This window comes from Paenibacillus sinensis (assembly GCF_019904155.1).
Lineage (GTDB): Bacteria > Bacillota > Bacilli > Paenibacillales > Paenibacillaceae > Paenibacillus_AQ > Paenibacillus_AQ sinensis.
The window spans coordinates 55,792-102,139 of sequence record NZ_JAHCMB010000037.1; the positions used below are offsets into that span (position 1 = coordinate 55,792).

The 46,348-nt window shown below is 50.5% G+C and carries 68 protein-coding genes and 1 pseudogene (1 of these 69 cut by a window edge); 59 read left to right on the forward strand and 10 right to left on the reverse strand.

What is annotated here, in order from left to right; genetic code table 11:
- From truA to rpsI (KIH86_RS03495), 3 genes are all read left to right on the forward strand, one after another.
- Nucleotides 1-385, forward strand: the 3' end of a protein-coding gene (gene truA / locus KIH86_RS03485; RefSeq protein WP_223080877.1) for a tRNA pseudouridine(38-40) synthase TruA. 395 nt of this gene lie to the left of the window's left edge; only the last 385 of its 780 coding nucleotides appear in the window; the start codon falls outside the window, past its left edge; its stop codon occupies nucleotides 383-385.
- A 216-nt stretch (nucleotides 386-601) separates the two neighbouring features.
- On the forward strand, nucleotides 602-1,039 hold the full coding sequence (rplM, locus tag KIH86_RS03490) for a 50S ribosomal protein L13 (RefSeq protein ID WP_223080878.1): 438 nt from the start codon (nucleotides 602-604) through the stop codon (nucleotides 1,037-1,039).
- An 18-nt stretch (nucleotides 1,040-1,057) separates the two neighbouring features.
- A complete protein-coding gene (gene rpsI / locus KIH86_RS03495) occupies nucleotides 1,058-1,450 on the forward strand; it encodes a 30S ribosomal protein S9 (protein ID WP_038698970.1) in 393 nt (130 codons plus the stop codon).
- Nucleotides 1,451-1,548: 98 nt separating this feature from the next.
- On the opposite strand, the gene KIH86_RS03500 is transcribed toward rpsI (KIH86_RS03495), so the two are convergent.
- The 3 genes from KIH86_RS03500 to KIH86_RS03510 all read right to left on the reverse strand — a co-directional run bounded on the left by KIH86_RS03500 (nucleotide 1,549) and on the right by KIH86_RS03510 (nucleotide 4,106).
- Nucleotides 1,549-2,748, reverse strand: coding sequence for a site-specific integrase (locus KIH86_RS03500; RefSeq protein WP_223080879.1), 1,200 nt, complete (start codon nucleotides 2,746-2,748; stop codon nucleotides 1,549-1,551).
- 16 nt (nucleotides 2,749-2,764) lie between these two features.
- Nucleotides 2,765-3,658 carry an ImmA/IrrE family metallo-endopeptidase gene (locus KIH86_RS03505; protein WP_223080880.1) on the reverse strand — a complete coding sequence of 298 codons (894 nt, stop codon included), beginning with the start codon at nucleotides 3,656-3,658 and terminating at the stop codon, nucleotides 2,765-2,767.
- 76 nt (nucleotides 3,659-3,734) lie between these two features.
- Complete coding sequence (locus tag KIH86_RS03510) at nucleotides 3,735-4,106, reverse strand: helix-turn-helix domain-containing protein (protein ID WP_223080881.1); 372 nt, start codon at nucleotides 4,104-4,106, stop codon at nucleotides 3,735-3,737.
- A 134-nt stretch (nucleotides 4,107-4,240) separates the two neighbouring features.
- On the opposite strand from KIH86_RS03510, the gene KIH86_RS03515 reads away from it, so the two are divergent.
- From KIH86_RS03515 to KIH86_RS03750, 48 genes are all read left to right on the forward strand, one after another.
- The gene (locus tag KIH86_RS03515) at nucleotides 4,241-4,510 is read left to right on the forward strand and encodes an XRE family transcriptional regulator (protein ID WP_223080882.1); all 270 of its coding nucleotides are present in this window, start codon (nucleotides 4,241-4,243) and stop codon (nucleotides 4,508-4,510) included.
- On the forward strand, nucleotides 4,503-4,814 hold the full coding sequence (locus tag KIH86_RS03520) for a DUF771 domain-containing protein (protein ID WP_235775243.1): 312 nt from the start codon (nucleotides 4,503-4,505) through the stop codon (nucleotides 4,812-4,814). The genes KIH86_RS03515 and KIH86_RS03520 overlap by 8 nt, the downstream gene beginning before the upstream one ends.
- A gap of 36 nt (nucleotides 4,815-4,850) precedes the next feature.
- The gene (locus tag KIH86_RS03525) at nucleotides 4,851-5,813 is read left to right on the forward strand and encodes a hypothetical protein (protein WP_223110297.1); all 963 of its coding nucleotides are present in this window, start codon (nucleotides 4,851-4,853) and stop codon (nucleotides 5,811-5,813) included.
- Nucleotides 5,814-5,901: 88 nt separating this feature from the next.
- On the forward strand, nucleotides 5,902-6,225 hold the full coding sequence (locus KIH86_RS03530) for a hypothetical protein (RefSeq protein ID WP_223080885.1): 324 nt from the start codon (nucleotides 5,902-5,904) through the stop codon (nucleotides 6,223-6,225).
- A 10-nt stretch (nucleotides 6,226-6,235) separates the two neighbouring features.
- A complete protein-coding gene (locus KIH86_RS03535) occupies nucleotides 6,236-6,541 on the forward strand; it encodes a hypothetical protein (protein ID WP_223080886.1) in 306 nt (101 codons plus the stop codon).
- A complete protein-coding gene (locus KIH86_RS03540; protein ID WP_223080887.1) occupies nucleotides 6,528-6,770 on the forward strand; it encodes a hypothetical protein in 243 nt (80 codons plus the stop codon). The genes KIH86_RS03535 and KIH86_RS03540 overlap by 14 nt, the downstream gene beginning before the upstream one ends.
- Before the next feature lie 101 nt (nucleotides 6,771-6,871).
- Nucleotides 6,872-7,273, forward strand: a complete 402-nt coding sequence (locus KIH86_RS03545) for a hypothetical protein (RefSeq protein ID WP_223080888.1) — start codon at nucleotides 6,872-6,874, stop codon at nucleotides 7,271-7,273.
- A gap of 13 nt (nucleotides 7,274-7,286) precedes the next feature.
- Nucleotides 7,287-7,574: a hypothetical protein gene (locus KIH86_RS03550; protein WP_223080889.1), complete on the forward strand. Its 288-nt coding sequence runs from the start codon at nucleotides 7,287-7,289 to the stop codon at nucleotides 7,572-7,574.
- Nucleotides 7,567-7,824, forward strand: a complete 258-nt coding sequence (locus KIH86_RS03555; RefSeq protein ID WP_223080890.1) for a hypothetical protein — start codon at nucleotides 7,567-7,569, stop codon at nucleotides 7,822-7,824. The genes KIH86_RS03550 and KIH86_RS03555 overlap by 8 nt, the downstream gene beginning before the upstream one ends.
- Nucleotides 7,825-7,832: 8 nt before the next feature.
- Complete coding sequence (locus tag KIH86_RS03560) at nucleotides 7,833-8,768, forward strand: DUF4373 domain-containing protein (RefSeq protein ID WP_223080891.1); 936 nt, start codon at nucleotides 7,833-7,835, stop codon at nucleotides 8,766-8,768.
- Nucleotides 8,713-9,462, forward strand: coding sequence for an ATP-binding protein (locus KIH86_RS03565; protein ID WP_235775244.1), 750 nt, complete (start codon nucleotides 8,713-8,715; stop codon nucleotides 9,460-9,462). Before KIH86_RS03560 ends, KIH86_RS03565 begins: the two co-directional genes overlap by 56 nt.
- A 2-nt stretch (nucleotides 9,463-9,464) precedes the next feature.
- Nucleotides 9,465-10,610 carry a sigma-70 family RNA polymerase sigma factor gene (locus KIH86_RS03570; RefSeq protein ID WP_223080892.1) on the forward strand — a complete coding sequence of 382 codons (1,146 nt, stop codon included), beginning with the start codon at nucleotides 9,465-9,467 and terminating at the stop codon, nucleotides 10,608-10,610.
- Between the two features lies 1 nt (nucleotide 10,611).
- Nucleotides 10,612-11,043 (forward strand): hypothetical protein, encoded by a 432-nt coding sequence (locus KIH86_RS03575; protein WP_223080893.1) that lies wholly within the window; start codon nucleotides 10,612-10,614, stop codon nucleotides 11,041-11,043.
- 21 nt (nucleotides 11,044-11,064) lie between these two features.
- Entirely contained in the window at nucleotides 11,065-11,595 is a 531-nt protein-coding gene (locus KIH86_RS03580; RefSeq protein ID WP_223080894.1) for a hypothetical protein, read from the forward strand.
- Entirely contained in the window at nucleotides 11,592-11,987 is a 396-nt protein-coding gene (locus KIH86_RS03585) for a hypothetical protein (protein WP_223110298.1), read from the forward strand. Before KIH86_RS03580 ends, KIH86_RS03585 begins: the two co-directional genes overlap by 4 nt.
- Before the next feature lie 327 nt (nucleotides 11,988-12,314).
- On the forward strand, nucleotides 12,315-12,518 hold the full coding sequence (locus KIH86_RS03590) for a hypothetical protein (RefSeq protein ID WP_235775245.1): 204 nt from the start codon (nucleotides 12,315-12,317) through the stop codon (nucleotides 12,516-12,518).
- Nucleotides 12,519-12,616: 98 nt separating this feature from the next.
- Nucleotides 12,617-13,111: a hypothetical protein gene (locus KIH86_RS03595; protein WP_223080896.1), complete on the forward strand. Its 495-nt coding sequence runs from the start codon at nucleotides 12,617-12,619 to the stop codon at nucleotides 13,109-13,111.
- Nucleotides 13,112-13,637: 526 nt separating this feature from the next.
- Nucleotides 13,638-13,799, forward strand: coding sequence for a DUF3797 domain-containing protein (locus tag KIH86_RS03600; RefSeq protein ID WP_223080897.1), 162 nt, complete (start codon nucleotides 13,638-13,640; stop codon nucleotides 13,797-13,799).
- A gap of 508 nt (nucleotides 13,800-14,307) precedes the next feature.
- Nucleotides 14,308-14,799, forward strand: coding sequence for a hypothetical protein (locus KIH86_RS03605; protein WP_223080898.1), 492 nt, complete (start codon nucleotides 14,308-14,310; stop codon nucleotides 14,797-14,799).
- Entirely contained in the window at nucleotides 14,796-15,068 is a 273-nt protein-coding gene (locus KIH86_RS03610) for a hypothetical protein (RefSeq protein WP_223110299.1), read from the forward strand. The genes KIH86_RS03605 and KIH86_RS03610 overlap by 4 nt, the downstream gene beginning before the upstream one ends.
- Before the next feature lie 43 nt (nucleotides 15,069-15,111).
- Nucleotides 15,112-15,477, forward strand: coding sequence for an HNH endonuclease (locus tag KIH86_RS03615; RefSeq protein ID WP_223080900.1), 366 nt, complete (start codon nucleotides 15,112-15,114; stop codon nucleotides 15,475-15,477).
- A gap of 103 nt (nucleotides 15,478-15,580) precedes the next feature.
- Nucleotides 15,581-16,204 carry a P27 family phage terminase small subunit gene (locus tag KIH86_RS03620; RefSeq protein WP_223080901.1) on the forward strand — a complete coding sequence of 208 codons (624 nt, stop codon included), beginning with the start codon at nucleotides 15,581-15,583 and terminating at the stop codon, nucleotides 16,202-16,204.
- Between the two features lie 34 nt (nucleotides 16,205-16,238).
- Nucleotides 16,239-17,960: a terminase large subunit gene (locus tag KIH86_RS03625; protein WP_223080943.1), complete on the forward strand. Its 1,722-nt coding sequence runs from the start codon at nucleotides 16,239-16,241 to the stop codon at nucleotides 17,958-17,960.
- A 6-nt stretch (nucleotides 17,961-17,966) separates the two neighbouring features.
- Nucleotides 17,967-19,313 carry a phage portal protein gene (locus KIH86_RS03630; RefSeq protein ID WP_223080902.1) on the forward strand — a complete coding sequence of 449 codons (1,347 nt, stop codon included), beginning with the start codon at nucleotides 17,967-17,969 and terminating at the stop codon, nucleotides 19,311-19,313.
- Nucleotides 19,249-19,866 carry an HK97 family phage prohead protease gene (locus KIH86_RS03635; protein ID WP_223080903.1) on the forward strand — a complete coding sequence of 206 codons (618 nt, stop codon included), beginning with the start codon at nucleotides 19,249-19,251 and terminating at the stop codon, nucleotides 19,864-19,866. Before KIH86_RS03630 ends, KIH86_RS03635 begins: the two co-directional genes overlap by 65 nt.
- A gap of 14 nt (nucleotides 19,867-19,880) precedes the next feature.
- Nucleotides 19,881-21,110 carry a phage major capsid protein gene (locus tag KIH86_RS03640; protein WP_235775246.1) on the forward strand — a complete coding sequence of 410 codons (1,230 nt, stop codon included), beginning with the start codon at nucleotides 19,881-19,883 and terminating at the stop codon, nucleotides 21,108-21,110.
- Between the two features lie 46 nt (nucleotides 21,111-21,156).
- A complete protein-coding gene (locus KIH86_RS03645; protein ID WP_223080904.1) occupies nucleotides 21,157-21,357 on the forward strand; it encodes a hypothetical protein in 201 nt (66 codons plus the stop codon).
- Entirely contained in the window at nucleotides 21,341-21,886 is a 546-nt protein-coding gene (locus KIH86_RS03650; RefSeq protein ID WP_223080905.1) for a hypothetical protein, read from the forward strand. Before KIH86_RS03645 ends, KIH86_RS03650 begins: the two co-directional genes overlap by 17 nt.
- 9 nt (nucleotides 21,887-21,895) lie before the next feature.
- Entirely contained in the window at nucleotides 21,896-22,387 is a 492-nt protein-coding gene (locus KIH86_RS03655; protein WP_223080906.1) for a hypothetical protein, read from the forward strand.
- Entirely contained in the window at nucleotides 22,384-22,728 is a 345-nt protein-coding gene (locus KIH86_RS03660; RefSeq protein WP_223080907.1) for a hypothetical protein, read from the forward strand. Before KIH86_RS03655 ends, KIH86_RS03660 begins: the two co-directional genes overlap by 4 nt.
- Nucleotides 22,715-23,191 carry a phage neck terminator protein gene (locus KIH86_RS03665; RefSeq protein WP_223080908.1) on the forward strand — a complete coding sequence of 159 codons (477 nt, stop codon included), beginning with the start codon at nucleotides 22,715-22,717 and terminating at the stop codon, nucleotides 23,189-23,191. The genes KIH86_RS03660 and KIH86_RS03665 overlap by 14 nt, the downstream gene beginning before the upstream one ends.
- A 5-nt stretch (nucleotides 23,192-23,196) precedes the next feature.
- The gene (locus KIH86_RS03670; RefSeq protein ID WP_223080909.1) at nucleotides 23,197-24,219 is read left to right on the forward strand and encodes a DUF3383 family protein; all 1,023 of its coding nucleotides are present in this window, start codon (nucleotides 23,197-23,199) and stop codon (nucleotides 24,217-24,219) included.
- Between the two features lie 12 nt (nucleotides 24,220-24,231).
- On the forward strand, nucleotides 24,232-24,630 hold the full coding sequence (locus tag KIH86_RS03675; protein ID WP_223080910.1) for a phage structural protein: 399 nt from the start codon (nucleotides 24,232-24,234) through the stop codon (nucleotides 24,628-24,630).
- Between the two features lie 30 nt (nucleotides 24,631-24,660).
- Nucleotides 24,661-24,954: a hypothetical protein gene (locus KIH86_RS03680; RefSeq protein WP_223080911.1), complete on the forward strand. Its 294-nt coding sequence runs from the start codon at nucleotides 24,661-24,663 to the stop codon at nucleotides 24,952-24,954.
- On the forward strand, nucleotides 24,938-25,126 hold the full coding sequence (locus tag KIH86_RS03685; protein WP_223080912.1) for a hypothetical protein: 189 nt from the start codon (nucleotides 24,938-24,940) through the stop codon (nucleotides 25,124-25,126). The genes KIH86_RS03680 and KIH86_RS03685 overlap by 17 nt, the downstream gene beginning before the upstream one ends.
- Before the next feature lie 52 nt (nucleotides 25,127-25,178).
- A complete protein-coding gene (locus tag KIH86_RS03690) occupies nucleotides 25,179-27,737 on the forward strand; it encodes a phage tail tape measure protein (RefSeq protein WP_223080913.1) in 2,559 nt (852 codons plus the stop codon).
- Nucleotides 27,737-28,312 (forward strand): phage baseplate protein, encoded by a 576-nt coding sequence (locus tag KIH86_RS03695; RefSeq protein ID WP_223080914.1) that lies wholly within the window; start codon nucleotides 27,737-27,739, stop codon nucleotides 28,310-28,312. Before KIH86_RS03690 ends, KIH86_RS03695 begins: the two co-directional genes overlap by 1 nt.
- An 8-nt stretch (nucleotides 28,313-28,320) precedes the next feature.
- Nucleotides 28,321-28,653 (forward strand): phage baseplate plug family protein, encoded by a 333-nt coding sequence (locus tag KIH86_RS03700; protein WP_223080915.1) that lies wholly within the window; start codon nucleotides 28,321-28,323, stop codon nucleotides 28,651-28,653.
- Complete coding sequence (locus KIH86_RS03705) at nucleotides 28,643-29,440, forward strand: phage protein (protein WP_223080916.1); 798 nt, start codon at nucleotides 28,643-28,645, stop codon at nucleotides 29,438-29,440. Before KIH86_RS03700 ends, KIH86_RS03705 begins: the two co-directional genes overlap by 11 nt.
- An 80-nt stretch (nucleotides 29,441-29,520) precedes the next feature.
- Nucleotides 29,521-29,826, forward strand: coding sequence for a Gp138 family membrane-puncturing spike protein (locus tag KIH86_RS03710; protein ID WP_223110301.1), 306 nt, complete (start codon nucleotides 29,521-29,523; stop codon nucleotides 29,824-29,826).
- A complete protein-coding gene (locus tag KIH86_RS03715) occupies nucleotides 29,814-30,179 on the forward strand; it encodes a DUF2634 domain-containing protein (RefSeq protein ID WP_223080918.1) in 366 nt (121 codons plus the stop codon). Before KIH86_RS03710 ends, KIH86_RS03715 begins: the two co-directional genes overlap by 13 nt.
- Nucleotides 30,169-31,344, forward strand: a complete 1,176-nt coding sequence (locus tag KIH86_RS03720; RefSeq protein WP_223080919.1) for a baseplate J/gp47 family protein — start codon at nucleotides 30,169-30,171, stop codon at nucleotides 31,342-31,344. The genes KIH86_RS03715 and KIH86_RS03720 overlap by 11 nt, the downstream gene beginning before the upstream one ends.
- Nucleotides 31,337-31,978: a hypothetical protein gene (locus KIH86_RS03725; RefSeq protein ID WP_223080920.1), complete on the forward strand. Its 642-nt coding sequence runs from the start codon at nucleotides 31,337-31,339 to the stop codon at nucleotides 31,976-31,978. The genes KIH86_RS03720 and KIH86_RS03725 overlap by 8 nt, the downstream gene beginning before the upstream one ends.
- A gap of 12 nt (nucleotides 31,979-31,990) precedes the next feature.
- On the forward strand, nucleotides 31,991-33,430 hold the full coding sequence (locus KIH86_RS03730; protein WP_223080921.1) for a hypothetical protein: 1,440 nt from the start codon (nucleotides 31,991-31,993) through the stop codon (nucleotides 33,428-33,430).
- Between the two features lie 14 nt (nucleotides 33,431-33,444).
- Complete coding sequence (locus KIH86_RS03735; RefSeq protein WP_223080922.1) at nucleotides 33,445-33,933, forward strand: XkdW family protein; 489 nt, start codon at nucleotides 33,445-33,447, stop codon at nucleotides 33,931-33,933.
- A complete protein-coding gene (locus KIH86_RS03740; protein ID WP_223080923.1) occupies nucleotides 33,933-34,061 on the forward strand; it encodes an XkdX family protein in 129 nt (42 codons plus the stop codon). Before KIH86_RS03735 ends, KIH86_RS03740 begins: the two co-directional genes overlap by 1 nt.
- 57 nt (nucleotides 34,062-34,118) lie before the next feature.
- A complete protein-coding gene (locus KIH86_RS03745; RefSeq protein WP_223080924.1) occupies nucleotides 34,119-34,526 on the forward strand; it encodes a phage holin family protein in 408 nt (135 codons plus the stop codon).
- The gene (locus tag KIH86_RS03750) at nucleotides 34,526-35,308 is read left to right on the forward strand and encodes a M15 family metallopeptidase (RefSeq protein WP_223080925.1); all 783 of its coding nucleotides are present in this window, start codon (nucleotides 34,526-34,528) and stop codon (nucleotides 35,306-35,308) included. The genes KIH86_RS03745 and KIH86_RS03750 overlap by 1 nt, the downstream gene beginning before the upstream one ends.
- A gap of 90 nt (nucleotides 35,309-35,398) precedes the next feature.
- On the opposite strand, the gene KIH86_RS03755 is transcribed toward KIH86_RS03750, so the two are convergent.
- From KIH86_RS03755 to KIH86_RS03775, 5 genes are all read right to left on the reverse strand, one after another.
- On the reverse strand, nucleotides 35,399-35,905 hold the full coding sequence (locus KIH86_RS03755) for a hypothetical protein (RefSeq protein ID WP_223080926.1): 507 nt from the start codon (nucleotides 35,903-35,905) through the stop codon (nucleotides 35,399-35,401).
- Nucleotides 35,906-36,098: 193 nt separating this feature from the next.
- Nucleotides 36,099-36,317: a hypothetical protein gene (locus KIH86_RS03760; RefSeq protein ID WP_223080927.1), complete on the reverse strand. Its 219-nt coding sequence runs from the start codon at nucleotides 36,315-36,317 to the stop codon at nucleotides 36,099-36,101.
- A 54-nt stretch (nucleotides 36,318-36,371) separates the two neighbouring features.
- Nucleotides 36,372-36,800: a type II toxin-antitoxin system HicB family antitoxin gene (locus KIH86_RS03765; RefSeq protein WP_223080928.1), complete on the reverse strand. Its 429-nt coding sequence runs from the start codon at nucleotides 36,798-36,800 to the stop codon at nucleotides 36,372-36,374.
- A 39-nt stretch (nucleotides 36,801-36,839) separates the two neighbouring features.
- A complete protein-coding gene (locus KIH86_RS03770; RefSeq protein WP_223080929.1) occupies nucleotides 36,840-37,028 on the reverse strand; it encodes a type II toxin-antitoxin system HicA family toxin in 189 nt (62 codons plus the stop codon).
- A 626-nt stretch (nucleotides 37,029-37,654) separates the two neighbouring features.
- Nucleotides 37,655-37,927 carry a hypothetical protein gene (locus tag KIH86_RS03775; protein ID WP_223080930.1) on the reverse strand — a complete coding sequence of 91 codons (273 nt, stop codon included), beginning with the start codon at nucleotides 37,925-37,927 and terminating at the stop codon, nucleotides 37,655-37,657.
- A 129-nt stretch (nucleotides 37,928-38,056) separates the two neighbouring features.
- Here KIH86_RS03775 and rpsI (KIH86_RS30055) point away from each other — a divergent pair.
- The 5 genes and pseudogenes from rpsI (KIH86_RS30055) to KIH86_RS03795 form a co-directional block, all read left to right on the forward strand.
- Nucleotides 38,057-38,116: pseudogene (gene rpsI, locus KIH86_RS30055) on the forward strand (30S ribosomal protein S9); the annotation flags it as partial.
- A gap of 218 nt (nucleotides 38,117-38,334) precedes the next feature.
- Nucleotides 38,335-39,027: a phosphoadenylyl-sulfate reductase gene (locus KIH86_RS03780; protein ID WP_223080931.1), complete on the forward strand. Its 693-nt coding sequence runs from the start codon at nucleotides 38,335-38,337 to the stop codon at nucleotides 39,025-39,027.
- A 55-nt stretch (nucleotides 39,028-39,082) separates the two neighbouring features.
- Nucleotides 39,083-40,252 (forward strand): sulfate adenylyltransferase, encoded by a 1,170-nt coding sequence (gene sat, locus KIH86_RS03785; protein ID WP_223080932.1) that lies wholly within the window; start codon nucleotides 39,083-39,085, stop codon nucleotides 40,250-40,252.
- Nucleotides 40,253-40,333: 81 nt separating this feature from the next.
- Nucleotides 40,334-41,104, forward strand: coding sequence for an N-acetylmuramoyl-L-alanine amidase CwlD (gene cwlD, locus KIH86_RS03790; protein WP_223080933.1), 771 nt, complete (start codon nucleotides 40,334-40,336; stop codon nucleotides 41,102-41,104).
- Between the two features lie 64 nt (nucleotides 41,105-41,168).
- Nucleotides 41,169-42,254: an Mrp/NBP35 family ATP-binding protein gene (locus KIH86_RS03795; RefSeq protein WP_223080934.1), complete on the forward strand. Its 1,086-nt coding sequence runs from the start codon at nucleotides 41,169-41,171 to the stop codon at nucleotides 42,252-42,254.
- Between the two features lie 76 nt (nucleotides 42,255-42,330).
- Here KIH86_RS03795 and gerD read toward each other — a convergent pair whose 3' ends face one another.
- Nucleotides 42,331-43,020: a spore germination lipoprotein GerD gene (gerD, locus tag KIH86_RS03800; RefSeq protein WP_223080935.1), complete on the reverse strand. Its 690-nt coding sequence runs from the start codon at nucleotides 43,018-43,020 to the stop codon at nucleotides 42,331-42,333.
- A 279-nt stretch (nucleotides 43,021-43,299) separates the two neighbouring features.
- Here gerD and KIH86_RS03805 point away from each other — a divergent pair, with 279 nt between their 5' ends.
- On the forward strand, nucleotides 43,300-44,121 hold the full coding sequence (locus KIH86_RS03805; protein WP_223080936.1) for a PPK2 family polyphosphate kinase: 822 nt from the start codon (nucleotides 43,300-43,302) through the stop codon (nucleotides 44,119-44,121).
- A 22-nt stretch (nucleotides 44,122-44,143) separates the two neighbouring features.
- Here KIH86_RS03805 and pdaB read toward each other — a convergent pair whose 3' ends face one another.
- On the reverse strand, nucleotides 44,144-44,947 hold the full coding sequence (gene pdaB / locus KIH86_RS03810; RefSeq protein ID WP_223080937.1) for a polysaccharide deacetylase family sporulation protein PdaB: 804 nt from the start codon (nucleotides 44,945-44,947) through the stop codon (nucleotides 44,144-44,146).
- A 73-nt stretch (nucleotides 44,948-45,020) separates the two neighbouring features.
- Between pdaB and KIH86_RS03815 the strand changes: the two genes are divergently transcribed.
- Nucleotides 45,021-45,644, forward strand: a complete 624-nt coding sequence (locus tag KIH86_RS03815) for a stage II sporulation protein M (RefSeq protein WP_407672238.1) — start codon at nucleotides 45,021-45,023, stop codon at nucleotides 45,642-45,644.
- 129 nt (nucleotides 45,645-45,773) lie between these two features.
- Complete coding sequence (locus KIH86_RS03820) at nucleotides 45,774-46,004, forward strand: hypothetical protein (RefSeq protein WP_223080938.1); 231 nt, start codon at nucleotides 45,774-45,776, stop codon at nucleotides 46,002-46,004.
- The last annotated feature ends 344 nt before the right edge of the window (nucleotides 46,005-46,348 follow it).

A 46,348-nucleotide genomic window follows, 5' to 3' on the forward strand; every position in this document is an offset into this window, starting at 1 on the left:
GGTTGCGCTTGATGTACAAGCGATGGAAGAAGGACTGAAGAGGCTGATCGGAACCTATGACTATACCTCCTTTGCATCCAGAAAATCGACCAAAACCTCGCATGTCCGCACGATCTTCTCTGCGCATATGGAGATTGACCGCAGTATGTGCCGGCCGAATTCCTCGGATCAGGGAGTGATCCATACCTATATAACGGGCAGCGGCTTTCTGCAGCATATGGTCCGAATTATTATGGGGACACTGATCCTGGTGGGAGAGGGCAAGCGTAAGCCCGAGGATATAGACGGTATTCTGGCTGCGTGTAACCGTGCGGCGGCCGGTCCTACGGCTATGGCTAAGGGACTTGCGCTCTGGAATGTGAGCTATGAAAATCTTGGGGGGTAGTTGGATATTTCGGTTCAAAAAAACTGGAATAATCCCGAAAAATCCCTTGCACTAGCCCGTATTATCATGTAAAATAAAAGTTGTGTTTTCTTGATGGCTATCCCACAGCCCCGATCAAGATTACACCCTAAATGCTTTACCCGACACTTAAAAATGCAATTTCCATGAGAAATCAGATATACGAGATTTTCGTACGAGAACGAGGAGGAAATATTCATGCGTACCACCTACATGGCGAAGCCGAACGAAGTAGAACGCAACTGGCATATCATCGATGCCGAAGGCAAAACACTCGGCCGTCTGGCAAGTGAAGCCGCTGCTCTGATCCGCGGCAAGCACAAACCGCAATTCACACCTCATGTTGACACTGGCGATTTCGTTATCGTCATCAACGCTGAGAAGATCCACCTGACCGGCAAGAAACTGCAGAACAAGAAATACTACCGTCACTCGCTGCATCCGGGCGGTCTGAAAGTTACGAACGCTCAGGACCTGCTGAACACCAAACCGGAGCGCGTAATCGAATCTGCCGTACATGGCATGATTCCTAAGACTCGTCAAGGCAATGCAATGAAGCTGAGACTGAAAGTCTATGCCGGCGCCGAGCATCCACACGCAGCACAAAAACCTGAAGTTTACGAACTTCGCGGATAAAATAAGGAGGACAGTTTCATGGCACAAGTACAATACTATGGGACAGGTCGTCGTAAACATTCGGTAGCACGTGTACGCCTCGTACCGGGTGAAGGACGCATTGTCATTAACAAACGCGACATCAACGAATATTTTGGTCTGGAAACACTCAAGCTGATCGTTAAGCAACCGCTGAACCTGACGGAAACGCTGGGCAGCTACGACGTTCTGGTAATCGCTCATGGCGGCGGTATCTCCGGTCAAGCCGGTGCTATCCGTCATGGTATCTCCCGCGCTCTGCTAAAAGCAGATCCGGAATACCGTTCTTCCCTGAAGAAAGCCGGTTTCCTGACTCGTGACCCACGTATGAAGGAACGTAAGAAATACGGCCTCAAAGCCGCTCGTCGCGCTCCTCAGTTCTCGAAACGTTAAGAATCGCATAGCATCAAGGAATTTCAGCCCTTGGCCGTTTTGGTCAGGGGCTTTAATTTTGTCCACAGGAAGCGCCGTGACCATATTTTGACCATATTCTATTCACCTCTTTTGAATTCGACCACATTTGAACCCGTAATCGGCTGCTCGGATTCCATGAATTTTTCGAACCGGTTGGCCTTGACCTCTTTCACTGCCTTGGTTACGTGAGTATAAACATTCATGGTGATTTTTATGTCGGAGTGGCCTAACTGTTCCTGTACCTCTTTAATCGTCGCGCCCGCTTCGAATTGCATGGAAGCGTGAGTGTGTCTTAGCCCGTGTACCGTTATGGGATGCAGATTATGTTTCTTTACAAGTGAGTCTAAGAGGTCATTTGGGTAAGCCAATCTCAATGGAGTTACACCGTCATTCCGAGTGAATAAAAATTTAATTGGCCCAGATTCATTACGTGCTAATTGCCGCTCCTTTTGGATTGTGAGGAGTTTCTTAAGCACACCTAGTGTTGTGTCGTCTGCGCGCAGAACGCGCCTTGAGGCGGCCGTTTTGGAGGTGAGAGTGTAAAATATGCCATCTTCGAAGTATAAAGTTTTGTCGTAGGTAATGGTTTTAGCTTTAAAATCAATATCCAATTCCCCAATTGCAAGAACTTCACCTTTGCGACCTCCCGTATAGATCGATGTGTGGAAAATCGCATAGTCTCGGTATTCGCATTCTCTCTTTGTAATTCCTAAAAATTTTTTGGCTTCGTGTCTCTCCCAATAGTTTCGTTCTGAATCGGCGTCTGAAGCATAATGTTCTTCTTCAGGTTTCGGAATTTTAGATTTCTTCATGGGATTAGATTTAATAATGTCTTGCTCGATTGCAAACTCAAATATTTGGTTGGCATACATCTTCATGTTGTCAACGGTTTTTATCTTTTTGGACATTTTGTTGATTACTTCCTGACAATATGCTTTTGTAATATCCTTCATCTTCAACTCCCCGAAATGAGGAAGGAGCTGCTGTTTAAATTTAGATTTCACAGATTTTCTAGTAGGTGGCTTGAATCCCGGTGAGTTCGTTGCATACCAAAGGTTATAAACTTCCTTGAAGGTTACGAATTTGTCCAATACAGTGAATGTTCCATCCGCAATTTCTTTTTCCACTTGAGCAGCATCAAGCTGCGCTTCCTTCTTTGTCCTAAACCCTCGTTTTGTAGATGGCTTGCGCTTGCCTGTCTCGGGATTAATTGCCCCATAATACTTATAGAGCCAACGGGAACCATCTTTCGTTTCATACTTCTGGAAACTCGCCATTTAGCGCGATCCCTCCTTACCAATCCAATCTCCGGGTCATTGCTCGATCCCGGGCCATCAACATATCCACGCTGTGCATGTGGATAACAAATTTTCTGCGAGACAATCCATATCGGAATAGCAACTCATGCACTTGGAGCGTCACGCAGCCATCGAAGCATACGATATCCTGCTGAAGGACGGAAGTCCCGTCAAAACCTTGCATCTCGTCCTGGTCAATTTCCAGCAATCGTCCGCCGATCGGCAGTTCAATTTCTCGGCAATTCATCAGCGTCCATTCATCCAGAATCACAATCATCTGCGACGGCCCGTCCAATGTACCGGACGGATCGTAGTAAACCATGAACTGCGGTTCTTGAGGATCAATAGGTTTCACCTCCTTTCGTGGAATGCCGGCGGCGGCAGTTTCCGACATCATGGCGCCTTCGGCTTCTCGCCTTACGATCTGGTCATAGCGTTTGCTGGCAAGCTCTGTCCCGACCGCAAACGTCTCGGCCAATTGGTTTACGGCCTGTTGGCGGTCCGGAGAGAATTCCATCTGCTCAATCATGCTGAAGGGCATTAGGGCGTACATAACGAACTGTTCGGCATCTTCTTCCTGATATCTGACGAATGATTCTGGCAAAACAAGTTGGTTTCCATAATGCCGAAGCAGGTGGCCTAGCTCATGCAAAAAGTCAGCGCGTTGCTCTTGGGGGGAGCGGCGCTCATCCAGCACAATGAGATACTTCCCAAAAGGGGTCAAGAAGGAGGCTCCTTTTAACGCTTCGATGGTTGTATATTCAACGATGATGTTCATACTTTTAGCGATGTTTGAAATTGTGATATCAACCGGAAGACCGATCTTATGCTGTATGTATAATTCCTCAACATAATCCTCCAGATGGGTTCTTTTGTAATGTTTGAACATAGTTACCTCCTGATTACGAATGTACGTTCGTATGTATGGGTGTGCAGAATCAGCCTGACAGCTGATGCTACAGAATTTACTTTTCGTCTTCGGAAGAGCGTTTGATTATTTCCCAAACTTTCCGCAAGTCTTTGATTCTTTCTTCAGGAGCCTCAAGTAGTTCTTTAAAAAATAAACTGTTTTCTGGGTCATTAATAAATGCCTCAAACTCAGTATTCTCTTTAGTTTTATTGTCTAACGAACTTTCGATAAGAAAATCTGTAGTTACATTGAAGTAGTCTGCAATTATTTGAACTGCTCCCATTCTGGGACTGGTTAAATTATTTTCCCATCGTGAAACCATGCTCTTACTGAAAGAAGTGTGGTACTTGCTGTTAATTTCCTTTACGAACTGGTCTAAACTTAACTTTCTATCTGACCTTAGTTTTTTCAAGAGATCACCAAACATGAACTACACTCCTTATTAATATTATGTACATCTAATATAATACACGCGTGGTTCCTATTATGCAACAAATNCATTGTTTATCTACTCGTTTAATCTGATGGTGTTCCTAATACGGAACGAAAGGAGGGGCATAGATGGCAGGAATGTCACCAAAGATATCCCGAAGAAGGCAACCATATTCAAAAATTAAAGTTTATCTGTACCAAAATAATATTCCGCAGGTTGAAGTTGGGGTGGCGATTGGCAAGACTAGTAGCGCAATTAATCAGAAATTGAACGGGACTGGAGGAGATTTTTCATTAAATGAAGCAAGAGCACTTTGTGAGAAATTTGGCATACCGAAGGAGTTTTTTTTTGAATTAGACGTTCCTATAAAGGAACATAACGAATTGGATGGTGAGTAATGTGAATTCTCCAATCATCCAAGTCGTAATTGACCCGGATTACGTGCGTCAGATCGCTGAGGCGGAGATGCAGAGGTTGATGAAAGACCGCGGTCCCGGAGTTTGGTGGGACATGAAGCGCTTAGAGCAGGAGACTTGTCGGAAACGGGAATGGCTTTTAGAAAATGTTCTGCTCAATCCGGCCTTCAAAAAGGAAATGAAGGCAATCACTAACGGATGCGAGGGCGGACGGTGGATGTTTCGAGGAACAGAAATGCAACGCTTCTTGGACGAGCATTTCCACGACCTTAACCGCCCCCGCTGACTAGCATTACCGTTCATTGACACATTCATACGTACCATGATTCACAAGGTTCCAAAATCAGGAAAACAAAATTTTGTGTTTTCTGCAACTGAAAGGGGTGATGCAGAGATAGTTAGAGCGGAGACGTCAAAGGCGTCCGCAGAAAGGAGCAATCATATGAAAAGTGATGCGTTGATTGAAAGCAAGTCCCTGCGAGAATCTTATGTCGATCGTACGGAGGTACTGGAAAAGGTTAAGAAGCTTATGCTTCTACCGGATGATGTGAACGCAAGTATGGAGCAGGTAGCCGATTATTACGAGGTTCCTAAGCAGACGATCAACAGCTTGATCTTCGATAATCGGGAAGAGTTGCATTCGGACGGCTTGAGAACATTGACCGGGGAGGAACTGAATTCCTTTAAGGAATTGGGTTTGGTTGGTAAAAATGCTTCTGCATTCACCGTCATTCCCAGACGAGCAATCCTCCGAATCGGAATGCTTCTTCGAGACAGTACCATTGCCCAAACCGTGCGGACAAGATTGCTGGATGCCGAAGAGACTCTTCGGCACATGACGCCTCTGGAAATGCTGGCGCATTTGGCGCAGCAGGCAGTGGAGAAGGAAAAGGCGGATGCAGAACGCGACAAGGAAGTGCAGCGACTGCGCAGCGGGCTGGACACTCTGACTGATAACCTGACGGCTGTTCCGGATCAGGCAAAGGTGGTTGACCTTGTGCATGAGTATGTTCGCTGGACTCGATTTGACCATAAGGAAACCTATAACCTCGTCTACGGAATCATGTTGGATCAGCACGGTATTGATGTTCCCCGCGTCATGGAGAACGAGCGAAAACGGCTGAATGACCAGCGAATCGCGGAAACCGGAAAGCCATATGCCGAAAAGACGCTCAAAAGTAGAGTTTCCGGCATTACCATAATGGTCCGCATGGGCGTGCTGGACAAGTTCCACGCAATACTGGTCGGATTGCTGGCAAAGGAAAAGGCAGGGCGGCATCTATGACTCTCGAACACCTTGCCCGCCTGTGGTTCCACAAGCCAGCGCAGCACGCCGTACTGGTCAAGAATATTAAACGAAAGGAGAGACGCACGTGAATAGAAAAGCCTATCTTGAACAACTCGATTCCTTGATACACCGAGTTAATTCAAAGGAATTGACCGACAGCGAAGGGTTGCAAATCTTGTTTGGGATCGTAGAAGCATTCTTCAAGGAGCAGGAGCAATTCCTGGAGAAAACTACTCGCAAAATTGATGAGTTTGACCGGGAAATTGGAGACCTGCAAGCTGTGGAAATCGCTCAGATACTCGCTTTGTCCTTCATTGCCGAGAAAGGAATGACCATTGAATTTGATGCCTTTATGGCAAAAGAAATCACGGATGCGTTGAGTAACACCAATACACTTCCGTTGAATTAGGAGGGATGAAATGAATACAGGCTTGGAATTAGCCCGACAGGTTATCTCCGAGGGCCGTAACAGGATCAGCCTACGGGAGGCTCGTTTGAATTGCCGCAAGGAGCTTAAAGAAGCTGCAGAGATTGCTGGGGTTACAGAGCGCACAATGAAAAAGTGGGAAATGGATTGTGGCGGAACAGACATGTTCCTTTTCAACAAACTTTGCAAGGCATATCAGATTTCACCAACACATGTCTATGCAGGAAAGGAATCGGATCTGTTGGAAGCCAGAGCAGAATTCTACAGGAAGGAGGTTATGGAACATGTCGTTGGATGACTGGAATGATTTCTCGAAATTTGCGGATATCAAAAAAGATTTGATTGAACTGATTGCTTGCGTAGCGAATGATGAACTTTTTACCGCAGACCATGCAGCGGAAAAGGCAAAGACCATTTTGGAGAAGGTCATTGAATATAAGGACAACATAGTTCGGGAGTTCCTTCAGGATCAGGCTAATAAAAAGCAAAATCGCCCCAACGCGGTTACTTTGGCGAGTACGCGTTAAGGCGATATCAATACAAATCAATGGGTAACTCTTGGCGCCATTATACCGTCCTGCGGTGTCAGGCGTCAAGGGCGTTCCCATAAATTAGGAGCGTGTAAATTATGTCAATCATATTGTCTTCGGCCTTCATGGCCGGTAAGAATTATAACCTTCAGTCTGCCCGGAGACCGGCTAATTATACGGACCGGGTGATCGTCAATGCCCGTCATATCGTCCGTACCCGGGGCGTCAGCGCCTTACTGTCGCTTTGGAAGCAGGAACTGGACAAGCGTCCGGAAGAGGATCGCTCGACCTGCTGGCGGCCTCTCCTGCGGACTGCGCACGCCGTGGTATGGGAGCGGTATGCCCGGGATGGTGAGACGCTTGAAGTAGGCTGCGATTTCGCAGAGGTCGAGCCGGGCGTCTGGTTGCCTTATGTCTGGGCGCATGCGACCAGTGGGCCGAAACGGTCTGCAAAGTGGTTTGCCGATCCGGAGCGGAACGTCTTCATTAATTGGCACTAGGGGGGGGATTGGGATGACTGAGCGGACCATAGAAATATCAAGCCTCATGAAAGCATGGGGCTGCGGAGAACGACGTCCAGACAGTGAATTTGAGGGTTTGCTGCAAGGTATCGGATTTGACTGGACGGACTTCCATAATGACTTTGACGCCTTCTTGGATCGGTTTAAATCCCTGTTCGGCCAAGTGCCATTCCAGCAGGTAATGACCGTTTTGGAACAGATCATGTGGCGCGTGGAGGACAGCACAGCGCAGATGGAATCCTTCCTGCGCGCTGTCTTCGGGGAGGTGCCTAATGCGTAATAAGCAGGGGACGTTGCAGCATCAGCTTGTACAACGTTGGTACGATCTTGATGAGCGCCTTACGGAAGTCGGGCTTTTTATAGCCGAATTGGATGAGCTGGCAAGTGAAGGCTTTAGTGGCTCTGTATTCAACACAGCTATTTATCGCGTCCTGGACAAAGAACACCGGACTATTCAGGAAGAACAGAAGTTCATCGAAGGGCTGGGCATTCCGGAGCTGGCGCGGGTGGATAAAAACAATCAAGAGTAGGTGGAGGCATGGCACGGCCAAAGAAGGAGGGCATGGAATACTTCCCTCATGATACGGATGCAGTGAACGACGAGAAAATAGAGGCCATGCGCGCCTTATTTGGTAATGACGGCTACGCCTTCTATTTCATCCTTTTGGAACGCATTTACCGGAGCGAAAACGGGGAATTGGATGTGTCCAGCTTCACGGTGCGAACTGCCCTAATAAAGAAACTCGGAATAGACCAGGATCAATTTAGTCCTATGCTCGAAGCAGCATTTGAAATAGGTTTATTTGATCCAATGCATTATGAAATGCACCAGTGCATTACCAGTTTAGGAGTGAAAAAAAGGCACAATGAAGTAGAAAAGATGCGGAGCAAGTGGCGCAAAAAGAAGGGTCAAAATGATAGAATCGAGGTTATTTCTGGAGATAACGCTTATGATGCGGATGTTTTCCCCGGGGATAATGACGAAAAAAAGGGGTTTTCCCCTGAGAAAGGTACACAAAGTAAAGTAAAGGAAAGTAAAGTAAATAAAAATATTAAAAACATATGTGCGGATTCGCCTGCGGCAGAATCACACACCGATGAATATCACACTGATTTTGAACGATTTTGGGATGTGTTCCCTAAGGCAAGGCGAAGGGATAAAGCGAAAGCATACACCGCTTGGAAAAAGAAAGTAAAGGCAGCCGAACGCGAAGACCTGATACGCTGCACTATTCTTTACTCGCAAGACACTAATGCGATCGGTAAGGACGGAGCGTTTGCAAAGATGCCGACGACTTACCTAAATGCCGGCACCTATAAAGACTATTTAACGGGAGGAATCGGAAATGAAGAGCACGGGCGAAACTCTGTCGGGCATGCTGGAGGAAATCAAACAAAGGGCCAATACGCTTTCCTCGATGAAAACGAACCCTACACAGGAGGAAAGATCGAACCTGACCCGTCCGTCTTTTGAATGCGAGATTTGCCAGGATGAAGAGTGGGTGCTGATTCAGGAGTTTGACGATAACGGGAAAAAGACCAAGGATTACGCTAGACCATGTGAATGCGCTGCTAAGAAGAGAGTTAAGCGGCTAATGTCTTCCAGCAAGATTACGGAAGAGTTTCAGCGTAAGACATTTTCGAATTTCGAACAGAATGGTCGGCCGCAAATTGTCCTTCAGGCGTTCCAAACGGCCCGGGATTACGTGATTAACTACGAAGAAATCAAAGGGAAGCGCCGGAATAGCATTGCGCTCTTAGGTCGTCCAGGCTGCGGTAAGACGCATTTGCTTATGGCAGTAGCGAACAACCTTATCTCCAAGGGTGTAGAGGTAGTCTACTTCCCGTGGGTTGAGGGATTCAACGAGATTAAGGACGATTTTGACAAGATGGAGGAGCGAATGAGTCGATTGCGGCGGTGTGAGGTGCTTTACATCGATGATATGTTTAAGGGTCGGAAGGAGCCGACCGACTTCCAACTCGAACAGCTATTCGGAATCGTTAATTTCCGCTATCTGGAGAACAAACCAATCATGATCAGCTCGGAGAAGACGATGGAACAAATTTGTGAATTCGATGAAGGAACAGGAAGCCGGATCAACGAGATGTGCAGGGATTACAAAAAAACGCTCACTGGTGGCATAGAGCTTAATTACCGGTTCCAATGACAATGAGTGCGCGTCTGATAGACTATAACCCTTATCTTGGTCATAAGGACGAAGTCGTTCAGCAGAACATGGGGCTGGTATATCATATCGCAAACAAGTTCCGTGGATACATTAACCAGGGGATAGGGTATGAAGATTTAGCTTCGGAGGGTTCGATAGGATTGCTTAAAGCCTTTGAATACTTCGACCCTACCAAGGTTGAGGGTGGTGTTAAATTCGCCACTTATGCCGGAAGAATGATCCAAGGTTATATTCAGACCTTCATATCCACGAAAGGGTCAAGTGTAAAGACTCCGCGCGGGATATTGGCGATTATTAGCGCGATAAACAAACATTGTTTGTGGGATGCTACCTCTTCGCAAATTGCGGAAAAGTTAGATTATTCCATAGGTGAAGTGGAAGAGGCTCTTCACTATCTTGAGAATCGAAACGTCGCTTCCCTTGATCTTCAGGCAAATGAAGAATCGGAGTCGATTTCTTTAATGGGGTTGATTCCAAGCAAAGATGATTCTACACACATATTCGTAGCCGAGTTCATTGAAAGCCTCGGCCAGCGCGAACAATCCATGATTAAGATGTTCATGGCTGGCGTAACGCAAAAAGAAATGGCTGAAGAGCTAGGCATGTCACAGTCCTATATTTCTCGGCTTATGCTGCGGATCGGAAAGAAGTATAAAAAATATCTAGGGATAACAGGAAGCGAGGAAATGAGAATGAAAAGCGAAGTGGTTACGCGGAGGATCACAGCAGAAGAGGCCAAGCAGCACGGAGTCAAGACAATTCTGGATGAAATTGAATGGTTCACGGATTCGGCGCTGCCTGATACACCGAGTATTGGTCTCAATTTATCTGGCGCTCATATTAATGTCGCCGCCGCGAAGGAAATAGGCTGCGCGATCGGAGACTTTCTGCAATTGGGGTTCAATGCTTCGGGAAACCGGCTGGTTATCCGAAAGGGATCACCTGGGATAAAGGCCCGTAAGGCATTTGGAAAGGAAGGCAGCGTCAACATCGTGAGCAAGGCCCTTGTCGCGTGGCTTGAATCGAAGGATGTTGTTCGCCAGCGCTATGCGCTTGAATTTGACGAAACGACTGGCACTCATTTTATAAAACTTGAAATTGGCTCGACGGAAGCGGAGACGGCATGAGATGGACCTGTCTGCCAGAGAAACCGCTGACCAGATCCGGGAGCTAATGCGACACATCAAGGATCAATTCGATGCCAACGCCGAAACCATCGCCTTCTGTGATGGGGAAGCGATTGACCTTTATCACGCACTTGAATTTATTGACGAGCAGCGGGCCGAGGAATTGGGCCTGACGCAGCAGTTCCGTGAAAACCGCCGACGCCGCCGGGCGGCCAAAGACGACAATGAGTTGTGGCTGCCGCTCTATGAAATGGTTACAGATCAGAATGCCGATTTACCTGATGATATCAACAAAGCACGACGTCGAGTACAGGAGACAGCGAGAAAGCACGCTGGCCGCCGGTACACGGTAAAGACGCGCGAGGACCTTCAGGCTGAATTTGATCGGTCGAATAGAGGAAAGAAAGGAGTGGAAGGGTTAAATAGCCATTGAAACCATAGGGAGTTGATCGCCTTGGATTCTTACGATTTCTATATCACTCCGGAAGATTACGAACGTGCGAAAGCCAACGGCATTACAAGCCGGACGCTTGAGAAGCGTATTCGTGATCGGGGATGGTCGAAAGAGCGGGCGATCACAGAACCGGTTCAGAAAAAGACTAATCTCCTGAAGTGGCGCCGATTGGCTGAGGAAAACGGCATTCCTCCAAATGCATTTTACAAGAGGGTGCGCGTTTCGGGTTGGAGCCTGGAAAGAGCTGCAACTGAGGCTCTCATAGATAAAGCGGATCGCCTACGACAGTACAGCAAACAGAATGCAGAGAAAAATCGAAGGTACCCACTTGAAATAATTGCCTTGGCAGAGAGAAACGGCATTTCGTATAACCTATTCAAGGAGCGTGTGAGTAAATACGGTTGGAGTTTAGAGCGAGCAGCCACTGAACCCAAGGTTAGCCCTTCAGAAAGCGGGCGTCGTGGGAAAGAGTGGGTCATGAAAAACGTCGGCAACATTTACTTGCTTAATCGATACTGGCGAAAAATATGAGTGAAACGCGCAGGAATTATTCCAAATATTATTCCGAAGGGACAAATGACATGAAAGAAATCCCGAATTACATTGTCGCATCGCCCGGCCAGCATCTGCCGGTTAAGCAAATGGACCTTAAAGGCGAAGGGCTTGGATGGTTCGATCCGAACACCGGAGAAATTGCGATTGAGCAGGGATTGGACCCTGTGGGTAAACATCACATTTTGTTCCATGAGATGATTCACCTGGCGGCCGAGAAGATCGAGCAGGCCGGACTCGCCTCACCTCCATCAGAAGAGTTCGTCACCTACCTAACCGGCGCTCTGTTCCCGATGATCGTAATGTCCGGGTTGTGGGATGGAGTGAAGCCCGAAGAGGCGGCGGAGTTCTTCAGTACACCGGATGAATGACGGTTGTCAAAATCGACTCAAATTATTCCGTAAATTATTCCAAAAATTATTCCTGGGGAGGTGGCGGCGTGCAAATGGAATTATTCCCGTCGCCAGAAGGTCCGGAAAGAGATAGTTCTAAAAATCCGATGATTCAGGTTTACGGTACCGGACCGAAGGATGCGACTTGTAAAGGCTGCCGGCACTTAGAGTCTTGGGGCAGTGCAAACACTTATTACAAATGCGGATTGCGAAAGAACACGCACGGACGAGCTACCGACCACAAGGTACGCTGGTCGGCATGCGGGAAGTACGCAAAGTAGAATTATATTATTCCGGAGAGGATGAATGGCATTGAGAGATAACGATAACAAAGGGACGAGCGGGGGTATTGGATTCTTCGGATTGCTTGCGATCGTCTTTATAACATTAAAATTGACTGGCGTTATTACTTGGAACTGGTGGCTGGTCTTGCTGCCTCTCTGGGGGCCGTTCGCAATAGCCGCCGTCGTGCTGGTCGTGGTAGTGATTGTTAAGGCTATAGTGGAGTAGACACAACGAAACCCCTGCAATCCTTGGCGGGCGCGCAGGGGCCTTCATCAAACGTACGTTCCTCTCAACATATTACCATATAAAGGGGAATGAGGGGAATGGCAGTGGCAGAGTGGGAAGAGGGCGTATTGTTCCCGGAGGCAAGCGAAGCGGAAATTGCAAAAACCAAGTTCCTCTTAGGGAAATATAAGAGCATGCGGTTACTGATGGACGATTACGAGAAGCATCGGGAGGACCTGGAGCAGGTTGCTATTGACGGTGAAGTGGCCCGGCGGATTGATCAGGAAGATTTACACGCAGACAAGACGGCCAATGCGGTCATTCTGGCCGAGAAACGGCGCTGGGTATATGAGCAGTACCGTTACCGGGAAACGGCCCTTGTGCGGGCGTACAGCCTCATTCTGAGTGAGGACGTGAAGAGGGCAATCCAACATCGGTACTTTGACGGCCATTCCTTGAAGGAGACATGCCTGTTCTTTGGCTACTATGAAAAGAGCAGCACAATCCGCAGCTGGGTGGATAAGGGAATCGTCGCGATCGCAAACAACCTGAAACTGCTCGGTTTCTTCGATAAGGACGCCGAGCAGTTTTGAGTTAGCACTTTTCTGGCACTTTTTTAGCACTTTTCTAGCACAATTCTGGCACCAAAATAGCACTTTCCCATGATACTATGAGAGCGTGGAAATGAAGCGAGAGGTGACAAGCGTCTGCAACGGTGATACGGTCACGTTCCTACGTGGTCCAGTTGTTGCGGGCGCATCACATATAAGCCGTATTGCTCCCGGCTACAGGAGCAGCATAGCCGAGCGCTCACGGCGAAATGAGCGCATGAAGCGGTATGCTGGCAACGTCCTGGTGGCGTTAGGCGGCATACTGTTTTCTATTTGATTAAAGGAGCGCTGCCTGTGTGGGTCAAACAAGACAACGGAAAACATAAGCATCCTGTCGAAGGATATTGCGCGATCTGCAATGACCCGGAACCAACGAAGCATACAATCCTTAAAGCATCGTTCTGTCAGACCTGTTGGGATTTGATGCTCAAAGGCAACGACGAGGAATTAAGCAAGCGCATCGTATGGGATTGATATTCCCAAGCGCTTGCGAATTTGGAGGGGTTCCATGAAACTGATCGAAGCATTACGGTTACAGAAGGAGTATGTTGTATGTCCTGAGTGCGGTAATGAACACATCGGCAATGGGGAAGGGGCGCTCCTAATCGAAGACGATACATTCACACGGACATGTAAATGCGGATGGAGTGTAACAGTCAAGGCGAGCTGAGTCCGGTCAAGAAGTGACTTTACATTTTCCGTGTAAAGCAATTTGCCTAAAACGTGATGTTCTGTAAAGTGATTTCCTGTATATGGGATATTGGTTGCAAAATCCGCCGCAATTTCGCATTTGGTTGCCGAGACGATTGTCAAGGCAGGGGAGAGATCATGAACAATCGTATATGCAAACTACAGTCTATGGATGCAGTAGACCATTGGACAGTAGCTGAACGCGGAGAACAACTCATTAAGAAGATCGACAAACGCCTAATCAGGCGGAAACGGCGATCCATTGAAAAACAGCAGAGTATTCGAGAAATCAAAGAGGCAAGCGTGTAAGCAAGGAAACATTTCCTTAAAAGAGTCGCCAATACGGAGGTGCCATGTGGATTTTGTATTTGTGGAATTTCGTTAAAGGAAGCGGTGAGTTCGTTTGGTGGCTAACGCAAGTATTGATCGGCAGGGAATAGGGTCGCCAATACGGCGGCTTTTTTATTTTGCAGGAAGGGTGACAATGAATGGGGCTTCTCAAAAGGATTATTAAGGCGTTTGAATCTCCTACCGACACATTTCACTGCTATCACTGCGGTAAGAAGTACCCAGGAAGACACTGTCATCAGTGCACGGATAAGAATCCGAAGGGCACATACTATGATAAACATGGCTACCCTTGCAAGCCTACGATAAGAATACCAACGCCTATGATTTCTCCGGGAAGGAGCTGCAAGATAGCATTCACTACCAACTTTAATTATTACGTCAAAGTGAAGGTGACTGAGTACGGAGAACAGATATTAAGGTCGCAACGAGAGGAGATAAACCTGGAACTAATAGAGGGGGGAGGTTCTCCATTCGGTCCGTATGAATTGAAAGTTGACGACGATGGTTATACGACGTTTCAAATCTGGGACCTTATGAAACGCTTTGGAAACCATTTTGAACTTGGTAAACCGGAGCCAATCAAAGGGGATATGATCTTCTTGGACGCTCAATTATTCGAGAAAGGGTGAAGAACGTGAGTGTAAGTGGATTAACCGCAACAATCAACATCCTGAACATCGATCAAATATCTGAGGTTATCGGCATTGCTAAAGGGATGGTAGAGGACGAACGGATTCCTGCCGAAGTCCGCGAGGAGTATATGGATCGCTTCCTGTCCATCCAATGGGAATCGGGCGAACAGGAATTCGAAGAAGATTTTAAGAGTGTCAGTCAGGAGATCCAAACAGTCAGGGAGCAAATGGAGAAGCGACACCGCCGGCTGCTATCAAATGACTAGCTATGCCGAACAGACCAAAGCGCCCATGTGGCGGTGATGTGCAATGCCTCTAAAGAAGTTCTGTCGGAAGGCAGGGTGTTCCAACCTAACAGATGGAGAGCCTTACTGTACAGACCATCAAGGCGAGCGATGGGGCTATGATCGAGACAGAGGCACGGCGACAGAGCGAGGGTACGGACGCAAATGGCAGGTAGCTCGCGCCCGCTTCCTTCGCTTGCATCCAATCTGTACGGAGTGTGAGCGCAAGGGCAAGGTCACAGCCTCGAATGTTGTTGACCATATCGTTCCGCATAAGGGCGACCCGGTGCTGTTCTGGGACGAGAACAATTGGCAAGCGTTATGTACTCCATGTCATAGCCGCAAGACCGTTCAACAGGATGGAGGATTTGGCAATCCAGTAAGGGGGTAGGGGGGTAAAATCTCTAAAAATTGTAATAATTGAAGACCGCCGCCCCCTTTATTCGCGTAAAAATTCGTTTTTTGAAATTTTCAGGACTTTGGAGGTGACCTAGATGGGCAGGAACGCAAAACCAATCGGCCTGCACATCGCCGAGGGCAATCCGAACCGATTGACAAGAGAACAACTGCGGCAGAGGCAGGAGGGCGAAGTAAAGCTCGGCAAAACAGAGCTGGAAAAGCTGAAACCTCCGGCATTTGTGAAGGATGATGTCGTGGCATTTTCCCATTGGAAGCAATGTTTGAAGGAGTACAAAGAAGCTGCGAAGCAGGACGTTAACCTTTTGACCAGCTCGGATGTTGGCCTGCTGGCAATGTATTGCAGGACCTATTCGGAATATGAAAAGCTGCTAAAACAGTATCAGAGACTGGAGCGGATCGCCGTTGAAGATCACGTTTTTGATGAGTATTTTCAGGAAATCGTTCGAAACGCGGAGGCGCGAGAGCAGGATGTCAACGAATACGGATTCCGGGCACAGAAATACTTATCTCAGCTCGCCTCCATAGAGGGAGTGCTAAAAATCGAGACGGCTATTAATAAGAAAATGGACATGCTGCTTAAAATGCAGGACCGCCTATTCTTGAACCCACTTTCCAAGGTCAAAAATGTACCGAAGCCGAAGGCGAAAGAAACGGCTCCAGGTAAGTTCGGCAGGTTCGGTGGCGGCCGTGGTGGATAATCCGCAAATATACCCATATAACACGGTTGCCGAGATAGACCGGGTGACGGCGTATGCACTGGAGGTTGTTTCAGGTCGGATCATCGCAGGCAAGACGCAGCGCCAGGCGTGCGAGCGGCACTTGAAGGACTTGGAACGTCAGGGTATGGAGGACTTCCCATACGTCTTTGACCCGGATAGAGCCCATGAGATTATCGAATTTGCTGAATCCTTAACGCTGGCCGAAGGGGAGGAGCCGGAGCCGCTCCGATTATGGGGCTTCCAGGACTTCATATTCGGGAGCTGGAACGGCTGGCTGACCTTAGATGGTTACCGCAGGTTCCGCACCTCCTATGTCCAAGTGGCTCGGCAGAATGGTAAATCTCTCGGGAATGCGGTGCCGTCGCTGTATTACGGTAATTTCGACGGGTACAACTATCCACAGATATATTGCGCGGCCACGAAAGAGGACCAAGCGCGAATCGTTTTAAAGGAATGCCTGAAATTCATAAATGCCGATGCTGAATTGTCTGGGACGAAATACGAACCAGGTCTTTTTACGTCCAAAGAATACAAGAGTACAATTCTATGTAATCTGACACGGGGAGAAATTAGGGCCATTGGGCGGGACACCGAAACAATTGACGGTTTCCGTCCTTATTACGCTTCCGTTGATGAATATCACAAGCATAAAACCAATCAAATGTATAAGCTTCTTTCTGACGGACAGAAGAAGCTGAAACAATGCCTGACCTCAGTAATTACCACGGCTGGCTTTGACGTAAATTCACCGTGTTACGAATTGTACGAGTATTGCAAATTGATACTCTCTGCCCTTCATGTCGATGAAACGCAGTTCGTCTTTATCTGCGAGTTGGACAAAGGCGACGATATTTGGGATGAATCCAACTGGCCGAAAGCCAACCCATTGTGGACCGAGCAGACATTGGAAAGTTTGCGCGCAGACGCTATAAAGGCTAAGAAGATGCAGGGAGCGGAACTGCGAAACTTTATGACCAAGTCACTGGATATCTGGGTGCAGTTCTCTGATACGCAGTACATGAACATGGAACACTGGAAAGCCTGCGCGTCGGAGACAACGCTGGAAGATATGGCTGGCAGAGAGTGTTACTTGGGCCTCGACCTTTCGTCCGGCGGCGACCTAACATCCGGAAATCTGGAGTTTCCGCTGGATATAGACGAACAGCGAAAGTATTTCATTGACTCACACAGCTGGATTCCGGCGGCGCGAGTTGCCGAGCATGTCAAAACGGACGGGGCACCCTATGATATGTGGATTCGTGAAGGCTTGCTTACGCCGACAGAAACGATGGGCGGGGTCAAGACGGACTACAAATACATCCTGGCCTATTACCGGGAACTGATCAAAAAACATAATTTCAAGCTAAAAGGCATCGCTTATGACCCACATAATGCGGATGCCTTTTTGTCTGACCTGGAAGAGTTTGGCGTCCCACTCGTTGAGATTGTCCAGTCGGCGCGCAGCCTTAACGATTCTACGGTGGATTTCCGGCTGGAAACGGAGGCCGGGAACGTCATCTATGATCGTAGAAACAAACTGCTGACCTGGTCGATGGCTAACGCCAAGACGGTCAGCAACAGTTTTGGTGAAATTAAGATCGACAAGGACCCAAGAGCAAAAGCAAAACGCATCGACCCGGTTGACTCGGTTATTGACAGTCACAAGCTAACGCTGTCCATGGCATCGAAAAACAAACGCTCCATTTACGAGGATCGGGGCGTTCGTACTCTATAGAAGGAGGTGAAACCACTGAGAATCCCCTTTATTTCTCGTTTTTTTGAAAAAAGAAGCGACTACAGCAATTTAAGCGAGCCCAAACGATGGCTTTATGAGGCGCTGGGCATTCCGTTTGGACGTGGGATAAAGGTTACGCCTGCGACGGCTATGCGGTCAACGGCGGTGCTTGCCTGCGTTCGCATCTTGTCTGAAACGGTCGCATCGCTGCCTTTGCCAGTCTATAAACGGCTGTCTCCGAGGGGGAAAACGCGGACTGACCACGTAATCGGTGATCTCCTACAGCGCGCGCCAAACCCGCGCATGACCGCGTTCACGTTTCGCGAGACGATGATGGCTCACGTGCTGCTGTGGGGAAACTGCTACGCCGAAATCGAGTACGACGAGACCGGGCAGATTGTGGCTCTATGGCCCATACCACCACACCGCGTCGAACACATGGAAACGGCGGCGGGGGACCCATTTTTCCGGGTGACAACCAAGGACGGCCAGCAACATAACGTGCCGTTTTGGGCCATGCTGCACGTACCGGGCCTCGGATTCGACGGAACCAAAGGGGTTTCTGTCATCACATGGGCACAGCAAGCCATTGAATTGGCAATGGCTACCGAACAGTTCGGGGCCGAATTTTTTGCGAATGGCACCAATGTAGGGGCGGTAGTGACTCACCCAAGCACCTTAAGCGACCCAGCCTTTGAACGCTTGAGCAAATCCCTTCAGGAGAAATACGAAGGACTGGGAAAGAGCCATCGGATGATGCTCCTTGAGGAAGGCATGACTTTTAGCAAAAACACCATCCCACCTAATGATGCTCAATTCCTGGAGACACGGAAATTCCAGACGCTAGAAATCGCGCGGATATACCGGGTGCCGCCTCATATGCTGGCCGACCTTGAGCGGGCGACATTCAGCAACATCGAGCAACAAGGCACGGACTTCATCGTGCATTCGGTTCGGCCCTGGTTGATCCGTTTCGAACAAACGTACAACTGGAAGCTGTTCAACGAGAAAGAACGTAAGCGGCTATTTGTAGAACATCTGGTCGAGGGCTATCTGCGTGGGGATACACAAGCTCGGTCGGCATTCTACAAAGAAATGTTTAATATCGGCGTCTACTCGCAAAACGACATCCGTGAGAAGGAGAATGACAATCCCATCGAAGGCGGCGACCGCTACTACGCGCCGCTGAATATGATCCCGCTGGACCTGCTGGACAAATACTACGAAGACAAGTTCAAACCGCAGCCGCAGCCAGCGGCTACACCAACCGGAGGAGGTGATAAACAAGATGAAGAAGACGAAGGAGCAGAGGGAACTGCTGCTGCAGGGCAGCCGGTTGGAGGTTCGGCGTGAGGATGGAGAGCCGCCGAAGATCATTGGATATGCGGTTCGGTGGGACCAGCTCTCCAAGCCGATCTATGGCATGTTTCAGGAACGATTCGCACGCGGTGCCTTTAGCGCATCGCTGATTAACCCGGACGTGTATGCATCTTGGCAGCATGATAGCCGGGAGGTTCTGGGTCGGACGCCGAACACACTGGTTTTGACCGAAGACGACACTGGCCTGCGATACGAAATCACACCGCCGAGCTGGGCGGAGAAATATTTGGAGACGATCGAGCGCGGGGACGTGCGGGGATCGTCTTTTATTTTTCAGGCAGTCCGCGAAGAGTGGGACGAATCGAACGCTGACATGGCAATCCGTACCGTGCAAGCAGCGGAGCTGTTCGAGGTATCCCCTGTTACAACTCCAGCCTATCCGCAATCAAGCGTTGGGGTTAGGTCAGCTGAAGAAGTGTTTCAGGACCGGCCGAAGCCTCCCGGGAAGTTGAAGGATGAGGAAGAGGAACGGCAGGCTGCTATCATGCTTGACCTGGACATGAGGCTGAAAAAACTAAACTTATAGAGGAGCTGAACGCATTGAAAAATTTGATTGAACTTCGGCAGAAACTGGCTGCGAAGAAGGACGAAATGCGCGCTATGATTGCGACGGCGCAAGGAGAGAAGCGTGGATTCACGGGCGAGGAGGAGACCAAGTTCAATGCCTTGGACGAAGAAAAACGCGGCCTGGAAGACGAAATTAAAATGGAAGAACGCGCGCAGCAACTCGCCATGGGCGGTGCTGGCAGTAAGCGGACGCCGGATGATCCGGACCATGAGTCGGAATTCCGGAACTTCGGAGAATTCGTCCATGCAGTGCGATTCGATCCGTATGACCCTCGCCTGAAGGAATATCGCGAGATGTCGATGGGTACCAAGACAAGCGGCGGTGTATATGTGCCTCCTCAATTCTCGCTCAATTTGTTCAAGGTTGAACCGGAAGAAGCTGTTGTACGGCCTCGGGCAACCGTAATTCCGGCTGGCGAAGTTGCGCCTGATGCAAGCCTGACAATCCCGGCGTTGGATCAGGGAGCCGGCAGCAACATTTACGGCGGCGTGGAAGTGGAGTGGATCGAGGAAGGCGCGGATAAGCCGGAAACGGATGCCAAGTTCAAGGACCTTACCCTGACGCCGCATGAAGTGGCCGGGACGGTCGTTGTTACAGACAAATTGCTGCGAAATGCCCCTATCGTAGATACGCTGCTGAATCAGCTTTTCCGGCAGGCCATCGCTGCGGCTGAGGATGTCGCATTCATGTATGGCAACGGTACGGGCAAGCCTCTTGGTGTAGTCAATTCCGGCGCGGCTATCACAATCAACCGGGAGACGGCCAATCAGATTAAGTATATCGACATCGTCAATATGCTCGCCAAGGCTAAACTCGGCGGTGGGCTGATGTTCCATGCGTCGCAGTCTATCATGCCTCAAATCCTCACGCTCAAGGACGATTATGGCCGGTTGATCTTTCAGCCGTCTGCAACTGACTCTATGCGCGGTACGCTGCTTGGCTATCCGCTGCACTTTGGAGACCGCGGACCGCTGCTCGGAGCTGCTGGGGACCTCGTATTGGTGGACCTGAGTTACTATCTCATCAAAGACGGAGCCGGCATCTTTATCCAGGCGTCCGAACACGTACTGTTCCGGCAGAACAAAACGGTCATTAAGGCGTTCTGGAACACCGACGGCAAGCCATGGCTGACCGGACCTATCACGCTGGAGAACGGATATCAAGTATCGCCGTTCGTTAAACTCGGCGCACCGTCTGCATAAGGAGCCTGCGTTGGGCTCCTATTTACTATGAAGGGAGATGATAAGCGTGGCGAAGAAGACCTATCGCGTTATTGCCGACTTCGTAGACGCGGTGACTGGCGAAGAAATTAAAACCGGAAGCCTGTTTGAAGCTGACGAGAAGCGCCTGGAAAGACTGCAAGCTGCGGAAGTTATTGGTGACGAGGTGACCAAGGCAGAAATCGACGCGGCGAAGAAGGCGGGCGAGGCCAATGCTGACCAGTCTTAACCGGGCGCGTTCCATGATGTCCGGTGTCGATGATTCGGTGCCGGATTTTGAATTGGAAATGTCACTTGAGGCGGCCAGCGCAGCCATTGAACGGTTCTGCAACCGGGAACTGGCGCAGCAAACGCACAAGCAGAGGATCGACGGCTCGGGAACGAAATTTCTGCGGCTACGGAACTTCCCGATCCATTCCGTCGCGGAAGTGAAGGTATGTGGCAAGGAGCTAATGGAGTCGGATTATGTGATCGAGTCAGGTAACGGAATCCTGTTTCTGGAGTTTGGGTGGCCGGATGGAGATCGCAATGTCGAGGTTGAATATTTGGCCGGGTATATCATGCCGAGTGACGCAGAGGGCGCGCCGGAGCCAACGCTTCCCCGAAATTATGAACTGGCCTGTATCCTATATGCCCAAACGTTGCTCCATCAGACACCGGGCGTAACCTCGGAACGTGTGGGCGATATCTCAGTGACGTATGAGACGGCAGCTGCTGGCGACTTGCCGGCGGCCGTTGCTGCCCTTATTCGATTGTGAGGTGAAGGCATGGCAACGAGGAATCGACGGGCGACAAGCGCCCGCGTACAGGTTTCAGGCGAGGACAATCTTCAGGTGCTTGCAGCTCGGATGCGGGCACTCACGGAAAAGCGGGTTGCTATAGGCATCCGTGGCGACGATGAACTGGCTGTTATCGCGATCGTGCATGAATTCGGTTCTGCGCCGAAGGGTATCCCTGAGCGTTCTTTTATCCGGACTGGAAAAATCAAGTCCCGGGCGACGATCAATAAGATCGTCAAGGCGGGCGTGATTGAAATCGCCTACGGACGAAAGCATCCGAACCAGCTATATCAAGAAATCGGCGTTGCGGGCCTAGAAAAGACTGCTGCCAATTTCGAGCGGATCAAGCAGCCTCCGCTTAGTCCTATCTATGCCAGTCATAAGCAGGGGCGCAAGCTCTTACAGGCGGAGGAGATGCGGCTGAAGGAGTCACTCAGCTGGTCCATTATTAACCGGGCGCATAGGGGGCGGAGACGGTGAGACAATTCAGGCATGCGGGTATCATCTGGAAGTACACCGAGCCTTATTACTTACTCCGCGACAGCGGCGGTGAGTGGGTCGTAGGTAAATGGGTGCCGCCCGGGACGGAGCGTGTGGAGCTGAGGGGCAGTATCCAGCCGGTCAGCGCGCGCCTGCTTGCGGGTGAGGGCGGATACTACACCGAGACGGACCGCAAGCTGTATACGACGTCCACGCATGCGACGGGTGAGCGGATCGAGTACAGGGGCGTACAGTATACGGTCGTCGAGTCGCCCGACCGTGCGTACAGCGACGTTAACCAGTATTTGTTAAGGAAGGTGGTCGCCAATGCTCCCGTATGAGGATATCCGCGTTTCGATTGTCGAGGGGCTTCAGGAGGCGACGGGTGGGCTGGTCATTGAAATGAACGGCGGCGGTAAGATGCCTACCGGGAGTTTCATAACCTACACCATATTCGGCTTTGAACCGGCTGACGGCATGGCAGCCATCACCCAAGAGGATGACAAGCGGATCAGGCGGGAGACGGTGACATTTACCGTCTCTTTTAATTGTTACGCGGATGACATTGATGTCGCGATGGTCCTTGCCATGACGGCCAGGGACTGGTTTAAGGTGGCCGGTCGGGAGGTTCTGAAGGACACGCTGGATGTTGTCGTTACTGACATCGGCGACATCCAGAACCGAGACCTCAACATTGGCGAGGAATGGGAGCGCCGGCAGGGTTTTGATGTCGAGTTCCGGGCGACGGACGTTGTAGAATCCCCCCTGAACTGGATTGATACAGCACCAATTACAAAGGAGTGATTATTTTGGCAGGATTGAGTGACGTTACCGTTACAATATCGGTTGCAACGCCGACGCCGATCCTGGGCTTTGGTAAGCCCTTGATTATCGGGACATCGGCGGCGGGCAAGGAGTATAAATCGTATTCTGATTTGGCCGGTGTGGCGGCGGATTACGCGGCAAGCACTGAGGAGTATAAGGCTGCGAAATCTTTGTTTGCTCAGAAAAATCCGCCGGCAGAGATTGCCGTCGCGCAACGTAAGACGGGAGCAACACCGGAGACGGTCGATGACTTTATGGCGTCCATGTTGCTCAAAGATTGGTATTTCTTGATCCAGACGAGTGCAGCCGCTGCGGACATCATGGCGGTGGCCGACATTATTGAGGCGGATAAGTCCCGGCAATATGTGGCCCGATCAGCTACATTGGCTGACTTGGCAACAATCAAGCCTGAAAACTATGAAAGATCGACCGTTTTTTACCATGAGGATATCGCCAATTACCCGGGAGCGGCGTTGGTCGGTGCCGTCGGAAGTCTGCCGGTAGGCAGCGTGACCTGGAAGGACTGGACGTTGGTCGGGATCGATCCTCTCGACCTGACGGCTACAGAGCTGGCAGCCATTCATGCGGCCGGAGCGATCACATACGTGACCAAGGCGGGGCGTAATGTCACCAGCGAGGGCAAGACGGTGTCAGGCACTTATATTGACCTTGTGCATAGTCAGGATTACATCGTGTTTAGCATCCAAAACGCCGTTCAGACGCTGTTCGGCTCCGTGCAGGATCAGCGGCAGAAGGTGCCGTATGACAATACAGGCATCGCCATGATCGAGGGCCAAGTGCGGACAGTGCTGCAACGGGCGTTCAAAAACGGCATGATCGCCAAAGACGACGACGGACAGCCGCAGTTTACGACGACCTTTCCCCGGGCGAGTGAAGTGGACCCGGCGGACAAGGCTGCCCGACGGTATCCCGACGGGAAATTCAGTTTCGTGCTGGCTGGTGCCATCCATTCGGCGGCGATCACCGGCACAATTACATTTGAGTAAGGAGGGGTAAAGGTGGCTGAAGCAAAAACGTATGATGCAAATGACGTCACAGTAACCGTCAACGGCGTATACCTCACTGGTTTTAGTGAGGACCTGGTGACCGTCGCCAAGGACGAGGACAATATTTCCGTCAAGGTTGGCGCCCAGGGTGATGTGATCGTCAACAAGGTCAATAATCCGTTGGGCACGATCACCGTCACGTTGCAGGCGACAAGCCCGCAGGTCCCGTACCTGGATAAGATTGCACGAAGCAGTCAAGTTGTCGCTGTATCGGTCGTTTATAATGGGGACCCCAAGGAAACCAGTACGGCGACCGAGGCCATTATTAAAAAGCAGGCTGACCGCGAATACGGAGCCGAGGCTGGGGATCGCACTTACGAATTCCAATGCCTCGATCTGGATGTCGCTTAAAAAACCGGAAAATCGAGAGGAGAATGAAACATGGCAACATTTAATCAGAAGAAGGTAACAACGAAATCTGGCAAGGAGTATACCTTGCAGCATCCTGGCGTTCGAAACGTCACGAAGATTACGGACCGGATAAAGAATAAGCACGGCGTCCCGAGCGACGAGAAGATGGCGGACGAAATGCTCGCCCATGTGGTCGTCGATCCCAAGGTCCGGATCGAGGATTTCGACTCTTACGCCGAGCTTGGCGAGATCGTAGGAAAAGCCTTTGCCTTCATCACCGGCACCGAAACCGAAGAGGAAATGGAAGATGCTGACGAGGGCTAAAGCCCGTCAGAGGGCATTAGACAACTGGAGTTTTTGGCGGCTGCTGCTGTCTGATATGGGTATTACCTACAGCGACCTGGACATTATGTCCGATGACGACATAGCCGAAGCTAACGCTGCTCTGGATATCTATATCGAGCAGATGAAAAAAGAAAATAAGGACAAGAAGTAGCGGCGCCCTTCCCGGGCGCCGCTTTTTGCTGTCCGGAAAGGAGGGACAGAACGTGGCAGGCGGAGTCATTGGGTCTTTGATGTATGCGGTTGGGTTTAAATTTAAGCCCAAGGGACTGAATGAAGGCGATAAGAAGATTAAAGGTTTGACGGCAACCGTGACCAAATTCGGAATCGCTGCTGGCGCTGCTGTTGGAGCTGCGGCAATCGGGATCGGGGCAGCTGCACTTAATGCAGCAGGAAAATTCGAAACGGCCATGACGTCGATGCAGAAAGCAACCGGCATGACGTCAGACCAACTTGAAGCCACGAAAGGTATAGCCAAGAATTTGTATGCTGGCGGGTTTGGCGAGTCGTGGGATGATCTAGGCCAGTCCATCGCAAGCGTGAAGCAAATCACTGGAATGACTGGAACGGCACTCCAAGGTGCGACCAAAAACGCAATCGGCCTCCGAAACGAGTTTGGATTTGAAGTTTCGGAAAGCATCCGGACCGTGGACACCATGATGAAGAACTTTGGTGTAACATCCGATCAGGCGTTTAACCTCATTGCCCAAGGCAAACAAAAAGGTCTGGACTTCAGCGGTGAAATGCTGGATTCCATAAACGAATATTCGAATCAGTTTGTCAGCCTCGGATTTAACGCTAATCAAATGTTTGATACACTCGCAGCCGGCGCGGCATCGGGAGCCTTTAACTTGGACAAGGTTGGAGACGCCGTCAAAGAGTTCAATATCCGTGCGGTGGATGGCAGCAAGACATCAATCGAAGGATTTAAGGCGCTAGGACTCGACGCAAACAAGATGATGCAGACATTTGGGCGTGGAGGACCAGCGGCACAAAAGGCATTTACACAGGTGGTACAGTCAATCGCCAAGGTGAAGGACCCCGTTAAGCAAAACACCATTGCGATCAATCTGTTTGGGACGCAGTTTGAAGACCTCCAATCCGGCGTCATCACGGCTATGGGTAATGTACAGAGTCAATTTGACATGACCAAGGACAGTATGGCCGAAATCAATAAGATTAAATTTACGTCGGTCGGACAAGTGTTCGGGTTCGTTGGCAGGCAGATCGAAACCTACGTATTAATCCCGATTGGTCAAAAACTATTGCCTTACCTGAATCAGTTCGGTCAGTGGATTACGAGCCATCAAGGCGAAATCAGCGCGTTTGGCGGCCTGATTGCGGATAAGATAGGGAGCGGCATCGGAACGTTGGTTCGATGGATACAGTCAGCTATTCCGTACCTCCAGCAATTTGGCGCCTCGGCCGGACAATCCTTCGGGCAACTGATAAACAAGGGTCGCGAGTTATGGACAGAGATACAACCGGTGGCGGTTTTGATCGGCGAAACGCTGGTTCAAGCAGCCGAAAGTCTCTGGCCCAAAATTCAGGAAATCGGCAACAAAATTAAGGATGTTGCCACCTCGTTTTCTCAATGGGAGGGCTTCCTGCCGACAATTGCCGGAATCGCTAGTGCAGTTGCAGGATTTAAACTAACCGTCGGAGCTATCACCTTGGCGATGAAGGCATGGACGCTTGTGACCAAAATTCAAGAACTATGGACCAAACGAGCGACAATAGCGCAGAAACTGTTCAATCTCGCGACAAAGGCAAATGTCATTGGCCTGATTGTAGCTGCGCTCGTTGGTTTGGGCGTGGCGCTAATGGTGGCTTATAAACGATCAGACAAGTTCAGGGCGTTCGTAGATGGTATGTGGGCCGGAATCAAATCCGCGACCATGGCAGTACTCAACTTTTTCAAAGTCACCATCCCCAAGTATTTCATGATCGCTTTCAACGCGGTGACGGGCTTTTTAAAGAGCTGGGGTCTTGTTATTTTGGGGGTGATCGGCGGTCCTATCTTTCTGATCGCAGCGCTCGTCTATAAGTACTGGGACCAAATCAGAGCGGTAACGATTAGTGTCTTTACGGCTGTTGGCTCATGGCTTAGTTCTAAATGGAACAGCATTAGAACAACGATATCCAATACAGCAATCGCTATTTGGAACAAGGTCAAAACTACTTGGAATAACTTGAAGACGTCGATTTCATCCGCGATGGAAGGTATAAAAAGTACGATGTCGTCAGCATGGGATTCCATAGTTTCTGCGGTATCTGGAGTTGGTGAAGGGATAAAATCCAAGATGTCGGGGGCTTGGGAGTCTGTAAAATCAACATTCCTAAGCGGTATAAATTGGATCATCGGAAAATTCAACGGGATGATCTCGAATTTGAATTCTGTGTCAATTAAAAATCCATTCAACGGATCGGAAATTGCAGGAATTAACATCCCCTTAATCCCGACGATTGATGGTAGCCATAAGAACGGTCTGTCCTACGTCCCTTGGGATGGGTATATTGCGAAGCTGCATGAAGGGGAACGTGTGCTTACGGCTAACGAGAATAAAGCGTACACTCCGGAATCTTCGCCAGCTCGTCCTGCCTCTGGCGGAACCGGTCCAGTTACGGTGAGCCCGGTCATCAATATAACCGTTGAAGGGAATGCCGATGACAGCACGACATCTAACCTCAAGACCGCAATGCATGATGTGGTGCTGGAAATCATTATGTCTGCCCTACGCAGCGCGGGATTGGATGGTGCCTAATGGCTAAACTCGACGGCAAGTACATTATGGTTGAGACGGAGGCGCCGGATTATCCGGTAACCGTCACAGAACAACCGGTCGAAAAAGGGGTCAACCTCGTAGATCATGTCCAAGCCGGAGCCTGGACCATGTCTCTCTCCGGTTTGATTGTAGGTCCTGATGCAGATAAGATTCGGGCACACATCATAGCGGTCAAAGATAAAGCCAAGGTCGTCAAGTACATTGGGCGCAATAGATTTACCGGGGTAATTACGGCATTTAGCACCAGCCATGATTACACGGTTGCCAACGGCATGACCTTTTCGATGGACTTGCGCGAGGTCCGCGTCGCGACATCCTCTTATGTTGCGACGTTGCCAGCTCCGGTTAAGGCACAGGCCGCTGTCGTCGCCAATAAAGGGACACAGCAGCCGAAAAATAAGTCGAAGGGTAAGGGCAAAGGGAAAAGCGGCAAGAAGACATCCAGCACAAGCACCAAGGACAAGAAAGCGACCAGCGCCAGTAGCGTCATAAACAAGCCTACCCGCGCGCCGATCAAGCCCGGCAACAAGTGGGGCACCGGGAACCTGATGTGAGGTGAGCTATGGATTATATCGAGATCGACAAGGACAGCCTGCCGTATCGGTTTGATATTTCGATTGCGGACGAGCCGTTTACGATGGAGGTCCATTACAACGCTGAATATGATTTTTTCGCCGTTGACCTGGAGGATTCCGACGGCAATGTGCTGGTGAGCGGCGAAAAGCTGGTCTATGGGCAATCTCTATTCGTGGACGTTTGGGATTCACGTTTTCCGAAGTTGCCCCTGGTTCCTTGGGATGAGTCGGAACAAAGCGCAGAAGTAACCTGGAACACGCTGGGCACCAGCGTGTTTTTATATATCGTGGACGCGGAGGACGAAGACGATGGTTCTTAAGAATTTCGGTCGCATTGTCGAAGTCATGACGGCCAATATGTCCTTTGGCCTCGATAAATACACGATGGAGGGAACTGTACCGTTCGACAGCGACGCCTTGCCAAACGAGTCCGAAATACGGCTCTGGAATCTATCCCAGACGACCATTAACCGGGTCGTTAAAAACGCCGTGCTTATGGTTAATGCGGGATATGCCGGAGACGTCGGGACCATCCTCCACGGCCGGATATCGGCGGTCCGCACCAAGTGGGAAGGCGTGGACAAGATCACGACAATTAACGTCCTGGACAGCGAGGACCTGTCAGCCAGGGAGATCAAAAAGGAGATCGCCTTTGCCAAGGGATCACTCGCCAGCGCCGTCATTAAGCAACTGGCTGGACTGATCGGGCTGCCCGTTGCGCAGATGCAGCTCGCCAAGGATTACCGATACAAGAGCGGATTTAGCGCAAAGGGCAAGGTCACGGACATTATTAGCGACGTCGCTAAGGATTGCGGAACCTCGGTTTATATCAATCAAGGCAAATTGTACGTCCGGCCGCTCCGGATCGGTGCCGACTCCGTATTCGAGCTTAACCCGGATACCGGGCTGATCGGTTCCCCGGAATATTTTGAGGAGGACGGCCACAAAGGATATAACTGCTCCGTGCAGCTGCAACGCCGGATCACGACGGCATCCGTCCTTAAACTAAGCTGCCGGGAGTGGTCCGGCCAACTGCATGTGCGGAGCGGGACCCATAAATTTAGCAATACGGGCGATTTTCAAACGGAAGTGGAGGCGATTATGTGAGTAAATCAAGCGCAGCCGCGGCGCTCGCCAAACTCTTAGATATGCATGGTGGGCAGCAGGCGGATAACCTTGATGTCGCCATGACCTGCAAGGTACTGACATTTGATCCGGTGGCGCTGGTAGCCGATGTGCAGCCGCTTGTCCAAACGGGCGACGAGGCTCCGGCGCCGCTGCTCGAAGTCCCGGTAACTGGCCTGCGGGTGCTGTTCGGCGGCGCGGAGACAGTCCTGCGACCGGCCCTGCATGTGGGGGATACCGTCCTAGTTGTCTGCTGTGACGCAGAGATACAAAACACCCTATCCGGTCAGGTGGCTGCCCCGGACACCGCCCGGCGTCACTCCAGAAATGATGCCGTTGTAATTGGGGTGATGCCATGCTGTCTTTAAAGGTAGATGATACCGGCGATCTGGTATTTTCAGGCGGCGAGTTGCAGATGGTCTCCGGGCCGGAAGAGATTGCGCAGTGCTGCCGGATGGCCATCGGCACCAACAAAGGCGAGTGGTTCCTGGACTTGGATTTCGGCATCGACTTTTCTCGGATCACCGGTAAAGGCGTGGCCGAGGAAGACGTCCGGGACGAGCTGACCGAAGGGATATTCCAGGAGCCAAGGGTGCAGACGGTAGACAGCGTGGATGTTGTCTTTGACCGAACTGCCCGTAAATTCACTGCCGACATTCAGGCGACCGGCGTCAACGGAGATATCATAACCGTGGAGGGGGTGGATCAAATTGTTGGATAGAACAGGTTTTAAAAGGCCGCGATTTGACAACCTGTTGGCCGCCATGGAGGACAAGGCGAAGGAGTCATTTGGAGACACGGTTAATACGTCAGTGCGCTCTCCGCTCGGTATCCTTCTCCGGATATTCGCGTGGTTTTTGTCGCTCGTCTGGAGCAACGCGGAGGACGTGTATAACAGTGGCTATATTGGCACGGCCACAGGTAACAATCTGGATCGGCTCGGACCACAGGTCGGCATTAGCCGGGCACTGGCACAATGGGCTACTGGAAACGTCACGCTGACCGGCACGGCGGGATATACCGTCCCAGTGGGCTTCCGGGTGGCAACCGAATCCGGCCTTACCTATCAGACGATGGTGGATGTCGTCCTGACCGGAGGTTCCGGGTCGGTTGCCATTGAGGCGCTGGAATCTGGAGCCGGTAGCAATGTTGCAGCCGGGACTATAACAGTCATTGTTAACCCTAACCCGGACGTTACAGCCGTAACCAACGCCTCGCCAGTCACAGGTGGCAGGGAAAAGGAGACGGATGCCGAGTTTCGCAGCCGGTTCGAGCTATCTACTGCCGGCGGCGGGGCGGCGTCGGTGGATGCTCTCCGTAGTGCGCTGCTGCGGCTGTCCGGCGTCCGGGCTGCGACGGTGATCGAAAACACAAGCCTGACTACGGACAGCACAGGACGGCCGGGAAAGTCGTTTGAGGCTTATGTCTTGGGCGGGGATGACCAGACCATTGCTGACACTATATTTGCGACCAAATCGGCCGGCGTTGAGGCTCATGGCGACATTGCGGTAATGGTCGATGACCTGGCGGGCGAACCTCATACCGTCAAGTTCTCTCGGGCAGCAGAAGTAGGCATTCGCATCGTCGTAGACGTAGCCAAGGGTGATGAGTACCCGGCAGACGGCGACGCATTAGTACAATCGGCGCTGATCCGGTATGTTGGCGGGTCAGACGCAGCTGGAGCCTATTACAACGGCCTAAACATGGGGGCGGACGTGGTCTATACCAAGCTGATTAGCGCTGTGTACAGCGTCTCCGGCGTAGAGGATATCACGCTGACGGTCGGCAAGGTCACGGGCGGCCTTGGGTCGGCAAATGTCGATATTGAGCCTTACGAGGTGGCACAAGCCGTCGCGGCCAACGTCGGGGTGACAAGCCATGTTTAGTGTTAAAGACATGCTCCGGCGCTTCGCTGATACGTACAATAAAGACCCCAACAGTAATCTGGGCAAGTTGATTGCCATCCTGCACGAGCAGTTGGCTGCGGTCGGTGACACTTTGGAGACGGTGCGGGATTGGCGCAGCATTGACGCCGCCAAGGGCACGACCTTGGACCGGATCGGGACCAACATCGTGCAGCCGCGCGGTGCGGCGACGGACGAGGTATACCGAGTGCTGTTAAAAAGCAAGATCGCCCGGAACCTGTCCAAAACGGATGTCAACACAATCATACAGGTTCTCGCCCTGGCCTTGGACTGCGCCTATTCCGATATCCGGATACAGGAAAAATATGACGATCCAGAGGACCCGGAGCCGGCGGCAATCAATCTTATCCGAGTTCCGACTAAACGGCTGAATGAGGTCGGCATGTCGCCGTTTCAATTCGCCCGCATCGTGCAGAAGACGGTTGCTGCCGGCGTCCGAGTGGCACTTATCGAGTTGGCCGGAACATTTACCCTGTCCTCTCAGTACAACGTGCTCGAGACAAGTCCGTTCGGTCTGGCGGATGTTGACATGACGACAGGCGGCACGCTCGGGGAGGTATATATCCCGGGCGATGATTACCCATTGCCCATCTAAGGAGTGATAATATTGCCTGATTTTAGCGAAGAATTGCCAGAATGGACAGCCGAAGGAATTGAACCCCCTGAAAGCAAAAAGTCAACCGGCTGGCAGGTCGATGACCATCCTCCGGCCGGGTGGTTCAATTGGTTATTCAGCCGGGCGTACGCGGCGCTCTTAGAGGTCCGCAGCGTGTTTTCTGCCCATAAAGCGGACGCTACCGCTCATATCACCGAAGCCGAGCGCACGTCCTGGAATGCTGGGGCTACAGCTGCATCAATTGCAATCCCAAGCTCTCAAAAAGGCGCAGCTTCCGGCGTAGCGACACTAGATGCAACCATTAAGATTCCGGCCGGACAACTCCCGGTCAGCGCCGTACAAGCCACAACAGCGGATGTAACCTACTACGTCCGGACAGATGGGAACGATAATAACAACGGTCTCGCCAATACGTCGGCGGGGGCGTTTAAGACGATCACAAAGGCACTCAGCATGATTCCGCCCGTAATCAATCACACCGTCGTCGTCAATGTAGCAGCAGGCACATACGCCGAAGACGTTGAAATTAAAGGATTTTCGGGCAGTGGAGTGCTACAAGTTAATCCGGGTGTTGTTACGGTATCTAATACCTACAATGTTAGCTCGGTAACAGTATCTAACTGCCTAATACCTGTTGGTGTCAACGGACTCAATGCGACAACGGTCACAGCAAGAGCATTTACTGCGCTTAACGCGCTGGATGCTGAGTTTAAATATTGCTCGACTACGTTGGGCATGGTCAACCAACACGGTTTTTATGCAAATAGTGCAAAAATGTACTTATTCCATTGCACAGCAACCAATAAATACGTGGGTATATCTGCGGGGCAAAACTCCGAAGTATTTGTTTGGGATTGCTCCGGTACGGGAAATGCCATTGCTCTTTACGCAGGAGAGGGAGGCCGAATATCAACAACGGGCACAGTTCCGGCTGGAACAACGGCATCCGCAACGGGTAATAGCGGATCGATAGATAGAATAGGCGTCCTCAATCCGTGGGGAGATAATACGTACAGTACCAGACCTATATTATGGGCTTTTCGTAGCGTCGATATAAATATGCCGGATGGGGGATGGTCAAACTTTATTTTTGATGGCGCATCGACCGTACAAGGCCTTAACTACAGCACGTCAACCGGCGTTGCTACTATTTCGCAGACGGGATGGTATCAGATTAAGGCATCGCTGATCATTGTTGGCATGTCAGACTCACAGCAGGGGCAAATCCGTGTTCTCCACAATTCTGTAAGCCCGCGCTTGCTAGATTTTAGGCGTAATCCGGTAACAGGGTCTAACCTATTAATATCTGGACAAGTCATACTGGGTGTAGCAGCTGGAGATACCCTGCAAATTCAGACGTATATGGATGGCGCACATACTGTCGGGGGTGGGTCTGATGTAACGCGGTTTGAAATAATCAGACTCGCCTAAAGGAGGAACTACGCATGAATATGGAAAAAGCTGTGCAGCATCTCATTCCGGCGGCCATCCCAAACGTTGATTATGAGATTTGGATCGGCGGACCCACGCCCGTCCTGCGCAAAGGAGCCGAGGAAAAAGGCCGTGTACGCTACGAAATCAAGCCTCCCGAGGCGGAAGAAGCTCCCGTCGAAGGCGTTCATTTTCGGTACGGCATCGATTTTAACCTGCTCGTAGAGGGCGAGGATTACGACCTGGTAGACAAAGGGCCGTACATCGCCGTCTGGAACATTGATGCTCCGCAGCCGACCGATGCGGAGCTGCAAGCAGCCTGGGAAGCGTACCAGGAGTCCGAAGCCAGCAAGCCGCCGGACCCACCGAGCGAGATTGAGCAATTACGAATGGACAACGCGGGCCTGCTGTTGGAGCTGGCGCAGGTGCAGGCCCGGCAGGATCAGGCAGACGCGGGCAATGCAGCGCTGCTGTTGATGCTTGCGGAAGGAGGTGTGGTCTGATGGATTGGTACGCGACCGTCAAGCGATATTATGACGCTGGGTATTATTCGCCGGCACAAGTGCAAGTCTTTGTCACCGCCAAGAAAATAACGGCTGAACAAGCTTCAGAAATTACAGGCGCCGCATAGGCGTATTTTTTATGCCCTCGGATCCCCGGGGGCTATTTATTTGAGGGAGGGTACTAAGTGGAAAGTGTAGCCAAATATATAATTCCGGTGGCCAGTGTCGCTGCCTCATTTTTTTTCGGGGGCTGGAGCGCTTTGCTAACTATCTTGTTGGCGTTTGTGATACTGGACTATGTAACCGGCGTTGCTGCGGCAGCTAAAGAGGGGAAGTTGAAAAGCAACGTTGGGTTATGGGGCATTGCCCGTAAAATCCTTATCTTCGCTATCGTGGCAACGGCGCACCTAGTTGACCAAGCGCTGGGCGGCAATCATTTATTCCGAGATGCGGCAATTTTCTTTTACCTGTCAAATGAACTGCTATCATTGATCGAGAATGCCGGACGTCTCGATGCTCCAATCCCGCCGGGATTACGCCAGGCTGTCGAAGTGCTGCGGGGGAAATCGGGAGACAGGGGGACGGAAAAGTAATGGATTTGACACTGGTGCAAGTAAAGGCCAAGTCTGCAGCTCGTTTGTCCGGGTTGCAGCCGGTTATTAAAGACGCGGCCACGGCGCTAATTGAATTTGCCTATGCCCACGGCGTGCCGATCGTAATTACGCAGGGACTCCGGACCATCGCGGAGCAAGACGGACTGTATGCGCAGGGCCGGACAAAGCCCGGGCAGATCGTGACCAACGCTAAAGGTGGATACAGCTATCATAATTTCGGTGTGGCCATCGATTTCGCGCTGCTGTTGCCGGACGGCGGCGTTAGCTGGGATACCAAACGTGACGGAGACGGTGACGGCGTAGCAGACTGGTCGGAGGTTGTAGCGGATGCCAAGCGGCTCGGCTGGGAATGGGGCGGGGATTGGACGAGCTTCAAGGACCTGCCCCATTTTCAGATGGACTTTGGCCTTTCTACCGCAGACTATCGCTCCGGTAAGCATCCGACGCAGGCGCAGCTCAGTACGGTGGTCGCTCAGATCGCAAAATTACAGGGAGAGGAAGATGAAGCTATGACGGCAGAAGAGAAGAAAGAGTTCGAGGAACTGAAGGCAGCCGTGAAAGAGCGTGACGGCCGTATTGCGGCCTTGGAGGTCCGTCTGAACATCGACGGAAAGCAGACCTATGCCAGTAATTATGCGGAGGCGGTTGCGGCGGCCAAAACTGCCGGAGCGATCAAGACAAGCGCTGACAAGTCCAAGCTGGAGCTGAATATGATTCAGATGCTCTATAATATGGGACTGTTCAATACGACTTCGAAGTAAATTCCCAAACGCTTGGGAATATCTACAACAATGCAGACAATCGGTAAATACCCCACCAGGCATCACGCCCGGTGGGGTATTTTTTTTGCTTTATTTTGATATTTCAGATACTGCATTAGAAAAAGCCGTCAAATACTGATTAAATTTACCAGAATCCGGAGCGCCACCTGCGTTTGCCTTCGGCGGCGTCGCCTGAAGTTGCTTGTACATCTGATCGGCTTCTGCGGATAACTTCGTCCAAACGGATTTCACGTTGTCATATTCCGTCGGCAGGCTGTTGATGTATTGGTCATATTCAACCTTTTTGGTTATGGCCTTGCCAAGTTGGTCCATGGTCAGATCAATGTCCAAGCTTTGACCAATGCTGCTAGTTCCAGTATTGATGTAGGAAATGGCATCTACAAATCCGGTGTTCCAGAGATCGCCAACTACATAATTTTGAACCTCAATCAGCTTGATCTTGGGATCGACCGTAGTCGGCGCCTGAGTCTGCGCCGCTACCGGTTTTTCCGAGGTTGGCTGTGCGGAGTTGTCGGAGCTGCACCCCGAAATGATAGCAAGTGATAAGGTGAGTCCGTAAAAAAAATACTTTTTCAAAAACTTGTCCCCCTTGTTATGTACTGGAAATTCCTACGTAATAACATTATCGGGGTTTCATTTGAAAGTGTGAAGATTAATTTTATATAAAGGTCAGCCCGGCCGGGCCAACTCGTAGCGGGTTCCCGCGACTCAGCCCCCAAAATAGGGGAGTGAGTTTCGGCCGTTTCCCATCCGGCCATCTTCAGGCGGGTTAATCATCCAATCTTATCAATTTACCTTGATCTGCAAGTCCCTTTAATTCCCCGAGAGCGTGGCTGCTTCGGTCAGCTAAGTGCTTCATAATCTGGAAGTGGTTAAACAATACCCTGAATTCATTAAGCGGTATTTCAATCGCATCCGCCTTGCTCTCATTGGCGGCGTCAATATAACTTTGGAACAATTTAATACTTTCGTCTGGGTCAAATGCCATGAAAAAACCTCCTCAATTTCTGGATATCTATCCGTCGCAAAACGTTGAATTCATTTAACTTTTGACACGTTGATCGTCAATTCCGAGGTTACGCTTCAATCCCTCTTGGAGGACCTGACTGAAATTGAGGTGCTGGCGTTCTGCTTCGTCATTGAGCCATTTCGGCACCGTCAGCGTCTTCTTCACGGCTTTGGACTCCATGGCGTCACGAACGGTAGGCATATACACCCGGACTTCAAAAGCAGCTTCTCCGGCGTCTGCTTGTTTCAGGACAATGTCCAGCGGCGACGGATCGGGAATCGCGTCCCCGTCTTGCTCCATGACGTACAGAAAGCCCTCCAATGCTTCACGTGCGGCAGCGTGCGCCTCCTCGGCTGTATCAGCAGCCGTCAGGCAGCCGGGCAGATCCGGAAAGCGCACAGAGATTCCTTCCTCTGCTGTATCAAGCAGTGCCCAAAACCGATATACGTCTTTTTTACTCATCTATGGTTTAACCTCCTTGAGGGGAGGGGCCTCTGGCCCCTACAACCCTGCAGATTTAAGGATACTAGCTTGTGTCTTGGGAGGAAAGCTACTTCTAGGATGCGGCACCGTGACTTTCCCGGGCTTTTTCAGATGTTTGAAGTAATGGTGACTGCCATGTACTCCGATTAAGAACCATCCGTCCTCTTCAAGAAGTTTTATGATTTCTCTTGAACTGTAAGCCTTCATCTCAACCCTCCTTATACTTCTATTATACACGTATTATATGTACGTGTCAACGTATAAATAATACGTATTACACATGTGTATCCGGTTGCCTGATTTCTAGTATTTTCCTTCATCGGTTATATGTTTCTATACATTTTCCTTTATGGTAATATGCAGTCAAAAGCAGCTTAAGGGTGTGACTCGGCATGACAGAGATATCTGTTACCAAAACAGTGAACGGAGACGGCGGACTTTATAATGTAGACGTTGATGAAATCCTATTTTTAAAATTTGAGAAGAGTATAACAATGATCCTCTTCCATACTCGGGATGCCATTTACTACACAATGGGGTCCGTTAAACACTGGACAGTAGTGCTTAATGCAAGTGGCTACAATTTTATGTCAGTCGATCGCGGAACAGCTCTGAATTTGGACAAGATAGTATGCTTAGACCGTTCTATTCGAGCTGCTTGCTTTGAGGTTGATTCCAATGCAGACGCGCCAAAGTGTTTGCTGGCTATGCATGCTTTTAGGAAACTGTGCAAAACACTCTCGGTCCCTGTGATTGGGGAAGAGATGAGTTTACCATGGTAGGGAATAGAGCCGCTAAGCGACGGCTCTATGGCATGTTAAGGAAACTTTTCCTTACGAGTACCCAACACCTCTCCGACATTCCTTTTTCATTTCAATCAATAAGACCGGGCGTTCATATGGTTCTTCAAACCGGTCCCATTCTTTGATGTCTGCTTGGCGGTATATGGCGATGGCATAGGGAATCTTGATTGGATACCATCCTGCTACCTCTTTGGCTTTACGCGTTGTGAGGATCTGACGGTCATAACAACGCCAGCGGTAGGGATGTTCTGGATTAAAGAATTGATCAATGAATCGCTGAAGAGTCATAGGCTCGATGTTCATAATAACCTTCTTTCGTGACCATATTTTGACCATATTTGCACCTGAAACAATCGGAATTAATCGTATGCTGAAACGTTAAACTTCCTATTATAATGCGGAAACCGGAACTTATCGGAACGCGATATTTAAGAACGTAAGAAATACGGCCTCAAAGCCGCTCGTCGCGCTCCTCAGTTCTCGAAACGTTAATTCACACTTTATATGCACCAGACATCCAAGCCTTCGGCCATTTGGCCGAAGGCTTTTATTTTCCCTTGCCGCCTCATTCCGGCGATTATCCTTGATTTTACCGATGTTTTAATGCTGAAATATCATTGACATCCCATGGGAAAGTTATATACTTATTTCATATTAAAATAGTTGGAATTTAATCGGGTTATTGATTTTTAGGATGGAGGAATAAGAGAATGAACTTGCTGGAAAAAGAAAATCTGATCAAGACAAAAGCAGAGGAATTGGAGACGGCTACCCCCGAGGAAATCATCCGCTTTGCGGTTGAGACTTTTCCGAATATTACGTTCGCCTGCAGCTTCGGAGCTGAAGATGTAGTGCTTGTCGATATGCTTCAGAAGGTTAGCCCGAAGACGGATGTCTTCTACCTCGACACGGATTTCCACTTCCAAGAAACGTACGAAACACGTGATCGTATGGTTGATAAATATGGCATGGAATTTGTACGGGTATCGCCGAAGCTCACACCTGAAGAACAGGCTGCAGAGCATGGCGAAGCACTTTGGACTGTAGATCCCAATGCTTGTTGTAATATCCGCAAGGTAGAGCCGCTGACCCGTATTCTGTCCCAGTACGAGGCTTGGATTACCGGTATCCGCCGTGATCAGGCGCCGACTCGCGCCAATGCGAAGAAGATTGAATATGATAACAAATTCGGCCTTGTGAAGTTCAACCCGATTGCCGGATGGACAAGCGAAGATGTGTGGAACTATATCCACGCGAACGATATCATCTACAACCCGCTCCATGACCAGAACTTCCCGAGCATCGGCTGCGTGCACTGCACTCGTGCCGTTATGCCGGGTGAAGATCCGCGTGCCGGACGCTGGTCCGGGTCCGAGAAGACGGAATGCGGACTGCATAAGTAATCACCCGAATCGATCATCCACGAATTGCAACAATATATGAAGGGAAGATAAAGAGATGACTTCAATCCTTCCGCATGGCGGAACGCTGGTTAACCGGATAGCCGAGGGCCAGGAGAGAGAACAACTGCTTAAGGATGCTGCAGGGCTTAAGAGTATTGCTATCAACACTTGGACGATTTCCGATTTGGATTTGATCGGGGTCGGCGCATTTTCGCCGCTCACCGGTTTTTTGAACGAAGAAGATTATCATTCCGTCGTTAAAAATATGCGTCTGGCCAACGGAACGGTCTGGAGTATTCCGATTACTCTGTCCTTGGGCGAAGAAGAAGCCGCTGCCCTTCAGATTGGCGAGAAAGTAGCGCTGGTTGGTGAAGAAGATGGTGTCGTGTACGGCCTTCTTGACGTCGAGAGTATTTATAAGGTGGATCAGCAGGTTGAAGCGCAGAACGTCTTCAAGACGACCGATCCCGAGCATCCCGGCGTTGCCAAGCTGCTTGCGCGCAGCACTACCTATGTGGGCGGATCCATTACGGTTCTGAACCGTCCTGTGCCTGAGAAATTCGGCGAATTCTATTTCGATCCGGTCAAGACCCGCGAAATCTTCGCGGAGAAAGGCTGGAACACGGTTGTCGGCTTCCAGACGCGTAACCCGGTACACCGCGCTCATGAATACATCCAGAAGTCTGCAATGGAAATTGTCGACGGCCTGTTCCTGAACCCGCTTGTCGGAGAGACGAAGTCGGATGATGTGCCGGCGAATGTCCGGATGAAGAGCTATCTGGCGCTGCTGAAGAATTACTATCCGGAGAACCGCACCTTCCTGGGCGTATTCCCGGCCGCTATGCGTTATGCGGGTCCGCGTGAAGCGATCTTCCACGCCATGGTCCGCAAAAACTACGGCTGCACCCATTTTATCGTCGGACGCGACCATGCGGGCGTAGGCGATTACTACGGAACTTACGAAGCGCAGGAAATCTTCTCGAACTTTACAGCCGAAGAGCTGGATATTACGCCATTGTTCTTCGAACACAGCTTCTTCTGCAAAAAATGCGGAAACATGGCTTCCAACAAAACCTGTCCGCACGGCAAGGATGATCATGTCGCTCTGTCGGGCACGAAGGTCCGCGCCATGCTGCGCGACGGCATCTGTCCGCCGCCGGAGTTCTCCCGGCCTGAAGTCGCCCAAATTCTGATTGAAGGCATGAAGGAAGTTTCCCCTTCCTAAGCCTTCCGAAACGGAATATTAGACCCTCTTGTCCCATATAGATGGAGTTAGAATCTATGTGGGATAAGGGGGTCTTTTTATATGTCCGGCCGCAAGCAGCCTAAGATCTCGGTCTGGATCTCTTGGAGCAGCATCAAAAAAGGGGTGTGGAGCGCCGCGCTTCTGGCACTGCTGCTGGGCGTGATTTCCTACGATATGCCTACCGCCAAACCGTCTGATTACTGGAGTCTTCCGCTTGCCGGCAAGGTGATCGCCATTGATGCGGGCCACGGAGGACCGGATGGAGGGGCCGTCAGCCGGGGTGGGCTGATTGAGAAAGACATTAATCTGGCTGTGTCGCTGTATCTCCGCGATTACCTGCAGCAATCGGGCGCTGTGGTCGTGTTGACCAGGGAGGGCGACTACGATCTGGCGAACGAGAGTACGAAGGGATATTCCAAGCGGAAGACCGAGGATTTGAAGACACGTGTGCGAAAAATTGAAGACAGCAAGGCCGACCTGCTCATCAGCATCCATATGAACAGCATGCCGTCGAGCCGATGGAGCGGAGCGCAGGTCTTCTACTACAAGAAGAATGGGAAAAATGAAAAACTGGCCGGTTTCGTGCAGGACGAGATCCGCACAGTTCTCTCCAATACGGACCGGGTTCCCAAGACGGTAGGCACCGTCTATCTGCTGCAGGCGCTTCGTATCCCGTCCATTCTGGTCGAGGTGGGTTTCTTGTCCAATCCGAAGGAATCGGCACTGCTGGGAGACGATCTCTATCAGCGCAAGGTGGCGACCAGCATTTATCGGGGCATTCTGCGTTACGAATCGGGTGAACAGGCAGACTACTCATCCCCTAAAGGGTAATGATATAATGGACACGACTATCCGGTTATGAGTTGTTGCCGGTAACAGAACAGGGGTGTTTTCCATGCTGACCAGGGAACAAGTACAAGAACTGCTGCTGCCGGTCATAGAACCGGAGACTGGAAAAAGCCTGATTGAACTGCAGTTAATCCGCGATATTATGGTAAAAGGCGATCATATCTCCCTCTCCGTGGTTTGTCTGGAGACGGATGAAGCAGCCCGTATGGGGCTTGAGCAGGAGGTAAGAGACCGCCTGCGTGAAGCGGGAGCCGAGAACGTGCACATTCGGCTCAGAGATGCCTCCGAGCACGAGCGCTCTTTGGTGAACGAGCCCGCTGTTCCGGAAGAGAAGATGAAGGGACATGCTGCCGGACTGGAGGGCAATGATCTGCTGAGCGGACAAGCCGGCGTACATTTTATCGCCATCGCCAGCGGTAAGGGCGGTGTCGGCAAATCGACCGTGACGGTCAATCTGGCAGCCGCGCTCGCCCGTAAAGGGAAGAGAGTGGGCCTCATCGATGCCGACATCTACGGCTTCAGCGTACCGGATATGATGGGCATCGAGGAAGGGCCTGTTGTAGAGGAAGGAACCATTATTCCGGTGGAGCGGTTCGGCGTCAAGGTGATGTCGATGGGCTTCTTTATCCGGGAGAACAATCCCGTTATCTGGCGGGGACCGATGCTCGGGAAGATGCTGCGCCAATTCTTCAACGATGTCGGCTGGGGAGAACTGGATTATATGCTTCTCGATCTGCCCCCTGGGACAGGCGATGTGGCCCTTGATGTCCACCAGATGCTTCCGCAGAGCAAGGAGGTTATCGTGACCACTCCACACGCTACAGCGGCCTTTGTGGCGGCGAGAGCGGGCTCTATGGCGCTGCAGACGGATCACGAAATACTGGGAGTCGTTGAGAACATGGCCTATTATCAATGCTCGAAATGCGGCCAGAAGGACTATATCTTCGGACGGGGGGGCGGAGCGCGGCTGGCGGAGACACTGCATACCGATCTGCTGGGCCAAATTCCGCTCGGCGCGCCGGACAACCATGTCTCCGAGCCGGATTTCTCGCCTTCTGTCTATAAAGCAGGTACTGACACTGCGCAGCTATTCGACGATATTGCCGAACGCTTGATGATACGGTGCGAATAATTGAGGCAATAACAATTTCAGCCGGGCTCTTTTCCAGAGCCCGGCTGTTTTGATGGGAATAAAAAGAAAGTTAAGATCAGCTTTCCTTGCCGCTCTCACCGCTGCCGCTTTCTCCGCCTCCACTGCCGCCTCCGCTTTCTCCGCTTTGACCGCCCTGCTTGGAGGTTTTAGGCTGGAGTTCTTCCTGAACCACAGTCTTCAGCAGCGAGAGTACCTCCATCCGGAACAGCGGATTTTGCATGGTCTCCTGCATAACGGTCGCTGTCTGCTTCCGGTAATCCGATGTTTTGGTAAGATCAAGGAACATTTTCATCATCTCGGGGGACTTCATGATTTCCGATACCGACTTTTGGTAAGTCGGATCTTTGATCAGCTGAAGATGCAGCTGCTTGCTCTGCGAGCTGATCGCTTTGGCGAAATCACCCGCGAACTTGGGATCGGTCATTACATCTTCGATTTCTTTTTTGTACTCCGGTGCGGTGATCGTATCCTTCACGGCCATCCGGATCTGTTCATTGGCCTGGGGCATCATTTTCATGCTGATAACACCGGTCCCGCTAGTTCCCGAACTGCCTGAGCCTGAAGAGGAAAGGGCCTCTTCGACTGCTTTTTTTCCTTCTTCGCTTTTTAATATATCGACAACCATCGATTTCATTTCCTTATAACTGAACTGCTGGGATGATCCGCTTTGCTCGCTTCCGCAGGCCGTGAGAACCAGGATCAAGCTCAGCGCGAGTCCGCAATGTTGAATGGCCGCCCGTTTCATTGGCGCTGTCCTCCTTTTCGTGGGGATACTGCTAGTAGTATGCGGAGCCTCAGTCACATTTATGATGCGGCGGCATGGTTTTTTGGCGGCAGCCTTGGTAAAATAAATCTGTATTCAACGTGCAGCATCGGTTTACTGTTCCAGTAGAGGTATGAATAAGCAGCGGTTCAATCCCGATCAGGGGTTATCCGCTGCTGTTTTTCTTCATACGATTAACTTTATAACTGTAAGGTTAAACAATTAAGAAAACCTGATTCGATAAGGCGGGAGGGAATCCTATTGAAGATCGATCGATATCTGATTCAAGGCACAAACGGAACAATTTTATCCAAACTGGATCCTGATGAAACCGGCGCATTCAAGAGCAAGGATGAGGCCGAAGCCAAAATGAATAAGCTCAAGTCACGCTTGGCCGAGCTCCAGGATATTTTTTTCGCCCAGAAAGGGCATGCTCTTCTCATTGTGCTCCAGGGAATGGATTCAAGCGGTAAGGACGGGACGGTGAAGCATGTCTTCTCGGGCATAAACCCCCAAGGCTTTACCGTTACAAGCTTCAAAAAGCCGACTCTAGACGAATCGGCCCATGACTTCCTCTGGAGAGTCCATAAGCAGACTCCTGCCAAAGGCTATATTTCGGCGTTTAACCGTTCCCATTATGAGGATGTTCTGGTTCCCCGCGTACATGGCACTCAAGAGAAGGAAGAAACCAGACGCCGTTATAAGCAGATTCGCCATTTTGAGGAGATGCTGACGGAGGAGAATACGCTGATCATCAAACTGTTCCTTCATATCTCCAAAAAGAAGCAGCTGGAAAAAATTCAGGAGCGGCTTCAGGACCCGACTAAGCACTGGAAGTTTGATGTCAGCGATCTGGAGGAACGGAAGTTCTGGAATGATTACCAGGAAGCATACGAGGACATCTTTAGAGAGACGTCGACAGACAATGCCCCCTGGTACTGGATTCCCGCCAACCACCGCTGGTACCGAAATTACCTGGCGTTGGAGATCGTGGTCAAAACTTTGGAGAAGCTCAATCTCTCCTACCCGAAGCTGAATTCGCCGACACCGGATATTTCGGAGCTGATTTCTCCACGGCACTGATTCTGCGGTTTACGTTTAAAAATCAAAGACCTGCGGCGTCTTCAAGCCGGTCGTCAAGCCATGCGGAATCCCGCACTTCCTTGCCATCAGCGCTGCCCTGGCTAATCAGCTCCGATACAGTCACAAATTCATAACCTTGTCTGCGGAGCTCATCGATGATCTGGGGCAGAGCCTCGTGGGTCTGCTTGCAGGAGTCGCTCGCATGAAGCAGTACGATATCGCCGGGATGGGCTTTGGTGGTGACGCGCTTGACAATATTCTCGACCCCAATGTTCTTCCAATCGAGAGAGTCCGTATCCCACTGAATGACTTTGTAGCCGAGGTCGGTCGCGACTTGAAGGACTCTTTTGTCAAAATCGCCGTTAGGCATACGGATGAGCTTGGGCTGCTGGCCTGTAAGATCCGACAGGATGGAGCCCGCAGTTGTTATCTGGTTGCGGATCTCTTCGTTGCTCAGCGTGCTGTAATTTACATGCTTGTGACCATGGCTTCCGATCTCGTAGCCGGCAGTCTTGATTTGGGTGACAATATCCTGATGTGTCTTGCTCCAGGGGGAAGACAGGAAGAAGGTTGCTTTGGTTACCTTTTTGTCTTCAAGCACCTTCAAGATTGGCCCGGGCCGCTTCTCTCCCCAGCTGATGTCAAAGGTTAAGGCAATCAGTTTCTTTTCGGTCGGCACGCTGTAAATTGCGGAAGGGGACGATTCCGAAAAGACCGTAATATTCCCCCGTTCCACATACACGATACCCGCAGTCAGCAGCGCGGCGGCGAAGAGGTAGAAGAAGCGTTTGATCTTCCTGCCGCTGAATACATAAAAGGAATTCATAAATCCCAAGACTCCTCTCCCATACGATAGCTTGTTTGTTCTTAAATGTATGCTCGTACATGGAGGTTATGACTTGATTACAGGAGGCGGCAAGATGTTCTCGATCTACTCATTTGGAAGGTCTCTGGCAGGAATACGCCGGGCGCTTCTTATTTCCGTAGTTTTATTTATTCTGGGCATTGTAGCTGGATGGATCGGCACTGGGAGCTTGGAGAAGCTGCTCATGCAGCAGATCGAAGGGCTTGGCGGCATCAGCAGAGAGCTTCGGAATTCCTCGAACCCGCAGCTGAACTTTTTTATTTTTATTTTTCTGAACAACAGCATCAAGGGAGTGCTCATCATGTTTCTGGGGGCGCTGTTTGGCATACTGCCCGCACTGTTCCTGCTCATTAACGGGGCAGTGATCGGCTACTTGATCCATGCTTCTCTGCTTCAGGGCGTGGATATCATTAGTCTCATTGTAAAAGGGCTTCTTCCGCATGGAATTATTGAAATTCCCGCTATTATCATCGCTTGCGCCTTCGGACTTCACTTTGGCGCCAGAGTCGCGAGAAGTCTGTTTGGCAGAAAGAATCGTCGTGATGACGAGTGGGCCGACTTTTTGCGCCAGACGCTGACGGTATCGGTGTGGATCGTACTGCTGCTGCTTGCAGCCGCCGTGATCGAGAGTACGATTACATTTAATCTGATGTCTTAAAAAGGTAACAACGGAGGAAAATTCATGTCATTACGGTTATAAACTTAAAGGTTCGGTTAATCTAAAGTAAGCAGTGCCGCAATAACTCTGGAGATGTTTGCAACCTAATTGATGAAGGAGGCCAAGCATATGTTGGGTATGTTGTTCAACGAAAAAGAGTGCAAGGAACTGGACTATGTGCTGCGCAAGGAACTGGACGAAATGTTGCTCGACCTCAGCGATCAGCGCTTGGATCAAAATATCAGACATGCGATCGCTAATCGATATAAGACCGTATTCCGCATGTATGCCCGGTTCGCCCCGCAGAAGGAGCTTTCCAAGTATGCTTGGGGCAATTATTCTTCTCAACTCAAGCACTGACTTTGAAAGGATTCGTTATTTATAAAAAGGGTTGACTTCATAAGGAGCGCTGTGATACATTATATCTCGCGCTCCTTTTGGTTGTATGGGGATGGCGCTAAGGCAAGCATTCATCACGAAAAACAATTTCAAAAAAAAGGCTTGCCAAACAGCTAATCAGTATGATATATTATAAAGGTCGCTGCAAGACATGAGGCGATGAAGTGAATGAGACTTTGATCTTTGAAAACTGAACAACGAGTGAGTATTTAAAGAGAAGAAATTCTCGTCAGATTCAAAATGAGCAATCAGCTTTTCTTTAATGGAGAGTTTGATCCTGGCTCAGGACGAACGCTGGCGGCGTG

Coding starts and splice junctions, on each gene's coding strand:
- rplM (WP_223080878.1), top strand. CDS start 602: ATGCGTACCACCTACATGGCGAAGCCGAACGAAGTAGAACGCAACTGG.
- rpsI (WP_038698970.1), top strand. CDS start 1,058: ATGGCACAAGTACAATACTATGGGACAGGTCGTCGTAAACATTCGGTA.
- KIH86_RS03500 (WP_223080879.1), bottom strand. CDS start 2,748: ATGGCGAGTTTCCAGAAGTATGAAACGAAAGATGGTTCCCGTTGGCTC.
- KIH86_RS03505 (WP_223080880.1), bottom strand. CDS start 3,658: ATGTTCAAACATTACAAAAGAACCCATCTGGAGGATTATGTTGAGGAA.
- KIH86_RS03510 (WP_223080881.1), bottom strand. CDS start 4,106: ATGTTTGGTGATCTCTTGAAAAAACTAAGGTCAGATAGAAAGTTAAGT.
- KIH86_RS03515 (WP_223080882.1), top strand. CDS start 4,241: ATGGCAGGAATGTCACCAAAGATATCCCGAAGAAGGCAACCATATTCA.
- KIH86_RS03525 (WP_223110297.1), top strand. CDS start 4,851: ATGATTCACAAGGTTCCAAAATCAGGAAAACAAAATTTTGTGTTTTCT.
- KIH86_RS03535 (WP_223080886.1), top strand. CDS start 6,236: ATGAATACAGGCTTGGAATTAGCCCGACAGGTTATCTCCGAGGGCCGT.
- KIH86_RS03540 (WP_223080887.1), top strand. CDS start 6,528: ATGTCGTTGGATGACTGGAATGATTTCTCGAAATTTGCGGATATCAAA.
- KIH86_RS03545 (WP_223080888.1), top strand. CDS start 6,872: ATGTCAATCATATTGTCTTCGGCCTTCATGGCCGGTAAGAATTATAAC.
- KIH86_RS03550 (WP_223080889.1), top strand. CDS start 7,287: ATGACTGAGCGGACCATAGAAATATCAAGCCTCATGAAAGCATGGGGC.
- KIH86_RS03555 (WP_223080890.1), top strand. CDS start 7,567: ATGCGTAATAAGCAGGGGACGTTGCAGCATCAGCTTGTACAACGTTGG.
- KIH86_RS03560 (WP_223080891.1), top strand. CDS start 7,833: ATGGCACGGCCAAAGAAGGAGGGCATGGAATACTTCCCTCATGATACG.
- KIH86_RS03565 (WP_235775244.1), top strand. CDS start 8,713: ATGAAAACGAACCCTACACAGGAGGAAAGATCGAACCTGACCCGTCCG.
- KIH86_RS03570 (WP_223080892.1), top strand. CDS start 9,465: ATGAGTGCGCGTCTGATAGACTATAACCCTTATCTTGGTCATAAGGAC.
- KIH86_RS03575 (WP_223080893.1), top strand. CDS start 10,612: ATGGACCTGTCTGCCAGAGAAACCGCTGACCAGATCCGGGAGCTAATG.
- KIH86_RS03585 (WP_223110298.1), top strand. CDS start 11,592: ATGAGTGAAACGCGCAGGAATTATTCCAAATATTATTCCGAAGGGACA.
- KIH86_RS03590 (WP_235775245.1), top strand. CDS start 12,315: ATGGCATTGAGAGATAACGATAACAAAGGGACGAGCGGGGGTATTGGA.
- KIH86_RS03595 (WP_223080896.1), top strand. CDS start 12,617: ATGGCAGTGGCAGAGTGGGAAGAGGGCGTATTGTTCCCGGAGGCAAGC.
- KIH86_RS03600 (WP_223080897.1), top strand. CDS start 13,638: ATGAAACTGATCGAAGCATTACGGTTACAGAAGGAGTATGTTGTATGT.
- KIH86_RS03605 (WP_223080898.1), top strand. CDS start 14,308: ATGGGGCTTCTCAAAAGGATTATTAAGGCGTTTGAATCTCCTACCGAC.
- KIH86_RS03615 (WP_223080900.1), top strand. CDS start 15,112: ATGCCTCTAAAGAAGTTCTGTCGGAAGGCAGGGTGTTCCAACCTAACA.
- KIH86_RS03620 (WP_223080901.1), top strand. CDS start 15,581: ATGGGCAGGAACGCAAAACCAATCGGCCTGCACATCGCCGAGGGCAAT.
- KIH86_RS03635 (WP_223080903.1), top strand. CDS start 19,249: ATGAAGAAGACGAAGGAGCAGAGGGAACTGCTGCTGCAGGGCAGCCGG.
- KIH86_RS03650 (WP_223080905.1), top strand. CDS start 21,341: ATGCTGACCAGTCTTAACCGGGCGCGTTCCATGATGTCCGGTGTCGAT.
- KIH86_RS03655 (WP_223080906.1), top strand. CDS start 21,896: ATGGCAACGAGGAATCGACGGGCGACAAGCGCCCGCGTACAGGTTTCA.
- KIH86_RS03665 (WP_223080908.1), top strand. CDS start 22,715: ATGCTCCCGTATGAGGATATCCGCGTTTCGATTGTCGAGGGGCTTCAG.
- KIH86_RS03680 (WP_223080911.1), top strand. CDS start 24,661: ATGGCAACATTTAATCAGAAGAAGGTAACAACGAAATCTGGCAAGGAG.
- KIH86_RS03685 (WP_223080912.1), top strand. CDS start 24,938: ATGCTGACGAGGGCTAAAGCCCGTCAGAGGGCATTAGACAACTGGAGT.
- KIH86_RS03695 (WP_223080914.1), top strand. CDS start 27,737: ATGGCTAAACTCGACGGCAAGTACATTATGGTTGAGACGGAGGCGCCG.
- KIH86_RS03700 (WP_223080915.1), top strand. CDS start 28,321: ATGGATTATATCGAGATCGACAAGGACAGCCTGCCGTATCGGTTTGAT.
- KIH86_RS03705 (WP_223080916.1), top strand. CDS start 28,643: ATGGTTCTTAAGAATTTCGGTCGCATTGTCGAAGTCATGACGGCCAAT.
- KIH86_RS03710 (WP_223110301.1), top strand. CDS start 29,521: ATGACCTGCAAGGTACTGACATTTGATCCGGTGGCGCTGGTAGCCGAT.
- KIH86_RS03715 (WP_223080918.1), top strand. CDS start 29,814: ATGCTGTCTTTAAAGGTAGATGATACCGGCGATCTGGTATTTTCAGGC.
- KIH86_RS03725 (WP_223080920.1), top strand. CDS start 31,337: ATGTTTAGTGTTAAAGACATGCTCCGGCGCTTCGCTGATACGTACAAT.
- KIH86_RS03735 (WP_223080922.1), top strand. CDS start 33,445: ATGAATATGGAAAAAGCTGTGCAGCATCTCATTCCGGCGGCCATCCCA.
- KIH86_RS03740 (WP_223080923.1), top strand. CDS start 33,933: ATGGATTGGTACGCGACCGTCAAGCGATATTATGACGCTGGGTATTAT.
- KIH86_RS03750 (WP_223080925.1), top strand. CDS start 34,526: ATGGATTTGACACTGGTGCAAGTAAAGGCCAAGTCTGCAGCTCGTTTG.
- KIH86_RS03760 (WP_223080927.1), bottom strand. CDS start 36,317: ATGGCATTTGACCCAGACGAAAGTATTAAATTGTTCCAAAGTTATATT.
- KIH86_RS03765 (WP_223080928.1), bottom strand. CDS start 36,800: ATGAGTAAAAAAGACGTATATCGGTTTTGGGCACTGCTTGATACAGCA.
- KIH86_RS03770 (WP_223080929.1), bottom strand. CDS start 37,028: ATGAAGGCTTACAGTTCAAGAGAAATCATAAAACTTCTTGAAGAGGAC.
- KIH86_RS03775 (WP_223080930.1), bottom strand. CDS start 37,927: ATGAACATCGAGCCTATGACTCTTCAGCGATTCATTGATCAATTCTTT.
- KIH86_RS03780 (WP_223080931.1), top strand. CDS start 38,335: ATGAACTTGCTGGAAAAAGAAAATCTGATCAAGACAAAAGCAGAGGAA.
- sat (WP_223080932.1), top strand. CDS start 39,083: ATGACTTCAATCCTTCCGCATGGCGGAACGCTGGTTAACCGGATAGCC.
- cwlD (WP_223080933.1), top strand. CDS start 40,334: ATGTCCGGCCGCAAGCAGCCTAAGATCTCGGTCTGGATCTCTTGGAGC.
- KIH86_RS03795 (WP_223080934.1), top strand. CDS start 41,169: ATGCTGACCAGGGAACAAGTACAAGAACTGCTGCTGCCGGTCATAGAA.
- gerD (WP_223080935.1), bottom strand. CDS start 43,020: ATGAAACGGGCGGCCATTCAACATTGCGGACTCGCGCTGAGCTTGATC.
- pdaB (WP_223080937.1), bottom strand. CDS start 44,947: ATGAATTCCTTTTATGTATTCAGCGGCAGGAAGATCAAACGCTTCTTC.
- KIH86_RS03820 (WP_223080938.1), top strand. CDS start 45,774: ATGTTGGGTATGTTGTTCAACGAAAAAGAGTGCAAGGAACTGGACTAT.